We start from the raw sequence: 57,671 nt of genomic DNA on the forward strand, positions 1-57,671 counted from the left end.
AACATCGTCTTGTCCGAGGCCGATCCCATGGCGATCATCGGGGTCCTGGACTGGGAGATGGCCACTTACGGTGACCCCCTCATGGATCTGGGCAACTCCCTGGCCTACTGGGTGGAGAAAGACGACCCCGAAGAGATGCAGATGATCCGCCTTATGCCCACGAACATGGACGGGGCGCTCTCCCGGTCCGAGATGGTGGCTCGCTACGGCAGGCTCACGGGCCGGGATGTTTCGGGGTTTGATTACTACCATTGCTTCGGCCTGTTTCGCCTGGCCGTTATTGCCCAGCAGATTTACCAGCGGTACCACAAGGGCCTCACCAGGGACAAGCGGTTTGCCATGCTGATTTTTGCGGTGCAGATCCTTGAGAGGGCCGCTCTATCATATGTACTGAACCGGAAATCAATGGATCATGGGAGGTAGGTATGGCTGTATCGGTTTCACTTGAAGGGAAAACAGCGCTGGTCACCGGCGCAAGCCGGGGCATCGGAGAGGCCATTGCCATGGCCCTTGCAGAGGCCGGGGCGACGGTGGTGCTTTCGAGCCGTAAGATCGAAGGTCTCGAAGCGGTAAAGGCAAAAATCGAAGGGGCCGGGGGGAAAGCCCATGCCGTGGCCTGCCACACCGGGGATCTTGAACAGATTGCCCAGCTGACGGCAGAGGTCAAGCGCCTCTGCGGAGGGCTGGATATCCTGGTGAACAACGCCGCGGCCAATCCCCACTTCGGGCCCATGGTGGACGCCGAAGAGTGGGCCTGGGACAAGATTTTCGACGTAAACCTCAAGGGCCCGTTTTTTCTCATCCGGAATGCGGCCCCCCTGATGAAGGAGAGGGGTGGCGGGGCCATCGTCAACGTGGCGTCGGTGAACGGGGTTCGGCCTGCTTTCTTTCAAGGGGTCTACTCCGTGAGCAAGGCGGGGATGATCGCCATGACCCAGGCCCTGGCCAAGGAGATGGCCCCGGACAAAATCCGGGTCAACGCGCTGCTTCCGGGCCTGACCGACACCAAGTTCGCCTCTGCCATCACCCGGAATGAGGACATCATGAAGGAGGTGAACCGCCAGATCCCTGCAGGCCGCGTGGCCGAGCCCTCGGAGATGGCCGGTGCGGTCCTCTACCTTGTCTCGGACGCGGCCTCCTATGTGACGGGCAGTTCCCTGGTGGTGGACGGGGGCATGCTGGCCTGATTATTTTCTTTTTTCTAACGGTAAAGGCGTGTCTTTCGGAGAGAGCTCCGGGGGCATGCCTTTTTTTGTTTTGGCGACACGGCATGGGCGGAAAAGGGCTGCCGAGGGGATAGCCCCTCAAGGATAATGGCTTTTCGCGTGGTTTTAAAAAATGTTCCCCCTTTGTGGCAAATGAAAAACTATGGTAAAGATGTGAATGATATTCCTACACTATATGGCGGTGCACATCGAATTTTACAATGTGCGCCAGGGTGATCGCAGATTATGAATCGTGGCCTTTCGGAAAAGGGCGGTGGTTGAGAGCTTCAATGGATGATTCGCACCTTGACCCCGTCGCTGTTTTCCGCCGGTAAGGCCGTTTATTATGTTATGCGTGCCGGATCGTTTGCTCGGGGGGGCTTTTTTTTAATTGATTTAGGAGAAATCGTCCCACGCATGTATCGGAGATTTGTACATTATGCTCAAGGCAGGTATTTTTCTTGATGTAGACAACCTCAGCTTCAATGGTGGGTGGGGCATGCGTTACAGCGTTATTCGCGACCTGGTTTCCGCCCAGGACACCACCATTGTACGGGCCAACGCCTATCTGGCCGCGGATTTCGACCGGGAGGAGTTTGACCACGAGTACCGCATGCGCAGTGAAGAGTACCGAAACGCCATGCGCCGGGCCGGTTTTCACCTGATCTTAAAAACCGTGAAACGCTACTTTAACGACGACGGGGACACCGTGGTCAAGGCCAACGCCGACTTGGACCTGGCCGTGGATGCTCTACTCCAGTCCGAAAATCTCGATTACGTGCTCATCGGCACCGGGGACGGCGACTTCCTGCGCCTGGTCAGGGCCCTCCAGAACCGGGGAAAGCGTGTGGACCTGCTCTCCTTTGACAACACCAGCTCCGAACTGCGCCGGGAAGTGGACAACAGTTTTTCAGGTTTTCTCGTGCCAGGGCTCATGCCCAGCCGGTTCGACAACAAACGCCGGCAGCGCGGTATCATCTACTCCGTCAAAGAGGGCCGCGAGTACGGGTTTCTCAACATGCGTACCGGGCTGGGTGTCGGTGAGGTGCAGAGCAATGTCTTCTGCCACGTCAACGACTTCGAGCCCAAGATCGTCAGCGACCAGCTGATGCGCTACAAACGCGAAGGCGTCATCCTGGAGTTCGACGCCATCGAGCAGGGCCCGGATAAATACAAGGCGGAAAACATCCAGGTGTTTGACTGGAAAAACAGGTAAAGCACATGCTCCGGGGCGTTGCCCCTTCACATGTGCAGACGGGCTGCGCCCGTGAGCGGGGATGTGGGTGCTGCTTGCCGCTGCGCGATAAATGATCACAGAACATGGCAAGAAAAAAGAAAAGGGCTCGTGATTCTTTTAAGATCACGAGCCCTTTTTTCTTGTAACTATTCCGTTGCCTCCGGCGGGTCGCTTTTTTGAAAAAAAGCTCCGCAAAAAACTTTCCGAAAGGTTAGAACAGTCGGAATCGCTGGAATTCATGGCAACGCTGTCAAGACCTGTTTATCAAACTTTTCAAACGTTTGGCCCCGGCAAGGTGTGCCACCTTGAAAGCAGGTTGCGGATGCGCTTTGCCCCTCGTTCCTCGGGTCAAATCATATCCGCCTTTAAAAGAGGTTTCATCAAAAATGGTTTTTTAAGACCTATTTGTTAACCTTTTTAAAAGGTTAGCCCCCGGCAGGGCCGCCGGAGGCCGTTTTCTGCCCTTAAGGCATCACCCCGTAGGCTTTGAGCTTTTTGTGCAGGGTTTTCCGGGTGATGCCGAGCTGCCTTGCGGTTTCGCTTTTGTTGTTGCCGGTGGCGTCCAGGGTGAAGAGGATGGCCTCTTTTTCCACCTCTTCCAGGGGCCGGACTTCGCCGGAAAATCCGGCGGTGGCGTGGGCCGGTTCCAGTTGCTCTTCTTCCATGAGGCGCAGGGACTCGATGCCCACGTAGGGGCTCTGGCAGAGGACGACCCCGCGTTCCACGGTGTTGATGAGTTCGCGCACGTTGCCGGGCCAGCGGTAGCGCACCAGCATGTCCATGGCTTCCGGGGTGAACCCGGAGATCTCTTTGCGGTTTTTTTCAGCCAGGCTTTTAAGGTAGTGCTGGGCGATGGGGGGGATGTCGTCGCGCCGCTCCCTCAAGGCGGGCAGGTAGAGGTCCACCACGTTGAGCCGGTAGTAGAGGTCTTCCCTGAATTTTCCCTCCCGCACAAGGTCCGCCAGGTTTTTGTTGGTGGCGGTGATGACGCGGACATCGATGGGGATGACCTCTTCGCCCCCCACTCGGGTGATCTCCCGTTCCTGCAGGACCCTCAAGAGTTTCACCTGCATGGACAGGGGCATCTCCGAGACCTCGTCCAAAAAGATGCTGCCACCGTGGGCCTGGACGAATTTTCCCTCCTTGCGGCGCTGGGCGCCGGTGAAGGCCCCCTTTTCGTGGCCGAAGAGCTCGGACTCCAGGAGGGTCTCGGTGATGGCCGCGCAGTTGATCTTCACAAAGGGGCCTTCCCGTCGGGTGCTGTTGTAGTGGGTGGCCCCGGCGATGAGCTCCTTGCCGGTGCCCGACTCCCCGGTGATGAGGACCGTGGCCTCGGAGGTAGCCACCTGGGCCACGGTGTCCAGGAGCTGGGTCATCACGTTGCTTCGGGCGATGATGTTCTGCCGGTCGAACTGCTCCTTTAACGAAAGGCGCAGGCGCTGGTTCTCTTCCTGGAGGCGCTGGCGTTCCGTGGCCCGTTCGATGGTGAGGCGGAGCTTGTCGAAGTCGATGGGTTTGGTGAGGTAGTCGTAGGCCCCGTTTTTCAACGCCCCCACCGCCGTCTCAATGGAGGAGTAGGCGGTCATGATGATGATGGGAATGGCCGGGTTGATCTGATTGATCTTCTCCATGGCTTCCAGGCCCGAAACCTTGAGCATGCGGATGTCCATGAGAATAAGGTCGAAATAACGCTCCTTGACCATTTCGATGGCGGGCTCGCCGTCGTTGGCTTCAAAGATGGTGTAGCCCCACCCGGTGAGAAGGGTGGCCAGCATGGTTCGATGGGAGGTGTCGTCGTCAACAACCAGAATCGAGAAGTTTTTTGTCATGATCTGTCTGCTCCGCTTTGGTTGGGATGACCAGGGTGATGGCGGTGCCTTCACCTTCGATGCTCTTGATACGGATTTCGCCACCGTGGGCTTCCACGATGTTGTGACTGACGGCCAGTCCCAGCCCGGTTCCAGATGCTTTGGTCGTAAAATAGGGGTCAAAAATATGGGCGAGGTTCTCATCGGAGATGCCGCACCCGGTGTCGGTTACCGTGAGGACGAGATTGGTCGATCCCACGGGGCGGGTGACGTTCAAATCGATGCTGCCCCCCGGCTCCGTTGCCTCAATGGCGTTTAAAAAGAGGTTGAGCAGCACCTGGCTGATCTTGTCCGGGTCGAAGAGGGCTGTCTCGGGTGCGTCGTCAAAGACCGTGGCGATGGTGATTCCCCGCTCCCTAGCCCGCATGCTCACAAGCTTGACGCAGTTATCGATGAAGGGATCGAGTTCCACCCGCTTGGGGGAGAGGCTCACGGGCCGGGCAAACTCCAGGAGCTGGCCCACCACCAGGTTGAGGCGGTCCACCTCTTTGATCATGATCTGGGCGATGTTCAAGTCGTTGGGGTTGTCCTTGTAACGCTCACTGAAATAGGTGGCAAATCCCTTGATGGAGCTCAAGGGGTTGCGGATTTCGTGGGCCACGCCCGCGGCGAGCTTACCCACCGAGGCCAGGCGGCGGCTTCGCTCCACCTCCCGTTTCAGGCTCCGCACCTCGGTGAGGTCTTTGAAGAGGCAGAGGTACCCGGTGACCAGGTTCTCTTCGTCCCTCAAGGGTGCAGCGCTTACCTGAAGGGGGAGAAAGGCCCCCTGGGGGGTGGTGCACTCCACCTGGTCCTCCACCATGCCGATGCCGTATTTCAGCTCCTGGATGCGGTCGGTGAACTCCCCGGGCAACAGGGCCCGGGCTTCTTTGCCCGTGGTGTTGTCCGGCAGCTGCATCACCTTTTTGGCCACGTGGTTGAAGGAGAGGATCCGAAAGGAACTGTCAAAGGCCATGAGCCCGATGGGCAGGTTCTCCACGATGGTATCGGAAAACGCCTTTATTCGGGAGAGGGAGCTTCGCGTGGACTGGTAGGCCTGGATCATGAACAGGAGGATCACCCCCCCGAACCCGGACAGGAGCAGCACCACCCCGGAGATGAGGGAGTCCTGCATCTCGATTTTTCCGGCTTTTTCCACGGAGCTCATGTCCAGGCCCACGAAGATGATGCGCTCCGGGGCCTTTTCCAGCTGGAGCACGGCGTCGGGGAGGACCCGGTTGTCGTACTTGGAGATCTGCATCCGCAAGAGGCTGGAGGCCTCCTGGGTGAATCGGCGGAAGATGACCAGGGTCTGCTTGCCCCCCTCTTCATGAATGATCTGCCAGAAGAGGCGGCCAGACCCGGCGATGCGCTTCAAGTCCAGCTCTTTGCCCTGGTAGGTGAGGTTCAGGTGCTTGCCTGCCAGGGAGGCTTTGTTGTGGGCGATGATGCGGCCATCGTCCTGGGCCACGAGGATATAGGATATGTCGGGCTGGCGGGCTGTTTCAAAGAGGAGTTTCTGGAGTTTTCGGTTCTCCCGGAAGCTGTCGGCCATGAAGCCTGTACGGGTGCTGGCCTCAAAGGAGCGGATCAGGGCCGCGCCTTTTTCGATGAGGAGCTGGATACTGTTTTCCCGCTGGCGCTTGATTTTGTCAAAGGTGACCCAGGAGGAGATGGGCAGAAGCACCACGACCGCTCCGATAAAGATCCAGGGCGGGACTTCCGACCAGAATTTCCGTTCCGATGGCATACCGTCTCTCTTGTTTTATAATGGTTCAGGGCATGGCCCGGTCACCGGACCGGGGGATGGTGCATAAAGCCCAATGGAATCTGAATAGCAAAACCGGTGCCAGGCCGTGCGCCACCGGGCCCTGCCTGGTGAGATCTGGCTTCAAGACCCTTACCTGAAAGGCCGATACAGGTCCCGAGACCGTTTTGAGGGACAAACGGGAGCTGTACCGCTTTGAGGCAAAGCGGGCGTTTTCTGGCACGGGTGGTTAAAAAATAACCACGGCCATCCGGTTACATGGGAATCATATGGCTAAAAAGTATCCACTATGTGGCCCGGGCCTGCAAGAAAAAAAAGAACGCGGCTGTTGAAGAACCATGAAGGCTGTTTATCTTTTCTATGATGACAGTCGGTTACGGGATGCTTCTGTGGGTTGACTTCAAAGCTTGGCACAGCGGTTGCACTACTCGTCTCCAAGCCTTCCGAAGGCCCGGCTTGTTCAGCAAGACGCAACACACCCAAAGAAGCCTCTTTTCCCCCTTTTGGAAAACCCCTCCGAGCCGGGCCCTTCGGAAGATTTTTTTAAAACGAGACGACAACGTTTAACAACGGAGCTACCCCATAGATGATGCACACACGAGAAACAGCCATCCCGCAATCGTCACACCCTTTACGTATCGCTGCCCTGATGATGCTTTCCCTGGCCGTGCTCCTGACGGCCGTTCCCGTCAGGGCGGAAGCGGTCAAGATGATCCCCGCCGATTTTTCCGAGCTGGCGGAGAAAGCCTCTCCGTCCGTGGTGAACATCCGTACCGAGAAAACCGTCAACGGCGGTGGCCGTGTCTCCCGGCATTTTCAGGGCATGGACCCCAACGATCCCATGAACGAGTTCTTCGAACGGTTTTTCGGGGATCAGCGCCAGCGTGAGTTCAAGCAGCGCAGCCTGGGCTCCGGCTTTATCGTGGATCCCTCCGGCTACATTGTGACCAACAACCACGTGGTGGAGAACACCACAGAGATCAAGGTGATCCTCAAGGACGGCCATGAGTACGAGGCCACCATTGCGGGGCGTGATCCCAGTACGGACCTGGCCCTGATCAAGATCGATGCCGATAAAGAGCTTCCCGCCCTTGAACTGGGGGATACCCAGGAGATCAAGGTGGGCCAGTGGGTCATGGCCATCGGCAATCCCTTCGGCCTGGGGCACACGGTTACCACCGGCATTGTCAGCGCCAAGGGGCGGGTCCTGGGCAGCGGGCCCTACGACGACTACATCCAGACCGACACCTCCATCAACCCCGGGAACAGCGGGGGCCCCCTTCTGGACCTTGAAGGCCGGGTGATCGGTATCAACACCGCCATTATCCAGGGCGGCCAGGGGCTTGGCTTCGCCATTCCCGTGAAGCTTGCGGCGGGTATCATTGCCCAGCTTAAAGAGGACGGCAACGTGACCCGCGGGTGGCTCGGGGTCTCCATCCAGGAGATCGAAGGTGACGTGGTCAAATACTACGGACTTCCCGGTGCCAAAGGGGTCATGATCATGGACGCCTTCAAGGGCGATCCTGCGGAGAAGGCGGGCATCAGGGCCAAGGACATCATTCTTTCCATCGACGGCAAAAAAGTGGAGACCTTAAAAGACCTCACCGGCATTGTGGCCTCCCAGAAGGTGGGGGACAAGGTCAAGGTCACCTTTCTCAGGAACGGCAAAGAGAAGACCGTGAAGGTCAAGATCGGCAAGCGTGAAGATCGCAGGACCGCAGGCGCCCAGGGTATGGGCAGCGGGGACACGGATCTGGGCATCGACATCGCCTCCATCTCCCCGGAGATGGCCAAGCGCTTCAACCTGTCCGACACCCAGGGGGTCCTCATCACCGGGGTGAAGCCCCGAAGCAAAGGCAGCCAGATCGGCCTGGTCCACGGTGACATCATCAAAGAGGTCAATCACACGCCCATCCGCTCCGAAGACGATTACTTCGAGGTGCTGGAGGGCATTGATGAGGGTGAGCAGGTGGACATGCTCATCATCCGAAGAGGCCGGGGGTATGCCCTGGTCCGGTTCACGAAATAGGCCATGATCCAAACCTGAAGGACATACCATCCTATCGCGGCCCGGTGGCCCGGGCCGTCACGGTGTTCACATATAGCTTCATCCTTTATTCTCCTGAATTGCAGTGGTGCAATACGTAAAACCCCCGTGGCATGGTGCCCCGGGGGTTTTGCGTTTGGCCCTGGCCCTGGATCCGGCACAGGTGACCATTCAGCTCAAAAAAGCCTTCGCAAGCTGGGGTCCAGGGGGTCATCCCCTGGCCGCCGGAGGCTTGTTTCTGCTCACTATTTTAACCATAGAAGGCAAGCAGACTCGTTATCGGTAAGGCCGTGTTCCTGTATGGCATGCCGTGCCTGCCTTCGTGCGTTGCTGGGGCAGGTGGCTACAAAGTAACCAAAGCGTTGGGGTGAGGGGGTAATCATGTGGTTAAAAAGTATCCATGGCAAGGGCGAGGTGGCGAGCTCTGCAAAGGAGAAAAACGTATGCTGAATCTTTTTGCTGTAGATATGTCCTTTTATAAAGGGTTGTTATGTGTCCTTATTAAAAATAAATCTTGGTTTGGCACGCGGGTTGCAAATTAACCAAGACAAGCCTCTCGAAGGCCCGGCTCAACCGAACAAAACGCAAAACAACCCAAAGAAACCTCTTTTCCCCCTTTTTTGGAAATCCCTTTGAGCCGGGTCCTTCGGAAGCTGTTTTAAAGAATCTCCTCATCGCGATCCGGTGGCCCGGGTCGTCAACACGGTGTTTACATATATTCTTCATCCTCCTATCTCCATAAGGTTGAAGGGGGTGCCGCAAGGCACCCCCCGAAATCTGAAAACAGCAAGACCCTTTTCTGAAGCGCCCTTAAGGGGACGGTTCAGGGAAAAAAATCATCCTTATATTCTCCTAAATTGTAGTGGTGTAAAACCCCCGGGGCAACGGTGCCCCGGGGGTTTTGCTTTTTGGGCGAGTGCGTGGTGGAAACAGCGATCAGGGGGACGCAACGGCCATGGGCCCGGTACTCCATGGGGAAGAGAGCATTCCTTCTGAGAAAAGAGCCTTTGGTGAGCCTTCAGCGGTGACTCCCCCGTTTTCAAGGGCCACTACGTGGGCTGCCAGGGCGCGGATTTCATCAGATGCATGGCTGACGTAGAGAACGGGGATGGAGACGTGGGCCGCGAGCTTTTTGATATAGGGGATCACTTCGGCCTTTCGTGCCGTATCCAGGGAGGCCAGGGGCTCGTCCATGAGGAGCATGGCCGGGCTGGTCAACAGGGCCCTGCCGATGGCCACCCGCTGTTTTTCCCCTCCGGAGAGACCTGCCGGTCGCCTGGTGAGGAGATGGCCGATGCCCAAAAGGGAGGTTACCTCATCAAAATCCACAAAACGAAGGGCAGCGGGTGTTCTTTGCATGCCGTAGGTGAGGTTGGACCGCACCGAAAGGTGGGGAAAGAGCCGTCCCTCCTGGAACACATACCCGATGCGCCTCTTTTCCGGGGGCAGGTCAATGCCCTGTTTCGAATCAAAGAGACAGAGCCCGTTGACGCAGATGCGGCCGGAGTCGGGCCGGACCAGGCCAGCCACCATGTTGACCACGGAGGTCTTTCCCGCCCCGGACGGGCCGAAAAGCGCCGTGACCCCGGTTCCGGGGGCCTCAAAGGCTACATCCAGGACAAACCGGCCCTGTGTATGGTGGATCTGTAAATTCAGCACGGGATTGAATCCTTCCTTGTCACTGTTCAGCGTATGCCTCCGGCGGACCTGTCGGGGCCAAACGTTTGAAAAGTTTGACAAACAGGTTTTAACAACTGATTCAGTTTGATCTGACTCAAAGGCGAATGTGATTTTCCATGAGGAACGAAGGGGAAAGCGCATTCGCAACTTGCTTTCAAGGTGGCACACCTTGCCGCCGGAGACTGCATTTCGGAGCTGAATTGTTACCCCTCATTTATGCCTTCATGCGGGCTGCGACTCGGCGGGCAAGGGTCTCGGAAACGATGAGGGCCACCATGGCGATGAGTACCGACAGGATGCACAGGCGCATGGCACCGGTCTCGCCGTCCGGCACCTGGGTGAGGGTGTAGAGGGCCAGGGGCAGGGTCTGGGTCTCTCCCCGGATGTTGGAAACAAAGGTGATGGTGGCACCGAATTCTCCCAGGCTCCGGGCAAAGGCCAGGAGGGTTCCCGTGAGGATTCCCGGGGCCATGAGGGGCAGGGTCACCGTGAAGAAGACCGCGACGGGTCCGGCGCCCAGGGTGCGGGCCGCGGCTTCCAGCCCGGGGTCCACACTCTCCAGGGAGAGGCGTACGGCGCGGACCAGCAGGGGAAAGGCCATGACCGCTGCGGCCAGCACCGCCCCTTTCCAGGTAAAGGCCAGGGAGATGCCCAGGTAGTTGAAGAGGGGGCCTCCAATGGCACCGTTTCGCCCCAGGAGCACCAGCAGAAGGTACCCCATGACCACAGGCGGCAGGACCAGGGGAAGGTGGACCAGCGCCTCCAGGAGGGATTTTCCGGGAAACCGGCCCCTGGCAAGGGCCCAGGCCGTCAAGATCCCTACGGGCAGGCTGAGCACCACGGCCCAGCCTGCCACCTGGAGGCTTAAGGTCACGGCTTCACGCTCCAGGGCGGTAAGGGTAAAAATGCCCATTACCTGACGCCGAACCCGTATTTTTGAAAGACAGCCCGGGCCTCCGGGGTCTGCAGGAAGTCAAGGAATCGCCGGGCTTCGTCGGCGTTGCCCCCCTTGACGGCGGCCACGGGGTAGACAATGGGCGGGTGGCAGGACTCGGGAAAGGTCCCCACCACGCGCACTTTTTTTGAAATGGCCGCATCGGTGGCGTAGACGAGGCCCAAGGGGCATTCACCGCGCTCCACCAGCACCAGGGCTGCCCGAACATCTTTCATGGGGGCCAGGCGGTCTTTGACCTCGTCCCATGACCCAAGGCTCTCCAGGGCCTTTTTGCCGTACATGCCCGCCGGGACGTGGCCGGGGTCTCCCATGGCCAGGCGGCCGGTTTCGCCCAGGGCCGAGGCAGGGGAAAAACCCGGTTTGACAACCATGTCCGTGAGGGCACTTTTCGCCGGCGCGATGAGGACGATGCGGTTTTTCAGGAGGTCGGCGCGGCTTCCCTGGCCCACCAGGCCCTTTTGGGCGATGTAATCCATCCATTTGGTGTTTGCCGACAGGTAGACATCAGCGGGCGCCCCGTTTCCGATCTGTTTGGCCAGGGTGGAGGAGGAGGCAAAGGAGGGAACCATGCGGCCAAGCTTTCGGGCGGCATAGAGTTCGCTGATGTCTGTGATTGCGTTGGTGGTGGATGCGGCGGCAAACACCACCACATCGGCCCGTGCAACGTCCAGGCCTGACAGGAAGATCAGGGCGGCGGCCATGAGGGAAGCTGTGCGTGTGAACGGTTTCATCAGTTTGATTTCCTTTGCGAGTATTTGTCTGGCGTATATATAGCGTTTTTAAACGTCATTTGACATACTCACATCGCATTTGGTAAGAAATCGGTCAATTCCTTTTTGGCTTTTTGTGCGTCCGAAAGGCCCATGGCCAACGAATATGAGGAGAGTTCCATGCAACTGATTCGAAACCTGTCGGCGCATTTTTCCGACAAGGCGAGCCGTACCATTGTGACCTCTGTGACCATCGGCCTGAAGTACACGGCCGTGACCACCGACGACGGGGGCATCGGCCTGGCCTGGACAGACCCTTCATCCCTGGGCTGCGGAAAGGCCGGGGAGTACCGTGATTTTGAAGGCCTGCCTGCCACCGAGCTTCTGGACCTTTTGCAGTCCGGCGTGCCACTTCATCGCACCATGGCTCTGGCCCTGGTCAACGCCCTGAACTACCACGAGGCCTGCGAGTACCCGGAGGATGCCGGTGACGGAGGCTGGATGGATTCCTTTGCCATCGGCCCGGAGACCCGGGTGGCCATGGTGGGGTTCTTTCGGCCCTTAATGAAAAAGTTCAAAGCCCGGGGCGCTTCTGTGGAGGTTCTGGACGACACCCAGGGCGTTGGCGATCGCCCTTCCTTTCTTCAAAAACTCAACGGCTGGGCCGAGGTGCTGTTGCTCACCTCCACCTCCATATTGAATCGCAGCACCGAAGAGCTCCTTGCCCTGCTGCCCCGGGATATGACCCGGGTCATCATGCTTGGGCCCAGCACCCCGGTGGTTCCCGAGGCCTTTAGCCATCTTCCCGTGCGAATCCTGGCAGGTACCGTCCCTGAAGACCAGGCCGCCGTTGTGCGTGCTGTCCGGCACGGGCAGGGCACCCCGGTGATCCATCGCTTCAGCCGCAAAGTGTGCGCCGTGCAGCCCATTGGTTAATCCTGGTTGAAAAACCGCCTGCCTTCTAATGGACGATTACACTCTTAACGTGGCCTTCTCTCGGCCCACTGTGGAGGTGGGCTTTGCCCCGTAGTCATGGCCGGGCCATACCACCGTGTCCCCCGGCAGGGTGAAGATCTTTTCGCGCAGGGAGCGCTTCAGGATTTTCAGGCTGCCCCCGGGAAGGTCTGTTCTGCCCACCCCTCCCACAAACAGGGTGTCCCCGGTGATAACGTGGCCGGGCGTGTAGAGGCAAATGCCTCCCCGGGTGTGCCCGGGCGTATGAAGGACCGTGAGGCGGCCCTTTCCCACCTCGATGACGGAGCCGTCTTTCAGCAGCCGGGACGGTTTGGGCGATCCCTTGCCTCCCAGGGCCCGTGTGAGGGTGCGGTTTCCGATGCCGGAAAGCGCCTTGGCGTCATCACGGTGAATCATCAAGGGAGCACCGGTGGCCTCCACCACCGCCCGGTTGCCTGCCGTATGGTCGCTGTGGCAGTGGGTGTTGACGAGTCCCACCACCTCCAGTCCAAGGATGTGGACCTCCCGTAGAATCCGTTTTACCTCAAAGGCCGGATCCACCAGAAGGCAGCGATGTGTGGCTTTGTCTTCAACGATGTAGGCAAAGGAGGCCATTTTTGCCAGGCGAATCTGATGTATGTTCATGGGGGCTCCTGCAAAAGGGTCGATGGCTCTTAGCTATGGTTTTTTCTGATTCGATGCTATACCACCCCATGGGTGGGAGTGATCAGGGATCGGACCACAGGGTAACCCGGGGGCGGGGCGATGTCCATGGGGCGTCGGCAGGTTTTGATGTTGGCGTGCATTTAAGGAGGGTGTGATGAAATCAGCGTTGGTGGTCATTGATGTTCAAAAGGGGCTCTTCGGGCCTGAGCCCGTTCCCTTTGATGCGAAGCACGTGATATCTCGCATCAATGAACTGGCATCGCGCTGCCGAAGTGCTTCGGTGCCGGTGATTTTTGTGCAGCATGAGACCCAAAGCGGGGGTCTCGTCTATGGTTCTCCCGGCTGGGAGCTGGACCCAAGGCTTCGGGTGGAGCCCGGGGACCATGTGATTCGCAAAACCACCCCGGACTCTTTTTTGCGAACCCGCCTTACTGAACTTCTGACCAAGCTGGGGGCAACTCACCTCATCCTCTGCGGATACGCCACGGAGTTCTGTGTGGACACCACCGCCCGCAGGGCCGCCGGATTGAAATATCATGTGACTTTGGCCGCCGATGCCCATACCACCCATGACAAATCACACGCGTCCGGCGATGTTATTCGGGCGCACCACAACGCCACCCTCCCCGCCATCAGGAGCTACGGAGTGCCCATTGACGCAATACTCTCCGGCGAAATCGTGGTTTGACGAGGGACATATCAAAACAGAAAATAAATGACTCAGTCAGTATAACGTGTTTATCCGATTGATCTTTTTTTCTTTGTGTGCAATGTTGTTGTGAACAAGTCATAACGTCTCGTACATCTCTTCCTTTTCAGTATTGATTTTGAGTAAAGCTCCCCGGGACCCATGCCGATGGGCCGGGCCGAGCAGGTGCGATGGCAGGTGAGCTTTTCTGCGATCCCTGCAGCGCCTTTTCGGAACATGGGCGAACACAGTGCAGTCAATCGGTGCCGTCAGCCAGGCAGTATAGGGCTGATTCCTGAGGTTTGCTCCGTCTGTTTTTTGGTTGGCCATGAAACGTTGTTTATAAATAAGGTCTTATGACCTTGTTCTGCAATATCTGTTTTTTGCATCGCTTTTGGTGGTGAACGCATGATTCGCGGTGATTGACCAGTAACCTCATTTGGAAAGGGATTGCCATGAAACGCAGGAAGCAGAAGTTGATTCACGTTTTCATTCTCTCGGTCTTTGCCCTGGCCGCCCTTGGCGGCACGGCATATGGCGCTCCGGAAAAAGAGCTCCTCGAAATGCAGACACAACTTGCCGATCAGGCCAAGGCCCTTGAAGAGATGAGGGCCACCATCGACGCTTTGACCTCTGAAAAAGAGGACGGGGGAAGCTTTCGGGCGCCCTTTGTGTTCAGTGGGAACAAGGCGTCGTCCGTGGTGCTGTACGGCCATATCAACCGTGCCCTCCTTGCCGCCGATGACGGAAATGATGCCGACGTGTACCAGGTGGACAACGCGGCTTCCCAGTCCCGATTTGGTATTCGCGGAACCATCAAGGTTTCCGACGAACTCATGTTCGGGACCCTTCTGGAAGCCGGGCTCAATTTGAACCTCAGTGATGGTGTGAGCCAGGATGACCCCAGGGGTGACGACGTAGACAACACCTTCAAGCGCAGGCATGTGGACCTGTATATGAAGCACACGAGGTGGGGAACCTTGTCCATGGGGCATGGGTCCACGGCTTCGGATGACACCACCAGCCTTGATCTTTCGGGGACTTACCTGGCAGGCGCATCTGCTGTGAGCGATTACGCAGGCGGCCTTATTTTTTACGACAAGAACTTGAACAGCTTGACGGGTATCAACATATCAAAAATCTACAACAGCATGGATGGGTTGGGCAGGGACGATAGGATGCGATACGACTCTCCCTCCTTTGCCGGGTTCATGGCCTCGGGCTCCTGGGTGGCCGACGGTGGCGGTGATCTGGCGTTGAGGTACGACGGGGAGCTGGCTGATATCCAGGTGCTGGCTGCCATCGCATATGCCAGGCCCAGCGATGCGTCGGACACTGTTGAGAATCAATACGACGGTTCTGTGGCGATACTCTTTGACTCCGGTTTCAACGCAGCCTTTGCCAGCGGTCTTCAGGAGTACAAGCAAGACCGTGCTGATGACGGGACCTTCTATTACCTCAAGCTGGGCTACAAGGCCATGCTTGCCTCCTTTGGGGAGACGCGCTTTTCCGTGGACTTCGGCCAGTACGACGACAACCTGACTTTAGATGGCAGCATTGCCCGGCAGTACGGCAAGGGTGATGTCATCGGCGCCCAGGTGGTTCAGGATGTCAAAGATTTCGGTGCCGAGCTCTACGCCGGGTACTATTTTTATGACCTGGACGCCGATATCAGCAGTTACGAGTCGATCCACGCACTTATCACAGGTGCGCGGATCAAGTTCTGATGCCTTGTTTCCGGGTCGGCGGCGATCAGGGTTCCAGCCACATGTCTCCCGGCTTGATCCAGCCGATGCGACGGAGGTATTCCGAGACGCCGTAGGCGATGGCCGCCGGAAAAATGAAGTGAATCAGAGCAATTTTGAGAAAGAGTGTTGCGGGGTGCTGGGCGCCGATCATGGTGTTCCAGGTCATGATCTGGCCCACGAGGCCAGAGGTGCCCATGCCCCCGCCGCTGGGGTTGTTTTCCATGCCGAACAGCACGGTGGCGATGGGGCCGGTGACGGCGCTGGCCGCGATGGCCGGGATCCAGATTCTGGGATTTTTTACGATGTTGGGCATCTGGAGCATGGAGGTGCCAAGGCCCTGGGCGAAAAGGCCGTTGACCTTGTTTTCCCGGTAGCTGGCCACGGCGAAACCTACCATCTGTGCTGCGCATCCTGCGGTGGCTGCCCCTGCGGCGAGGCCCTTGAGGCCCAGGATGATGGAGATGGCCGCCGAGCTGATGGGCAGGGTGAGGAAAATTCCCATGCAGACCGAGATGATGACCCCCATGACAAAGGGCTGCTGGTGGGTGGCAAAGAGGATGATGTCGCCCAGATAGGTCATGAAGGTGGAGATGGGCGGCCCGATGAGAAGGGCAATAATTCCGCCGCTCACCAGGGTGACCATGGGGGTGATGATGATGTCGAGCCGGGTCCTGCCGAATACCCGGCGTCCTACCTCAATGCCTGCCAGCACGGCGATAAACGCGCCGAGGGGCTCCCCCGGCCCCGCCAGGTGAACAGCACGCCCCACAAAGACGCTTCCGGCCAGGATCTTGCCGGCAAAGGCTCCGAACATCCCGGTCACCGCCGAGGCGTAGATAATCAGGTTGGGAGCTCCCAGCTTGTGCGAGACCCCCACGCCGATGCCTGCCCCGGTCATGGCAAGGGCCATCCCCCCTATTTGAAGCAGCACACCGCCGGTGGTTCCCCCGATGCCCGCTCCGATCTGTTTGATGATGAGCCCCACGATAAGGGTGGAAAAAAGGCCCAGCGCCATACCGCTCAGGCCGTCAATGAGATACCGGTTGACAAACTTTCGAAATAAACGTCCCTGTGACATGCTTCTGCACCATCCCCCTGAAGTTATTGATTGTTGTCTTTAGAAGTAGTTGGGTTTAACCACAATTCGGCCGAGATTTCAAACAGTCAAGGGACAGGCTCTTTATGCTGGCCAACTTTTAATACCCCAATCGATGGCTCTGGTGTGTGCATCTGTTTTTTATTATTTGGGAAAAGGCTGTTGTCGCCCAGCCCGATCATTGATTCCACAAATTCAGAGAGGAGGACTCATGCCACGTATTCCCCGGATGATCGTAACAGATTCAGGTGAGAAATCAGCATACCACATCATCAGCCGAACTGCCCTTGACGGCCTTCCCTTTGGCCGGGTCGAGAAAGACGAGCTGGTTCGTATCATCCAGAGGTACTCCATGGTTTATTGTGTTGAGGTCCTGGGGTTTGCCGTCATGGGCAATCATTTTCACTTGTTAGTAGAGATCCAGCCAGGGTCTATGGTGTCGGACGACGAGGTGCGAAGGCGTTATCGGCTTCTCTATGGTGATGATGTGGAGTTCCCTGAAGGAAGCCTCAATGAGTATCGGGAACGGTTTTCCAATCTTTCTGCCTATGTTAAGGATATTAAGCAGAGGTTTTCCTGCTTTTATAATAAACTAAAAAAGCGAAAAGGGACCCTCTGGGGTGAGCGGTTCAAGAGTGTGATTGTTCAACAGGGAGATACCCTGACCCATTGCCTGGCCTACATTGATCTCAATGCGGTGCGAGCGGGGATCGTGAAGCGTCCTGAGGACTATCGCTGGTGCTCCATTGGGTACCACGCCCAGACAGGAAACAGGGATGGGTTTCTTTCGACGGACTTTGGGATGCCTGATTTCAGCATGGAAGATCCAGCTATGCGGTTTCGTAAATACAGGGAATATCTCTATCATGTGGGAGCCATCGAGAAGACAGGGGCTGCGAAGATTTCTAAGGAGGTATTGGATGAAGAGACCGCCGAAGGGTTTGACTTGAACCGGGTAAGGCGGTTTCGATACAGAACCCGTTATTTCACGGAATCAGGTATCATCGGTTCAAAGGCATTCGTTGAAGCAGGATATGAGGTATTTAAAGAGCGTTTTCGGGCAAAACGAAATAAAATTCCGAAACGGGTGAAAGGCATTGAGGGCATGTACTCCCTGAAACGATTGACTGATGTCTGACTTGGTGAACCGTAACCGTTGATTACTAAAGCTGTTGATTAAATAAAGAGCCTGTCCCCTGTTTTACTTATTCCCCTGTTCACACATAAGGAGACTACATGCCGGCAAACGGCGCAATTTACATTCAGTACGATACGATGGTTGATCTTGCGGAGCTGTTTGAAGACGTTAAAAGTGACAAGGGGGTATTCAGACCGCCAACGTTTTTTGATGTGAGGGTAGGGGAAGATATCGTCCGGTTTAATGTTATGGACAGAAACCTCGTGTCCGCCCACATAGACCGTTTTCTCGGGTATATCTCTTCCAGTGTCCGGGATCCTGAGACAAAAGAAGGTGTCTGCCATGCCATTGGCCATACGCGCATCGTGCTTGGGCTGATTACCGATAAAGAGTTCCAAGATAACCCTGCAATCTGGGAAAGCCTGTTCAGGATTGCAGATAGGTATGATGGATTTGTGTTTACGTATGACAGCCTGTTGCTTCCCAACGGGGCTGTTTTGCTTGGCCCGCTGTTGGACGATATTCATTGAGAACGACATCGGCATTTTCTCTTTGATTCCATGACAAAAAAGAATCGTCGTGGCCTTTAACGGTTCTTGGCCGGTAATCGTCAATTGTTACACAAAGAGCCTGTCCCTACTTTTTTCTTGAAGGCACCCACAGATCGGTTTAGAGCTATTTCTTCCGATCACTCAACAACAGAAGGTGTGCCATGAAGCCTGTTTTAAGCGTCCCTGATTCCCCATCCGTTTGTATTGAAAGAAAAGGCCCCGTAACAACACTTGTAATTAACCGCCCCCATTTCCGTAACGCCATCGACAGCCGGGCTGCCCGCGAGTTGTCGGAAGCTTTTTTGGACTTTGAAAACGATCCGGAATCCCGGGTAGCCGTTGTGTGCGGCAGGGGCGGTCACTTTTGCGCCGGTGGGGATCTGGCGGCCATGGTGGCTGAGGGGTGTAATCCGATACGGCAAAAAGGGGATGGTCCCTTAGGTATTTCGCGCCTTTCGCTTTCCAAGCCGGTGATCGCTGCCATATCCGGGTATGCAGTGGCAGGTGGCCTTGAGCTGGCACTTTTCTGCGATATTCGCATCGCCGAAGAGAGCGCAGTACTCGGCTTTTTCAACAGACGATGGGGGCTTCCCCTCTGCAACGGGAGCACCGTGCGTCTTCCTCGTATTATTGGCCATGGGCGGGCCATGGAGATGATCCTTACCGGGCGTCCGGTCTATTCAGAAGAGGCACTTTCCTATGGACTTGTGACACGGGTGGTGGCGAATGGGACGGTGCGGGAGGAGGCCGAAGATCTTGCTGCGGAGATGGCAGGATTTCCCTTTGAGGGACTGATGTGCGACAGGCGCAATGCCTTGAGTCATGTTACCATGCCCATTGATGAAGCCCTTGACCATGAACTCATGAATGCCGCCGAGGTGTTTGACAATGATGACGCTTTGAAAGGGGCCAGGGCCTTTGTGGCAGGCAAAGGACGGCACGGAGCCTTTGGTGGCAAGGCCGGTGCGTTTTAACTATCTATGAACAATTCATGAAGGGTTCATTTCCGGCTGGCTTGCCTTTTACCGGAATCCTTTTGACGGCGGGCAGAGGGTCCTCTTGCAGCCAGACTACCCTTGGGTATCTTTTATTGGTTTATAGAGGATTGCGCCAGGACATAAGGAGCCTGTCCCCAATAATGGACAGAGGAACTTCCCGCTGTAGACTATCCCTGTGCATCTTTCATCATTGTGCGTCAGCAGATTACGTCAGAATATAAAACATAAAGAACCTGTCCCCTAAAAAAAACTAAAAAAACCGGGGCACAACGTCTGTGTGCCCCGGCGTGCTCTGTGCGGTGCTAAGATATTTTGAAGCGGCCCACCAGGGAGCCCAGCTGATCGGCCATGGTGCGCATCTCTTCGGCGCTGGCCCGGAGGGAGCCCCCGATGCGGGTGACCCCTTCAGCGGCGTTGTTGACCTCTGCGATGTCGTTTCCGATCTCCCCTGCCATGACCGTGCACCCGGCGGCGTTTTCATTGACCTCCTGGATGCCCAGGGAGGCCTGGTTCACGTTTTCGGCAATCTCGCTGGTGGCGGCGGACTGCTCTTCCACGGCCCCTGCGATGGTGGCCACAATGTCATTGACTTCGGTGATGACCGAGGTGATCTCCAGGATGCCGGTGCTTGATGCCGTGGCCGTTGCCTGGACGCTTGCTACGATTTTTTTGATGCCCTGTGTGGCCTCTGCGGTCTGGGCGGCCAGCTCTTTGATCTCGTGGGCCACGACAGCAAATCCCTTGCCGGCCTCTCCGGCACGGGCCGCTTCGATGGTGGCGTTTAAGGCCAGCAGGTTGGTCTGCTCAGAGATCTCGGTGATGGTCTCGGTGACCTTGCCGATCTCCTCGGCCGCGCTGCGGAGGGCGTCCATCTCCCGGGACGTGCCGTGGGTGCGCTCCAGGGCAGTGGCCGAGACCCCCCGGGCGGTTTCCGTGTTTTTGGCTATTTCGCTGATGGTGGCGGACATCTCTTCCGTTGCCGTTGCCACCATGGCGATGTTGGTGGAGGATTGTTCGATGGCGGCCGCCACTCCGGTGAGGTTCTCGGTCATGTCCCGCGAGGACTGCTCCACCCGTGTGGAGCGGGAGGAGGCGTTGTCCGCGCTCCCGGCAAGCTCTTCGGACATGGACAAAAGGCCAGCGGAGGAATCGTTTACCGAGGAGACCCCTGAGGCCACCTCCCGGATGAGGCCCTGGAGTTTTTCCATAAAGAGGTTAAACCCCGAGGAGAGGTCTCCGATTTCGTCTTCGGAGCGCACCTCAAGGCGCTTGGTCAGATCCCCTTCCCCCTTGGCAATGTCATTCATCATGGCTGCGTTTTCCTTGATGCGCCCCACAATGGAGGTGGCGATGGCCCAGGCCACGGCCGCAAAGATCAGAAAGGAGAGCACCCCGATGGTGATGTTGGTGACGAGGATCCTGTCGGCGTTGGCCATCACCTTGTCCAGGGGCAGGGTGACGAGAAAGGACCAGTGCTGGCCGGTGTTGCCGATCTCGATAGGAACGAAGAGCCTTAAGGTATCGGTGTCAAGGTGCGCTGAGTGATCGGTGAAGCGGAAAGGCTTGCCCTCTTTGACCGCTTCACGCGCCCTGGCCCACTGGCCCTGATCTCCGATGGACTGGCCGATGCGCTTCTTGTCCACATGGGCTGCATAGGTGCCGTTGGCCGCAATGATGGCGGCATATCCGGTGCCGTAAGGGGTGATGCCGGCCACCATGTCGGAGAGGCTGTTGAGCTGGATATCAAGCCCCACCACCCCGATGGCCCCACCATTTTCCATCACCGGAGCCGTCAGGCTGGTGAGGATGACCTCCCTGCCGCTGATGGTATAGACCGTGGGTGGCGTGATGTACTCTTTGCCGGTTCGCTGGGGAATGACATAGTAATTGTTGGTCTCCGGGATCGTGTAGTCGGTGAGTTTGTCCACGGTGAGGGGCGATTCCAGGCGGTAGAGGTAGGGAATGTAGCGGCCGGAGTCGTCATGGTTGGCCGTGCCCGTAAACTCGGCATCCCTGCCGTCTAAGGCGTCCGGTTCGAAGCAGGCCCAGATGCCCTGGAGCTCGGGATCGTTGGCGATGATTCCCTTGAGCAGGCGGTTTAATGCGGCTCGGTCGGGCACGCTCCCCTGGTCCTTCAGGCCCATGATTCCTCGGGCAATGGTGCGTGACGACTCCAGGGGCAGCTCCAGTAATGCCTTGACCTCATTGCCGTGGCGGTTGGCCAGTTCGATTCCCTTTGCCAGGGCTTCGTCTTTGACCATGCGGTGGGTCTTGGTTGTCATGACCGTTATGGACACGGTGAAGGCGACGAGGGCCACCAGGGAGATGAGAAGAACGATTTTTCCCCTCAACTTGAGTTTTTTGAACATGAGAAGTCTCCTTGTGTCGATTCGCGTGTATTGCAGCGTTTTATTTTTTTCGTTACATGTTATACGGTTATGAAACAGGAGGCTGTGCTATGTCGCTCTGTCCTGAATGGTACGCACCTCGCCTGACGGAAGGACAGAGGAATTCCCGCAGGGGATCGGGATCGTCTCCGCAGCGATTGAACGGCACGTTTTTTAGGAGCGAACATTAATTTGTACGATGTACTTTATTATATCGGTTCGCAGGTGTTCTATATTTAGGACAAAAGCCCATGTTGCTTGATAAAAACAGGGGGGCAGGAATACGTTGCCGCTGAATTTTGGTATGGGCGACAACCCTCAACAGAAGGAGCCGCCATGTCGTTTAAAGAGAATCTCCTGGAAAAGCTGGCGCTGGACCGCATGAGGTTGCGGGTGCTTGCCAGCCTCGGTCCTGTTGGCAGCGGTAGAAAGGTCGATAAAAAAGCCATGCGGGGGCTCCTTGTGGCCGCCGGGTTCAGGAGCCGCGAGGTCCGGGGAATGGAGCTCTACCTCCCTGAAGGTACCACAGGGGATGAGCCGCAGACTCTCCTTGTTCTGGATAACGATCTGCCCGTGTATAAAAGCACCGTGGATGATGTGGCCATGCGCAAAGAGCCCACCTTAAAAGAGATGATCAGCATCCGTAACGCCATGCGCATTTTAAGCGATTCGGATGTGGTGGTCAGCCGCAAGGCGGCGTCGGTGGAGAGTGTCTACCAAGAAGCCATTTCGCGACTGGATCTCTCCTTTACCGAGGCCGACATCAAGCAGCTCGAGTACGAGGGGAGGGCCGCCGTGGAGTGGAAGGATGCCGACTCTGTGGAGGAGTGTGTGGCCCTGTTCGGGGAGCTGCTGGCGCTCGGGCCGGAGCCGGCGTCTTTTGCCATTGAGCATTGCCTTGTCAGGGGGCGGATCACCCAAGGGGCCGGGGAGGAGGTCTTCGGACCCGCCGTGGTGTTCCATGCCGAAGATGGAACCCTTCGGTGGATTGAGGGACGGGTGGCCCTCTCCGACAGGGATGGCATCCGGCACTTCAAGGAGAAAGCCAGGGGAGAGCGCGAGCCCGACCTTGAAGGTACCGGGGTGATAAAGCACCTGGCCGCCCAGGTCATCGAGGGCATGCCGTCTTCCTGATACCGGGCTCCGGCCGGAAGGCTGGTGGCCCGAAAAGTCCTTCCTACAGGGAACGCATCGCGAGACACCGCAACGACAAAGCGCACCAAGGCACTCCGGTCAATCCCCATGACACGACTTTCGCCTTTTTCCCGCCATGGATTTCTGCATGTGTAATGCACATCACACACCCAATACCTCGATTTCTGGCATAACATGAAGGACTCTGGGAAACGTTTGCAATGATAGGGCCGTGGCTTCCTATGGAAGCCACGTGAGCGGAAGATACCATCAAAGCACATTCGCAACCTGCCTTGGCTCACCTTACCGTCCTGGGCAAACGTATGTAGATCCTGCCTCCGGCGGCCCTGCCTTGCCGCCGGAGTTATTCCGATTAAAGGCAAGGGAATCCCAAATGCCATTTATTGTGTTTCCAGAAGAATGAAATGGGCCTCTCCAGCAAAAACGGATGCCGGTTGTCACACACCACGCGAATGCCCCGAAACCGTTTGCAGGCTGTCTGCTCCCATGCATTCGCCATAGGGTTTCCAGGTGCCCCCACCTGGCCGCCGGAGGCATGTTTTTTTCCAAAGAAGGCATACGCTTCAACCAACCACACCCACGTGAGGTTTTTTTATATGCACCGTTTTGTGCGTGTTTTTATCTTTGTTGTTCTCTTCGTTGCCTGCACCGGGCTTGCCTCTGCAGACACATCTTCCGGTACGTCCACGTTCAACGGAAAGACCGTGACCTATACCTTTACAGGCGATGTGGTCTCGGCCTTGAGCTATGCCGAAGGCTCAATGTGCCGGGTGACGGCCAGGGTGGACGGCAATACCCATCGCATTGTGATCCGGGAGGACCGGCTTGAATGGAACGGGGCTTCGGCGCCTTTGGACGGGTTTGAAACAGTTCGGATCGTCATGGACAAGTCAGGGGCCCGCTTTCTCGTGGACGGAAAGGAGATCGTGTTCGGGTCTTCATCGTGAGTTTATCTACTGCCCGGCAGGTGTGGTGGTGAAGACCCCGTAGACCGGGTAGTGATCGGAGACCGCTTTGGCCTCCTTGGCTGACAGGCCCAGGATCTCGTCAAAGGGAAAGACCCCGGAGGTGCCGGTGAAGTACGGGGCGGTCTCCTCGGTGATGATGATGCGGTCGTAGGCACAGGCAGACCGGGCGAGGTTGGTGTCCATGCCGTTGGTGATGAGCCACCTGAAGCCTTCGCCCCTCAGGGGAGAAGAGAGTTCGTCTTCATCGTAGTAGGCGCAGTCCGCGTTGAGGTCCCCCAGGATCACGAAGCGGGTCTCTTCCGGGAAATGGGCGCGGGCATCGGTCACCACCTGCGGCAGGGCGTTGATCTCCGTGGTGGCATCGTCCGGGTCGGTGTGGAGGGTGATGAGGACAAAGGAAAAATTGCTCTGCCGAGTCTTGAACTGCGCGATGAAAGGCTCTCGGTGGAAGGTATCTTCGCGTGAATCGTCAAAGGTGTAGGCCTCGATGAACTCAAGGACATCGGTCCTGTAGAGGTAGGCATACTGCTCTTTGGAGGAGGTGCGCCCGAGGCGCGGCCCAAGGACCGTTTCGTAGTCCCGCCCCAGGGCGTCCACCTGCTCTTCCAGGGCCTGGATGGCTTTTCCGCTCTTGTCCCTGATCTCCTGGACGGCCACCACGTCAAAGTGGGAGATAACGGATCCCAGGGCTTCCATCACCTCGGGCTTTTTAGCTTTGGAGACACCGAACACCTGGATATTGAAGTTGGCCACGGCCAGGGGCTCTGCCGACGGGCCCGCATCGTTTTGGGCGATCACAGGGGATTCGGAGTCGCACCCGATGCAGCCCTTGGCTTGGCAGGCTTCTGACAGGGGCGTGCCGTCACCACAGATCGTCACCCCGTCTTGGCAGACCACGCCGCCGTGGCCGGAGCAGCAGCCCCGGCAGTCCCCAAAGGCGGTGGGTGTCATGATCAGGAGGATAAAAAAGAAGACAAACACAGGGTGAAGTAAATCAGGCAGGGCACGTCGCAAATCAGTCAATCTCATATCACCAACTTTTTTCTATAGCGTCAGACGGATGGAACCATGGCGTAAGGGCTATGCCCTAACATAAACCGTGGAGAAGCAAATCCTTATATTTTAGAAAAGGAAATAGACCGCATCGGTTTACTAATGCAGATGCATATGGGATGTAAAGGGAAATGCACATGGCGGGGTGGCCTATGAATCGTTACCATACCCCTTTTTTTGATGGAGAAAACGTAACTATTCAGCTTATGCCTCCGGCTGCCCTGCCGGGGGCTAAACGTTTGCCTGATTTTATAAAGGCGGGTTTAACAAACAGGTTTTAAAAAATCTTTTTGAGTGAATTTTTACTTTAAAGGCGGATGTGATTTGACCCGAGGAACGAGGGGCAAAACACATCCGCAACCTGCTTTCAAGGTTGCACACCTTGCCGCCGGAGGCTGTTTTTTTTGAGCTGATTTTTTGAGCTGAATAGTTACGAGAAAACAAGGACCACACGATGGACAACAACGATATACTGCGGCGTATTCGCTATGCCTTTGACTTCAGCGATCCGAAGATGGCGGAGCTCTTCGCCTCAGGGGGCCTTGAGGTCTCCCGGGAGCAGGCTGCCGCCTGGTTGAAACGGGAGGAGGACCCTTCCTTTGAGGTACTCTCCGATCGCAAGCTGGCGAGCTTTTTAAACGGGCTTATCGTCCACAACCGGGGCCGGAAAGAAGGCCCTCAGCCTGAACCTGAGACGCGCCTGACGAACAATCTTATCTTTAAAAAACTCAAGATTGCCCTGAACCTCACCTCGGACGACGTGCTGGCGATCATGGCCCGGGCGGATTTCGGCATGAGCAGGCACGAGCTGAGCGCTTTTTTTCGCAAGCCCGGCCACAAGCATTACCGGGAGTGCAAGGACCAGATCCTGCGTAATTTTATCCAAGGGGTGCAGGTGACGTATCGCGTGAAACAGTAAGAATTAAAACATAGATAGTTACACATCCGATGCCTCCGGTGGCCCTGCGAGGGGTAAAAAGCACCCGCTACCGGCACTCCTTGCCGCCGGAGTTATTCCGGTTAACGCCAAGCGAATCCCCGATCCTTTTCACTGGGTTTTCAGGAGAATGAAATAGGCCTCTCCTGCAAAAAAGGTTGCCACCACATACCACGCGAATGCCCCGAAAGCGTTCGCATGATGTCTGCCTCCATGCATTTCAAGGTGCCCCCACCTTGCCGCCGGAGGCAATTCTTTTACGTTCAGGTTTTCAGGAGAGGATATGAAAAAACAGGAGACAATGAAAAAAACCGGCCATTTTATCCGCAACTCGGCCACGTTGAAGGTGGTCTCCATCGGCCTGCTGGTCCTGGTGTTGCTTATTCCCATGTCCATGGTCTCTTCCCTGATGCGGGAGCGGGAGTTCCGGCGCGACGACGTGGTGTACGAGATCAACGCCAAGTGGGGCAACAGCCAGACCGTGACCGGGCCTTTTTTCACGGTTCCCTACAAGTCCTACTTCCGGGATGAAGACGACAAGCTGACCTACACCCTGCGGTATCTTCATGTACTGCCCGAGGAGGTGGTCATCAACGGGCAGCTCGATACCGAGGTCCGCTACCGAAGCCTCTACGAGGCCGTTCTCTACACCGCCGGGCTGGAGATCTCCGGGGCCTTTGCCCTGCCGGACCTGACCCGTTCCGGCATCGACCCCGACCATGTGCTCTGGGACCAGGCGGTTTTTTCCGTGGGGATTTCGGACATGCGGGGGATCCGGGACACCATCTCCGTGACCTGCGGGGAGGCGACCTACAAGGCAGGCCCGGGCCTTAAAACCACGGACATTGCCTCCTCCGGGGTGCAGTGCGCCATTCCCCTTTCCCCGGACCGGGCCAAAACGCCCTTCTCCCTGAGGTTAAAGCTCAACGGCAGCGAAGAGCTCCACTTTATCCCCGTGGGGGAGACCACCCGTGTGACCCTGGCGTCAAGTTGGCCTTCCCCGAGCTTTAACGGCTCGTTTCTCCCGAGCCAACGGGAGGTGACGGACCGGGGCTTTTCCGCGGACTGGTCGGTGCTCCATCTGAACCGGAACTACCCCCAGGTGTGGTCCGGAAACCAGTACAAGGTGGGAGACTCCGCCTTTGGGGTGAACCTTCTGGTGACGGCGGACATCTACCAGAAGTCCATCCGCATCTCAAAATACGCGGTGATGTTCATCGTTTTTACCTTTGCCGCCTTTTTCTTCTCGGAGATCATCAGCAAGAAAAGGGTCCACCCGATTCAGTACATCCTCATCGGGCTGGCCGTGCTGCTCTTCTACGTGCTGCTCCTCTCCATTTCCGAGCATCTTAACTTTGACCTGGCCTACATCATCTCGGCAACGGCCGTCACGGCCCTCATCACGGGATACTCCCGGGGGATTCTGCGCAACAACCGCTTCACCGTCACGGTGTTCGGGATCCTGACCGTGCTCTATGCCTACCTCTACATTGTGCTCCAGCTTGAAGACTACGCCCTGATCATGGGCAGTGTCGGCCTGTTTCTCGTGCTCTCGGTGGTTATGTACATCACCCGGGGCATCGACTGGTACGCCCTGGAAAAGGAAGACGCAGACTGAAGCCGCAGAGCATTTTCGCAAGATCCTCCAAGATTCCGGAGACGCGGGAAGGTAGTGTTTCCGTAACGTCAACACGACCCAACCGAATTTTTTGACTTGGAGGATGCCATGGAAATGGAAAAGGAATTGTTTGCGGCAATGGCCAACGGCTCTGTAACGTACAAAGGGGAGGACGCTCCGAAACAGACCGGCCCGTGGAACGCTCACCCCCTCTTTAAAGGGGTGTACTTAAAGTCCCTTGTCTCCGGAGAGGGCACGGACGGGGCGCTGAGCGCCCACATGGTTCGCATCGATCCCGGCTGCACCCTGGAGTCCCACGTCCACGGGGAAGAGTGGGAGCTCCATGAGGTTCTGGGCGGGGAGGGCTCCCTTGAGCTCGACGGAAAGCACCACCCCTACCACATGGGGCGCCTTGCCGTGATACCCAAGGGGGAAGCCCATGGCGTCAAAGCTGGAGACAAAAGGCTCCTGCTTCGCGCCACGTTTTTTCCTGCCTTGCCCTGAGCAACTGAGAGAGCTTTCAATTGGCCGACCTCCGGCGTCCCTGCCGGAGGCAAACATAAGCTGAATAGTTACAAAAAAGTTTAACAAACAGGTCTTAAAAATTTCTTTTGAATGAGTTCTGCTCTAAAGGCGGATGTGATTTGACCCGAGGAACGAGGGGCAAAACGCGTCCGCACCCTGCTTTCAAGGTGGCACACCTTGCCGCCGGAGGCTGATTTTCGGAGGCCAAAAAAGAGACCATGGCAACACGGGAGCGCATCACATTTTCCAGCCTTCCCTTTTTATGCGGCGTGGAAGCGGTGGCAGGGCAGGACGTGTCCAACACCTTTGAATCCCATAGTCACACAACCGCTGTTGTGGGCATGGTGGACGGGGGCGTTCGGGTGATCGCCCACGAGCATGGCGAAGCGCGCATTTTAAGGGGCGGGTTTTTCTTTCTGAACCCCGGTCAGGTGCATGCCTGCGCTTCCGGGGAGGACGGCGCCCACAGCTATCGCCTCCTGTCGGTGGATCCGGCGGTTTTGGCCCGCGTGGCCTCCGAGATCTCGGAAAAGAGCGTGTCCGGGGTGTGGTTCGGCTGCGTGCACGCAACACATGAAATCATTTCCCGGGATTTTGAGCGCTTTTTCAGGATGCTCTCCGATCCCCTGGCCCCAGCCCTTGACAAGGAGAGCCTTCTTTACGGCCTGCTCTCCGAAATCATCCTCTCCTTTGCCCAGGATCCGCCGGAGGTGTGTGCGGTGGGACGGCAGGATGCGGCCATGGCGCGGGTGCGGGACCACATCCGCACCCACCACGCAGAGCCCCTGACCCTGGCCACCCTGTCGGCCGTTGCCTGCCTCAGCCCTTTTCACCTGCAGCGTCTTTTTACCCGGCGATACGGCATGTCTCCCCATCGGTACCTCACCCATCGGCGCGTTGCCGAGGCCCGGAGTCTTCTCTGGGCCGGTGCGGGCATTGCCGAGGCAGCATTGGCTGCGGGGTTTTCCGATCAGAGCCATTTGACGTATCATTTCAAGCGCGTGGTGGGGACCACACCGGGGCGCTTTGTGCAGGACAACCTGTAGACATACGAGTGCGCGGCAAAACCGGAGACCTTCTATGATTAAAGTGGGGGGAAAAGCATGCCTCCGGCGGCGAGGTGAGCCACCTCGAAAGCAGGTTGCCCTTGCGCTTTGCCCTTCGTTCCTCAGGCCAAAGCGCAAGGGCCTTCGGCTCGGGCTACGCCCGATATAAACGTTGATGGTTTGTGCGGGGAGGCTCACAAGCTTCGAGGTAAGAGGATACGATGTCGCTCCTTGTCCATTATCGATTTAACCGCACTGCCTTCTATGGTTAAAGTGGGTGGGAAAAGCCAGCCCTCGGCGGCGTGGTTCGTGACATTCGGCAGTCGTCTTTGCAGAGATATCTGTCTGGTTTTCAGGGCCTTCAGGAAATAAAAAAGGCGGAACCTAAATGGGTTCCGCCTTTTTAATTGATTTGGATGCGCTGAATCGCTTTAGGCGATGAGCTTGCGGTGGAGCTTGCTGATCTCGGCCTCGGCTTCGGCTGCCATGGAGGCGAGGAGCTCTTTGCAGGTGGTGACCTCGTGGATGAGGCCGATGGACTGGCCCACCATCATGGGGGCGACGTCCACGTCTCCGGTCTCCCAGGCCTTGAGGCACTTGTCCCCGGTGATGAGGGGGATGATCTTCTCCAGGCCGCCGCCTTTGCTTTCCACGTCCAGGACGGCGTTGGTGGTCTCGTTGATCAGGGCCCTGCCCTGGAGGTTCACGGACTTGCAGATGAGGGTGGTGTCGCGCTCCTGGCGTTTCACCAGCTCGTCTTTGATGTTCTGGTGGATATCGCACTCTTTGGTGGCCATGAACCGGCTGGCCATCATGACGGCGTCGGCCCCGAGCATCAGGGCGGCGGCCATGGTTTTGCCGTTGGCAATGCCCCCGGTGGTCACCACGGGGATGTTCACGGATTCCACGATGCGGGGAGTCAGGAGCATGGTGGTGACGTCGTCGTTCAGGGGGTGCCCCCCTTCTTCGATGCCTGCGGCAAAGATGCCGTCATATCCGGCTTTTTCCGCGTGCATGGCGTGGCGGACGGAGCCCACCTTGTGGAAGAGCTTGACCCCTGCTTTTTTCAGCATGTCGATGTATTCCATGCCGCAGGCCTTGTCGATGGGCGCCCCTGAGATCTCCAGGGCGGGCACCTTCTCTTCGGCGCAGACCGTCAGGTACATCTTGTGGTGTTCGGGGGTGATGTTGATGGAGGGCAGCAGGGTGATGTTGACGGTGAAGGGCTTGTCCGTCAGCTCCCGGGTTTTCCTCAAGGCGCCCCGGAACTCCTCTTCGGTCTTGTAGATGGCCGCGGTGATGTTGCCCATGCCCCCGGCGTTGGAGATGGCGGCGCACAGCTCGGGTTTGCAGATCCACATCATGGCACCGCAGATGATGGGGTACTCGATATCGAACATCTCAGTTATTTTTGTCTGAATCACGGGTTCTCCTTCCTGAAAAAAATTGCCTCCGGCGGCCCTGCCGGGGCCAAACGTTTAAAAAGTTTGGCAAACAGGTTTTGAGTAAACCTTTCAGGCTCGCACCCGCACTACGTTTTGATCGCCCTGAAGGGCGATCAAAACGAAGCGCGGGTGCATTAGAAAAATTTTTTGCGGGGCTTTTTTTCAAAAAAGCGACCCGCCGGAGGCTTCATTGCCGCTTAAGCTGCCGCGTCGATCGCCAAAAAAAACGGGACCCCTCTCTCCAGCCGGGCCCCGCTTTTCTTAGATCGTGTGCCCTATGCCTTGACGGCTTTCAGCTGCTCAATGAGCTGGGGCACCACGTCTTTGGCGTCGCCCACGATTCCGTAGTGGGCAAACTTGAAGATCTCGGCGTTGGGGTCTTTGTTGATGGCCACGACGGTACGGGAATCAGCCATGCCCGTGGTGTGCTGGACCGTGCCGGAGATGCCCACGGCGAGGTAGAGCTCGGGGCGGACCGTCTTGCCGGTCTGACCGATCTGGACGTCGTGGGAGATGAGACCGGTCTCAAAGACGGGGCGGGTGCCGCCGATCTCGGCGTCCAGCTCCTTGGCCAGGTCTTTGAGCTGATCGAAGCAGTCGCCGGAGCAGGCGCCCATGCCCGCGGAGACCACGCGGATGGCTTCCTGGATGTTCTGGGCGGAGGCCTCGTGCTGCTTCACTTCCAGAACCTTGACCTGTGCGTCCTCTTCCTTGGCGGTGACAGCAACCTTGATGATCTCGCCGGTGCGGGACTCGTCTTTCTTGGGAACGGCCATGACGCCGGCACGTACGGTGGACATCTGGGGACGGTGGTCCGGGCAGAGGATGGTGGCCATGACGTTCCCGCCGAAGGCCGGACGGGTGGAGACGAGGATCTTCTTCTCTTCGTCGATGTCAAGCTCGGTGCAGTCTGCGGTACAGCCGGTGTGGAGCCTGAAGGAGATGCGCGGAGCCAGGTCGCGGCCCGTGGCCGAGGCGCCCACCAGGAGAATATCGGGCTTTCGCTCTTCGGCTTCCTTGCAGATGATGTCGGTGTAGAGCTCGGTGCGGTAGTCGGCCAGGACCGGATCGTCGGCCATGAGCACCTTGTCGGCACCAAAGGCGATGAGCTCCTTGGCGGTTTCCTCAACGTTCTCCCCGAGGATGACGGCGGTGAGCTCGCTGCCCAGCTTGTCGGCGAGCTTGCGGCCCTCTCCGAGGATCTCCAATGAAAGGGTGGAGCGGGTCAGCTTACCCTGAAACTGCTCCACGAATACCCATACGCCTTTATATGCACTCAGATCTTTTTTAGCAGTCATGATCGTCTCCTTAGATGGCATTGATTTCCTGAAGTTTTTCCACCAGCTTCTGCGAGGACTCTTTGGGCGTCCCGTCGAGAAACTCCACCTGAGCCTTGGCGCGCTTGGGTGAAAAGACCTTGCGCAGGCGCGTGGGAGAGCCCTTGAGGCCGAAGTTGCCCACTTCGCCGTTTACATCGGCCATGCCCAGGACCTGGATCTCTTTTTCAAAGCATTCGAACACCAGGTCCATGCGGGGGATCCTGGGTACGTTGAGCTCTTTTTCGCAGGTGATCAGGGCAGGCATGGGGCCTTCGATGACCCGGGTGAGGTCTCCCATTTTCTGGTGGATCTTGACGGTGCCGTCACCCACCTCGATGCTTTCGGCATAGGAAAGCAGGGGGAGCTCCAGGAAGTCGGCGATTTCGGGGCCCACCTGGGCGGTGTTGCCGTCCATGGCCTCCACGCCGGAGAAGATCAGGTCGAAGTTGCCCAGCTTCTTGATGGCAAGGCCGAGGGTGTAGGCCGTGGCCCAGCAGTCGGCGCCGCCGAACTTGCGGTCTGTCAGGAGCACTGCGTGGTCGCATCCCATGGCCAGGGCCTCCCGGAGGGCCTCCTCCACCTGGGGGGGACCCATGGAGACAACGGTCACCTCAGCGCCTTTCTCCTCTTTCAGGGTCAGGGCCGCCTCAATGGCGTTCTTGTCGTTGGGGTTGATGATGCTGGGAAGACCGGATCGGATCAGGGAGCCGTTTTCGTCCCATTTTACCTCGGTTACGTCGGGAACTTGTTTTATGCATACAATGATTTTCATCTTAGAAGTCCTCTTAATCGGTAAAGTCGTCGATTCGCGTGTGATCGCGTCATGGGCTGTGTCGCCCACGGGCACCGGGCCGGCGTGTCGCCGCGTGCCTTACTTCTGAGTCAGGATCGTCATGCCGGCAATGGTCTTGTTGATCTCAAGGCTTGAAGCGACAACGCCGACGTGCATGGCGTTACGGAAGAGTTTTTCCACTTTGTACTCTTTGGAGTAGCCGTAGGACCCGTGGAACTGAACAGCCTGGCGGCACACTTCCTGGATCATGGGCACGGTGAAGACCTTGAGCTCGGAGGAGGCGGCCTCAAAGCCTTTCTTGCTCTCGTCCTGGAGCTTGACGGTTTTGTAGCACATGAGGCGGCACGCCTCGACGCGGGTCTTCATGTCGGCCAGCATCCAGGAGAAACCCTGCATGTAGCCCATGGGGAAGCCGCCCACCACGCGCTCGTTGCCGTACTTCACGGATTCGTCCAGGGCTGCCTGGCCTCCGCCGATGGTGGCGGCGCACTGCTGGATACGCTCACCGGCGATCCAGCGCAGAAGAATGGGGAAACCCTTGCCCTGCTTGCCCAGGATGTTGGCCTTGGGCACGCGGACGTCTTTGAAGAAGACATCGCAGGTGTCGGCGCCGTCCAGGCCCATGAGCTCGTAGTGGCCGGAGAAGGTAATGCCCGGGGACATCTTGTCCACGATGAAGGCCGTGGTGTCGAAGGGCTTGCCCTTCATGGAGAGGTCCTTGGCAAAGAAGATGCCGTAGCCGGGCTTGTTGGCCATACTGATGAAGCGCTTGGTGCCGTTTAAGATGAAGTCGTCGCCGTCGGGCTCGGCCGTGAGGGTCAGGGCGCGGGGGTCGGAACCGGTGTTGGGCTCGGTGAAAGCCATGGAGGCCCAGGCGGTGCCGTCGCACAGGGGCGGAACGAATTTTTCAATCACCTCTTCGGTGCCCCAGTGGCAGATGGTCTCTGCAACGGAGTTGTTCATGAAGAAGGGGAGCATGCAGGTGGACCCGGTTTTGCCCACCTCTTCGGCAATGAGGATGAGGTTGAAGTTGTCGGCGCCGATGCCCCCGTATTTTTTGGGAACGTCCATGCCGAGCATCTTGTGCTTTGCAAAGATCTCCTGGAGATTGGGCGGATAGTCTTTGTGCTCTTTCATGTAAGCATCTATCCCGGGGATCTCTGTCTCACAGAACGCCTTTGCCGTTTTGATGACCATCTTGTTCAGTGGTGATAAGTTGAAATCCATTTCAATTCCTTTCCTTCTTCATTGATGTAAGGGTGTGGGCGTTTATGAAGCGGCTCCAATGAAGGCCTGGGCTCGGCGGGCACCCCCGGCGCTTTCCATCCGCCGCAATACACTTACCTCAAGTCCTTTAAAAGACGTTTTAAAAGAAGCTTCTCCTCCTGGGAAAAGCTCTGCAAAATCGTTTCATTGACGTGCTCGCGGGCCTGGAGCAGGTCCTCCTGGTACTCCCGGGCCTTGGCCGAGAGGTGAATCCGGATGGCCCGTTTGTCCTCGGCGTCGGTCGATTTGGAGATCCAGTCGGCGTCGGCCAGGCGGTCCAGGACCCCGGAGAGGGTGGCGTTGTCCAGGATTAGGCGCTTGCTTAAGTCCCCTGCCGTTAACCCGTCGTCCTCCCACAGGGCTTCGAGGATGAGGATCTGGACCGGAGTCAGCCCGTAAGGTTTGAGCATTTTCTTTAAGACGGCCTGTGACTTCTGGTTGGCCTTGGCAAACAGGAAGCAGATGCAGTCTTTGTACGTTTTTATCATGTGATCCCGTGGGTTGCGTGTGTCCGTGTGATGTCTTCCGATAAGAGACGTTTGCCTGGCAGAGCGGGGTTTGGGCCGCTCCGGGGCTCTTTGTAGCGGGCCTCTATTTTGGAGACATGATCAATGTTCAGTATGGGGCTGTCCGGCACGATGATGTCGGGTTAAAGTTTGTAAGGATAACTTCCCTTGATCTTGCTCTTGCGCCCTGTTTTTACGTTTTAGTTAATAAATTGAAAATATTATCTGAGAAAAGCTAAAATTGGTGTTTCTGTATATTAGTTTGTATGCAAAGGTATTTCTTCGGCGACCCTTGTGTCAAGAAAAATGTGTACAGGCGGTAAAAAAGAGGGTGGGGTGGGGCAGGGGGCTCAACGGCAAAGCGCCCCGGCAGACTGGGTGCCGGGGCGCTTTGAGGGGGATCAGATTCCCAGTTCGTCCATGGCTTCGTCGAGTTCGTAGAAGAAGCGGCTTTTTTTGGTGCGCTTTTTCCGCCGTGACGATGCGGAGGTGACGTAGAGGTGGCTTTCGGCCCGGGTGACGGCCACGTACATGAGGCGGCGCTCCTCTTCGAGTTCGCGGTCGCTCTCCATGGATCGCCAGTGGGGGAAGAGCTGCTCTTCCAGGCCCACGATAAAAGCCATGCGATACTCCAGGCCCTTGCTGGCGTGGACCGTGGAGAGGTGGACCCCTTTGCCGCCCCCGTCATCGTCGTCCTTGTCTTCCTGGATCAGGTTTACGTCTTCCAGGTAGTCCAGCAGGTTCTCCTTAAGAGAGGCGGTGTGGAGGAGCTCCTCCACCTGGTCCTTGCGGGTGTTGAACTCATCCGGGGTCTTGCAGTACCCCTCGAGGTACCCCAGGTAGTCGGTGCGGTCCAGAATCTCCTGGATGGCCAGGGCCGGGGGCATCTCCTTGATGGCGTCCAGGAGCTCGAAGATCATGGTGAGGCCATCGTGAACTTTTTTGGAGAGGACTCGGTTTTTGACCATCTGCCTGGCGGATTCCTGCAGGCTCATGAGGCCCACCCGCGCCTGGGAGATCTTGGTGATCATGGAAGGGCCGATGCCCCGCTTGGGGGTGTTGACGATGCGCTCGAAGGCCACGTCGTCCCCGGGAAAGGCCGCGGCCAGGAGGAAGCAGTTGAGGTCCAGGATCTCCTTGCGCTCGAAGAATCCCTTGGAGCCCACCATCTGATAGGGGATCTGGAGCTGGCGCAGGGCCTTTTCAAACCAGAGGGAGAGGGCCTTGGTGCGGTACATCACCACCATGTCCTCGTAGTCCACCCCGCTGCGGAATTCGGTACGGATTTTCCGGGCCACCCACTCGGCCTCTTCAAACTCGTTGAAGAAGGTGCGGGCCTGGATGACGGCGCCCCGCTTTTCGGAGAAGCAGTGCTTGTCCATGCGGCTCTCGTTGAAGCCGATGATGCCGTTGGCCAGCTGGACGATCTCGTCTGCGGACCGGTAGTTCTGCTCCAGGCGGAAGATCCGGGCGTTGGGATACTTGTCGGGGAAGGAGAGGAAGTGGCTGACGTTGCTGCCCCTGAACCCGTAGACCGCCTGCCAGTCGTCCCCCACGCAGAAGAGGTTTTCATGGCCCAGCAAGAGGCGGGTGATCTCCTCCTGGAGGTTGTTGGTGTCCTGGTACTCGTCCACGAGGATGTGCTGGAACTTTTCCCGGTACTCGGCCTGGACTTCGGGGTGGTCCCGCAGCAGGTCCCGGGTGAGGCAGAGGATGTTGTCGAAGTCCAGGGCGTTCTTCTCTTTTAAGATGCGCTCGTACTCCCGGTAGATCCCTTCGGTTCGGCTCCGGGTGATGAGGGGCAGGGCATCGAAGTACCGGTTGACGTTGCCGGAGTTCTTGGCCCGTGAGATCTCGGAGAGGATGGCCGGGGCGTGTTTCTTGTCGATGTTCTGGGTCAGGGCAATCTCCTTGATGGTCTTCTGCTGGTGGTAGCTGCTGAAGATCTCCAGGGGCATGCGGTAGCCTAGCTTGGTGCAGTGTTTCTTTAATATGGTGTAGCAGGCACTGTGGTAGGTGCGCACCCAGGGGAAATCCGTGTCCATGCAACCGGTCATCTGCATGAGACGGGTCTTCATCTCCCCTGCGGCTTTGTTGGTGAAGGTGATGGCCAGAATGCGTCTGGAGTCCACGTTGCGCTCCATGAGCCGCGCAAACCGTGCCGTAAGGGTTCGGGTTTTGCCCGAGCCGGCACCGGCCACAACCAGGGCGGGGGAGCCGAGGTGCTCTACGGCAGCCGCCTGTTGCTGAGATAATTCCATTTTATATGTACTCCGTGAGGACGGTTGAGGGGGAGTGAGGAGAACGAAAGGGACTCAGGCCATGCGAAGGCCCCTGCACCTCCACACGTCCAAGGTAACGGGCCGATGTCACATGTCATCGCCGGGCGGCCGCAGCTTGCGTTTGCTCACGCTGGTATTACCTGAATCCTTCGGGCTCCGGCGGCCCAAGACAGAAACGGCCCCTCTGGAAGTAAAGGGGCCGGCTAAGGTGCCAAGACGATACGACAATGCGTCCGGTGGATCAACCTAAAAATGGGCCACAAGGGCCGAAAAAGAGGGGGGGGTGGCCCGCCTTTGCGGGGCTTTCAGGGTATCAGGCGGCAGCCTCGGCTTCTGGCGCGGCGTTTTTCCTTCATGCGCCGGGCATGGGGTTGGGCGTAGAGGGCCAGGATGATCCCGGCCAGCGCGGCTGATGTGATGACAAACACCATGGGCTGCGTTCCGATGCGCGGGCGCCCGTGGTTCACGGCAGCGGTGTGGAGCCGGGGCGCACACGGTGGGTTGTTGGGGATGAACAGCGTAATTTAGTGATAATCGCTGTGCTGGAAGGATGTCAAGACATAATTATTTTCAGGGGGTTGGCGCGGCCCCGGGAGGGAACGCCCCGCTCAGGAGGGCTGCGCCCTGTTGGGGAGCCAGCGGTCCAGGATGCGGGAGAGTTCGGCCTTGCGAATGGGCTTGCTGAGGTAATCGTTCATGCCGGCGTCCAGGCAGGCCTCCCGGTCTCCCTTCATGGCAAAGGCGGTCATGGCGATGACGGGGATCTCCGGGTTCAACACCCCGGACCCCTGGGTGCGGATGAGTCGCGTGGCTTCATAGCCGTCCATCTCGGGCATCTGGACGTCCATGAGGACCAGGTCGTAAGGGGTATGGCAAAGGGCCTGGACCGCCTCTTTGCCGTTGGTCACCGCATGGGTGTGGATGCCCATTTTCTGGAGCAGGAGCACGGCGAGTTTCTGGTTGGTGGGGTTGTCTTCGGCCAGGAGGACGTGGCCGTTGCGGCGCTGGTTCTCCTTGACCATGCGGCGGGTGATGATGGGGGCGCGCCCGCTGTCCACAGGGCCCTTGCCCACCACCGCGGCCAGGGTGTCGTAAAGGTCTTTTTGTTTGACCGGCTTGATGAGGTAGCCGGAAAACCCGATTCCCTCCAGGCGCCGGGCGTCGCTTCTCTGGCCCATGGAGGTCATCATGAGGAGCAGGGTCCCCCGGTAGACCGGGTTGGCGCGAATGGCCCGCCCCAGGGCCTCGCCGTCCATCCCGGGCATCTGCATGTCGAGGATGGCCAGGTGATAGGGCGCGTCATCGGCCTTGGCTCGGTCAAGGGCGGCCAGGGCCTCTGCCCCGCCGGAAACGGCCCGTGCCTGGATGCCCCAGGCCGTGAGCTGGGTGGTGAGGAGGCGCCGGTTTGTGTGGTTGTCGTCCACCACCAGCATGCGCAGGCCGTCGAGTTCGGCCAGGCGCAGGGGCTCGGGCTGGGATTTCTGCTTTTCCAGGCGCACGGTGAACCAGAAGTTGGACCCCTCGCCTTCCCGGCTGGCCACACCGATCTCTCCGCCCATGAGTTCCACCAGCTGCTTGGAGATGGTCAGGCCCAGGCCGGTGCCCCCGAACTGGCGGGTGGTGGACGGGTCCACCTGTTGGAAACTCTGGAAGATCATGGGCTGCTTGGCCGGGGAGATGCCGATGCCGGTGTCTTTGACGGAAAACTTGAGGAGCACCTCCTGGCCGGTGTCCTCCTGAAGGTCCACGTGCACGGAGACCTCCCCTTTTTCCGTGAATTTTACGGCGTTGCCCGTGAGGTTGATGAGGATCTGCTTGAGGCGGCCGGGGTCCCCTTTGAGGAAGGGTGGCACCTCCGGGGCCGGAGCGCAGATGAGCTCAAGGTGCTTCTCCTCGGCCTTGACGGCCATGAGCCCAGTAAAGTCGTCCAGCATGGCCCGCAGGTCGAAGTCCAGAAGGTCCAGGTTGAGTTTGCCCGCCTCGATCTTGGAGAAATCGAGGATGTCGTTGAGAAGGGCGAGAAGGGACTCCCCGGAGGCCTGGACCGTTTCGGCGAACTGGCGCTGTTCGTCGGTGAGGCGGGTTTCCAGGAGGAGGCCGGTCATGCCGATGACCCCGTTCATGGGGGTGCGGATTTCGTGGCTCATGTTGGCAAGGAAGGTGCTCTTGGCGTGGCTTGCTTCTTCGGCCTGCTCCAGGGCGTCCCGGAGCTGCTGCTCCATCTGCTTGCGCTCGGTGATGTCCCGCAGGACACAGTGCAGCACCTGGCGGTCCTGAAAGGCGATGGGGGTGAGGCTCACGTCCGTCCAGAAGGCTTCGCCGTCTGCCCGCCGGTGCATCCACTCAAAGGAGGTGGGGCCCTGGGCCAGGGCCTTGGAGAAGAGGGCGTCCATGGCCGGGGCCGTGGGCGTGCCGTCGGGCTGGTGGGTGGGAGAAAAGCGGGATGGGTGGGTGCCGATCACCTCCTCGGTGGACGGCATGCGCAGCATGTGCAGGGCCGCCTCATTGCAGTCGATGAACCGGTTGCCCTCAATGAGAAAGACCGAGTCGGCGGTGTCTCGGAAGAGGCGCCGGAAACGTTCTTCGCTCTGCTGCAGCTCCTCCTGGGCCAGGCGGACGGTGGTGATGTCCCGTGCGGAGCACAGGACCCCGGTGATCCTGCCGGTGCCCTCCAGCACGGCGGTTTTGGAGATGAGCAGACTCTTGAGGGTCCCCTCTCTGCTGAACGTCCACTCATCGGTGATGGGCTGGCCCTGCTCCAGCACCTCACGGTCCCCCTTGGAGAAGAGCTCGGCCTGGTCCCGGGAGAAGAGTTCCCAGTCGGTGCGCCCTTCGATGGCCTCGCGCTTTTTTTTCATAAAGGCGGTGCAGGCGTCGTTGACCATGCGATACACCCCGCCTTTGTCCTTGAGCATCAGAAGGTCGGTGGTGGAGGCGAAGATGGCCTCCAGCAGGGACTGCTGCTTGAGAAGGACGGTGGAGACCCGTTGCCGCTCCTCCAGGACCTCGTTGATCCCCACGGCCAGGTCCCGGAACTCGGCGTGGCCGTACACCGTAATATCCAGGGAGTTGCCCTCGGAGGTGGTGAAGTCCTCCTGAAAGGTCTGGAACTGGGTCACCAGGCGGGTGGAGTACCGGCGTCCCAGCCAGGTGCAGAACAGGCCCAGGGCTCCCATGGCCGCCAGCATCAGGCCGAGCCGGGCCGAAAAGTTGGTGACCATTTTCTGCTTGGCCAGGGCCACGGCGTCGTCGAGCCGGTCCAGGTTAAGGCAGGAGCCCACGGCCCATTGCCAGTCATCCACCCCGCGGACATAGGCTATTTTTTTCATCAGGGTGGGGTCCGGAGGGGTTCGGAAGGCGTGGGTCACGAACCCCCCGTCCGGGTGCTTGGCCGCGGCAATGAACTCCTGAACGGTTTTCATGCCGTGGGGGTCGGTATCGTCCCACAGGTTTTTCCCGATGAGGTCTTTGCGGGTGCGGTTCACCAGGAGGGTGCCGTCGTAGGCCGTCACGAAAATATACCCCTCGCCACCTGCATAGGAGATGCCCTCCAGCTGCTGCCGGGCCAGTGCCTCGGTGTCGCCCTGGATGTCGTCTAAGTATTCGCCGGTGCCGATGATAAGGCCAAGAGGCTCGAAAAGGCGAAGGTGGGAGAGTTTGGGGCTCTGGAATTTCTCCTCGGGGCTCTTGGCCCATTTGTACTGGCTGAACCCTTCCCCCGTCTTTTGGATGGCGGCGATGAAGTTCTGGATCAGCAGGACCCCGTCTTCATCGGTGAGGTCGGCCAGCTCCCGCCCTTCGAGGTCGGGGAGCAGAGGGTGGACAATCATCCGGCCTGTGATGTCCAGGACAAAGTAGTAGCCGCGCTTGTCGTTCCAACGCAGGGCGTACAGGGCATCATAGATCCGTTTTTCGATCTCTTTTCTCGGTTGTTCTAGGTGGGTGTTGTAGAGGTGGGCGGTGATGCCCAGGGCCTCTTCTGTCCGGGATTTCAGGTCCCGGCGCAGGCGGGCGCGCTCGGCCTTTCTCTGAAAGGCAATGTCTTCCATGGCCCGGTTGACCTGATACGAAATGGTTCTGCGCAGCTCTTCCATGAGTTTCAGGCGGAGGCTTCGGCTGTTGTCACGGAACTGGAGGTAGTCCTGCCCTGCCCAGAGCAGGGTGGCCAGGATCAGGACCATGGCAGGCACGGCGATGACCATCTGGGAGATCTGGGATGAGAACTGGGGGAGGGCCCTCCGTTTCCTGAGAAGCCGGGCCGATATCAGCAGAATGTAGATGACGGCCACAAAGCAGAGAAACAGGATGACCGTGTTGATGTAAAAAAAGGGGCGGGGCAGTTCCCCTTCGGACTCCCCCCACACCACGCTGCCCAGGGGCAGGTCTTTTTTGGGGATGTCGAACTTTTTCAGCATGGCGTTGTCGAACATGTACAGGTTGGGGCTGGAGTCGATGATGTGAAGCTGGTCCGCCTTCTTTCCCTTGAGGATCCTCAAGGCAAGGGCCGCCGCACTTTGCCCCTGGTCCATTGAGCTTGCCATGCGCCCGCCCACCACACCGGTTCCCAGGAAAAAGTCCCAGAGTCCGAATACGGGAGCCCGTGACGCCTGGGCGATGATCCTGGCACCCTCTTCGTAGGAGAAGTACTCCCCGGCGCCATCCCGGTTGAAGAGGAGGAGAAGGACCACGTCCCTTGAGCCCAGGCCCTTGAGCTCCCGCGTGAGGTCCTCTCGGGAGAGGCCGTTCCACCACAGTGTTTCCACCTTGCCCCTCAGCTCCTCAAAGGCCTGTTGCGTCAGCTGTTGCATGTTTTTAGCCGTGGGGGTGATGCCGGTGATGACGATGATTCGCCTGGTTTTCGGGAAGAGGGAGAGGGCCAGCCTTGCGGTGCCCAGGGGGTCGGGCTGCTCCACCACGCCGGTGATGTTACCGTCGAAGCCTTGGAGCATGGACGGGACAAAGCTGTTGATGCCGCAGAAGACCACGGGAACACCGGGAAAAAGTTCCGGGCCGTATTGCCTGAGGAAGTTCAGGGCGTTGTTGTCCGAACAGATGATGGCATGGGGCTGGCTGGAGGCGTATTTCCTGGCGAGAAAGTCCCGGCTCGGGGCGGTTATTTGGGCCACGGAACGACGCTTGCTGTCCAGATATTCCACCTGGAGCTCGATGTTCCTGCCCTCAAAGGCGCGGGTGATGGATTTGGTGATGCCGTCGGTCCATGCGTATCCCTGGTGGTAGGAGTGCAGGAGAAGGACACGCCGGGCAAGGCTCGACCCGTCCGCGTGGCCCGGCGTTCCAAGAAGGCACCCCAGCAGCAGGAGGCAAAGGGCCGTCAAGCCATATGTGCGGTGCACCGGAGACGCCATGGGAACTCCTGGACCCCGTGAACCCGTGGGGTCGGTTTGTTGGAATGCCGCTGCGGGAAAAGGGTGAAGGCGGTTGCAAAGCAGGCATGTCTGCAGCGGTGGGGCCGCCATCATTTGGTTGCCTGATCGTCGTACGTGTTAACGGGTTGGCGCCGGGCCGGGCCGCCGGAGGCAGTTTTTTTCCGATGAATGGCTGCATCTGTGCCACGGCGACCACATTGCGGTGGGCTTGGACCTTCTCGTCTGGAAGGGTGGCATGGCACGGGGATCCCTGGCTTTGAGGTGAGCCAGGCGCGAGCCTGTCCACTTCAGGCGTTTTCGGTGTCGTCGGTGCCGGTTCAAGATTTAGGTGCGGGGATCGGGTTGGGAGACGCAAGGGGCCGCCTTTTCATGCCCGTGGGTAGTCCCGCTCCTGCGAGGGCTCATCGTGGGCGGGGGAAGGGGCCATGGGGGTGATGACAAAGCTCTGTTTGGTGCGGCCTTTCAAGGTTCATCACGTAAAAAGAATACGGTATCGGCCGGATTGTGTCAAGGTGGCCTCCCTTACGGCAACAGGCCACTTCGGGCCAAAAAAGGCGGGGTTAGGCTGATGTGATGTGCTCCGTAATTATACGTTATTTCAGGTGGTTTTTGCTTATTGACATAAAAATAAATAAACGAACATTTGTTTATAAATAAGCGCAGGGTCCTGCCCATGGACGGCGCTTTTGGGGGAATGGGTCCTGCCTGAGAGGGCTGCATGGGGGAGGAAAGCGTCGGGGGCACGGTTTGGGTAGCAGTGGCTCGTTTTCAACAGCCGGTTTTCCCCGTGACCGGAGCGCAGCGCATGGCGAAATAAATATTCTCGGGGCCAACGTCTCGGTATAAAAGGGGAAACGTTTTAAACAATTTCATGGATAAATAAACGATCGTTTATTAAAGAGGCTGCCATTGTGCCTTCGGGCCTTTGCAGCCTCGGGCTGCCGGGCATGAGGGACACTACGTCTGAGGCCTGAGGGCAGGCTCAGGGAGAGAGTGAGAAAGCGGAGGCCCTGGAAGGGGCCCCCGCTTCACCGTTGGATGGATAACGTCAGTGACTAAAACGTCTCAGTTGTCGCTTTGGTGGTTTCGTCGGAGCTCAGTCTCCACCATGACACCGTATTTGTACGCCTTGGCCCCTTCGTTTTGCGGCAGGAGAGCATAGCCCCCAACCCAGGGCTGCTGGTCAGCAAGTTCGGCCAGGTTATTGCGGATGCGCTCTGCTTTCAGGGTTTGGTCATGGGTCTTGGCCACGTAATTTTTGGGGATGTAGACCCTTCGCTGGGAAACCCGCAGGTCGCCGTTGGGCATCTCTTTGGCCCGGACTTCAATGACTCGCCCCTCACCATTTGTAAAGTAGCTGATACCACCCAACCCCGTGTTCAGTGCCTGGGTGCCCAGGGCGTGAAGATCAGTCCCCGGCTGGGCCACGCGGCCTTGGGTAAAATCAAAAAATCCGGCGGACGCGGTGCCGGCGGTCACGGTCAGGGCAAGCAGCACGAGGGCTGCTGAAAAAAGGTGTTTTGTATAAGAGGTAATGTGTTTCATGGTTAAAAATCTCCGCTTTTGTGTTGTGCTGGATGCCCCCCGGTCTGGGTGAGTCGATCCGGTAAAACGTTGGAACTTAATTTATCTGACTACGGGGATATTCATAAAACGTGCCACAATGTTATTTTATTTTTTTATCTTTAAAATTAGCAGGTTGGTGCGGTATTCTGGCTTTGGCCAACGTGGTAACACAGCGAATACAGAAAGGGGGTGAAGAGATGTCTTCAACACATCAGGGACAATTCTCGGAAAGACGCCTTCAAGGCCGGGAAAAGGCCGCGACCCTCTGGTCGGATATTTCAATTACCGGCTTTCTCACCTCATAAGATCTCTCACCTGTCAGCACAGGTGGCTTTTTACCTTTTATATAAAATTCGGGTTGAGTCTGTGATGAATACTCTTCATCGGCATGAAGAATAGACTTCAACCCCATTGCCCCGACAGGGCGGAACTCTACCGGTCGCGGGCGTATCCTGCCTGAACTACAGACTGTTTTTTTCCTCAGTACAAGTTGGCATATATCCTGCTATCCACTGGGGCAGCTCATGGGACAGCCCATGGCTGCCGGTGGCTCCCGTGTATTTTTAAAGTCGGGGACTGCCTGTAATTTTGAGGCTTTTTACACAACAGCGAATCAGGACGTAAAAACATGAAGAAAATGATTATCGGAACATTGGCCATTCTTTTTTTGACGTCAGCTACAGGCATTGCCTCCATGGGAGGAGGCGGAATGGGGTCCGGATCTGGCGGGGGGCATGGCTCCTCGATGATGGGTGGTTCCCACAGCAACGGAGGCGCGAATCACCAGTCCATGCATGGGAACTCCACAGGGGAGACAATGGTGCAGCACGGCCCGATGATGCGGAGCATGGGAAAGACCATGGTCACCATGGGAACGATGGTTCAGGGGATGCCGGAAAACATGACCCGCTCACAGAGGCAGGACATGACGGAGATGATGAAGGGTCTGTCCCTGCATTTTGATGCGATGGCAGGGGAAATGTCGTCGGAAACCGTCGACAAGGCACGTATCGAGAAGATGAACCGGCAAATGATTGACCAGATGCAAGGCATGATGAACCAGATGGACAGGTAAAGGGAAAAGGGCCGGAGAGAGTGGCTCTGATGGGTGGAAGCACGCCAAAAAGCCACCATCGTTTGTGCACCCGATATGTTCATGACGGAATGTAAAACCATGATGATGAAAACAGTGATTACAGCCATGTGCCTCCTGATTTGGACGATCACTCCGGCCATGGGGTGGGAGGGGGAAGAGTCGTTGGCCGAACTGGTTTTGGAGGCGATGGAAAACAACGCCGAGATTCGTGCCGACCGCGAGGTGGTGCAGGGGCTTCTGGACGCCTCTGAGTATGCAGGGGCCCTTCCCAATCCCAAAGTCGGCGTGGGGCTTCTCAACGTGCCCACGGGAAGTTTTGATCTGGACCAGGAGGCCATGACCCAGAAACAGATCTCCGTGACCCAGCGCCTCCCCTGGCCCGGCAAGAGGGGTTTGGCTGCAGAATCCCGGCTTCTCGCCGCCCGTCGGGCCGAGGCCGGGCTCAAGGCCAAGGCCCTGGCCCTCCAGCGGGAGGTGGCCGGGGCCTACTATGAACTTTGGTTCGTGACCGAGAGCCTTCGTCTTAACGGAGAGCTTTACGACCTGGTGAGTCAGCTGATCCATGCCTCGGCATCGCGGTACGGCGCTGGACGGGAAGTCCAGCAGGCTGTGCTCACCGGAGAACTGGAGTTGAGCGGCCTGACCAACGAGCGGCTGGCCCTGGACGGTAAACGCCGTGGGCTGGAAATTCGGATCAACCGCCTGCTTCAGCGGGAGGCTCATCTTCCGGTGATCCCGGAGACCGGCCTGGGCCTGCCCCGGCTTCGGCCGTCCACATCCTGGGTGGCACAGGCAGAAAGGGGGAACCCTCGTCTGGAGGTGTTGAAGCACGAGGTGGCCCTGAGCCGGGTCTCCCTTTCGCTGGCGGAAAAGGAATCCATGCCCGATGTGGACGTGAAGCTGGCTTACGGTCAGCGGGAAGACGATCCCATGGGCAACAGCAGGGATGACTTTGTCTCCCTCTCCGCCTCCTTTCCGGTTCCTGTCTGGAAGTCCAGGCGAGAAGACCGGCTTGTGGCCTCCCGAAGAGCGACGGAGAGAGCGGCCCTGCTTAACTATGAGGGCTACCGCCTGGAGTTGCCCCATCTCATCGACGGGGTGGCAACGCAGATGGCCACGGCCGTTGACCGCCACGAGTTTTATAACAGGGACCTTGTGCCCAGGGCGCGCCAGCTTTCCCAGGCCCTGGTCTCCCGTTACGAGGTGGGGGGGAGTTCCTACACCGATATGATCGAGGCGGCCATGGCGGCCATGCGGGCCGAGCTCACGGCAAGGCAGTACTTGAGGGATGCCCTGCTGGCCGAAGTGAAGCTCATGGAGCTGGCTGGCGGAACCTTTCCCGGCGTTGCGCCGCTGATGCACGCCGGGGCTGAGAAATCCCCATCCGATTCAGACCCCACGCGGACCAAATCCAATGAAGGAGAGTGACACATGACACGGAAACGAAATGTACCCAAGTGGGCCTGGGCCGCAGGAATCGTGGTGATCCTCGCCGTGGTGGGGGTGGGGATGGCCCTGACCATGCATCGGGCGGGGCCGGCGGCCACCGGAACCACCGGCGTGGCCCATGGCGATCACACCCATGAGACCGAGGCGGAATTGTGGACCTGCAGCATGCATCCCTTCATTGTGCTGGATGAGCCCGGGGACTGCCCGGTGTGCGGCATGGCCCTGATCCCGAAGGCGGTGGAGGCACCTGCCCTGGCCCAGGACAAAGAGAGAGTGGTGGCCTATTGGCGGGCTCCCATGAATCCTGCCGAGATATATGATGCCCCCGGCAAGAGCGCCATGGGCATGGACCTGGTTCCCGTGTACGAGGATGAACTGGTGGGCGGGGTGGAGATTCGTATCGATCCGGTGGTGGAGCAGAACATGGGGGTGCGCATCCAGGCCGCGGAGCGCGCCCGACTGGCCCGCAGGGTTCATACCTGGGGCCATGTCACCTGGGATGAGACCCGCACCTATGACATCAGCCCCCGGTTTTCCGGCTGGATCCAGACCCTCCACGCCAATTTTGAAGGCCAGAATGTGAAAAAGGGCGACCCGTTGTTCACGGTCTACTCCCCGGAGCTCATCGCCGCCCAGGAGGAGTACCTCCACGCCCGGCAGCGGCTGGGTGGTCCGGGAAGCGGTTACAACGAGAGGCTCCTGGCCTCGGCAAAGCGAAAGCTTCTCAATTATGCCATGGCCCCGTCCGAGATTCGTCGGGCGGAGAAGCGGGGGCGGGCCCTGGATACCGTGACAATCACCTCCCCCTATAACGGGGTGGTGGTGGACAAACGGGCCGTGGAAGGCAGGTATTTCGGGGCGGGTACCACCTTGTTCACCGTCTCGGACCTCTCCAGGGTCTGGGTGGAGGCCCATGTCTACGAGTACGAAGTGGCGCGGGTGAGGGCCGGTCAGCAGGCCTCCATGGTGCTTCCCTTCAGCCCCGGGGAGAGCCGGACGGGCAAGGTGGCCTTTGTCTACCCCTTTATGGAGGGCAAGACCCGCGACATCACCGTGCGCATGGAGTTTGACAACGACGACGCCTTTTTAAAGCCCGACATGTACGCCAACGTCACCATCGAAACCGGCACCGGGGACACAGGGGTGGTGATCCCCTCCGAGGCTGTCCTGCGCTCCGGCAGCAAAGAGACGGTGTTCGTGCGTGCCGGAAAGGGGCGCTACACCCCCCGGGAGGTCCTCACCGGCGTGACCCTGGATGACGGACGCCTCCATGTCCTCCAGGGTGTTGCCCCCGGGGACCAGGTGGTGGTCTCCGGCCAGTTCCTTCTGGATTCGGAATCCCAGCTCAAAGAAGCCGTGGCCAAGATGATGGAGGCCGTCAACCCGCCGGCACCCGAGGCCAGGTCGATGGATTCCAAAGAAGATGATTTTTTTGAGGATATGTAAGACGCAGGGGATAAATCCCCTGCACCCCAGGTTCGTAAATGCTCCGTCCCTTCGTTCCTCAGGGACGTCACATTTACTGACGGGCTTCGCCCGTGATGGGTGGTGTGGAATCTTTGCATTTTCTCATTTTTCGACAAGGGCGAAGCAATTTCAAGCGTGGAGGCAGATCCTCCAAAGATCATTCCCAGGCGGAGCCTGGGAACGAAAGATATCTTGATTCCGTTTATTGCACCTTGCCCTCGGTGTTTAGCACGGGCACAGCCCGTCAGCGAATGTGATCGGCCTGAGGAACGAAGGCCGGGAGCATTCGCGACCCTGGGGTCAAGGGGCTCAGCCCCTTGCCGCCGGAGGCGTTTTTTTAAGAGACATTGTCCTTCTAACCAAGGCGAAAAAAGATGATTGAAAAGCTGATTATATGGTCTGTGCGGAACCGGTTCCTGGTGATTTTAGCCACCTTGTTTGTTGTGGCGGTGGGGCTCCTTGCCATGTCGCGGATGCCCCTGGACGCCATCCCGGATCTTTCCGATGTGCAGGTGATTGTTTATACGGACGTGCCCGGCCAGGCCCCCCAGGTGGTGGAGGATCAGGTGACCTACCCCCTGACCACGGCCATGCTGAGCGTGCCCTACGCCAAGTCGGTGCGGGGGTACTCCTTTTTCGGGCTCTCTTTTGTCTACATTATTTTTGAAGACGGCACGGACATCTACTGGGCCCGCTCCCGGGTGCTGGAGTATCTCAACGTGGTGGCAGGGCGCCTCCCCGACGGGGTGACCCCGGGCCTGGGGCCGGATGCCACGGGCGTGGGGTGGGTGTACGAGTACGTGCTTAAAGATGCCTCGGGCACCCTGGACAACCAGCAGCTCCGCAGCATCCAGGACTGGTACCTGCGCTATGAGCTTACGGCGGTGCCCGGTGTCTCCGAGGTGGCCAGCATCGGCGGGTTTGTGAAGCAGTACCAGGTGGAGGTGGATCCCTCTCGCCTCAATGCCTACAACCTGACCATCGGCCAGATTCGCAAGGCCATTGAGCGGTCCAACAACGACGTGGGGGGCCGCCTGGTGGAGATGGCCGAGACCGAGTTCATGGTGCGGGGCCTGGGCTATCTCTCCTCGGTGGAGGACCTGGAGAAGATCTCCCTTGGCGTGGATGAAAAAGGCACGCCGATCCTGTTGAAGCACGTGGCCCGGGTAAAGATCGGCCCGGAGCTGCGGCGCGGGGTCCTGGAGTGGAACGGCGAAGGCGAGGTGGTGGGGGGCATCGTGGTGATGCGCTACGGTGAGAACGCCCTGGCCACCATTGAGCGGGTGAAGACCCGCCTGAAAGAGCTGGAAGCCGGCCTGCCCGAGGGGGTGACCATTGAGATGGGCTACGACCGTTCGGGCCTCATTGAACGGGCCGTCTCCACCCTTCGGGTGAAGCTGGTGGAGGAGATGGCCGTGGTGGCCCTCATCTGCGTGATCTTTCTCCTGCACTTCCGGTCCGCCTTTGTGGCCATCTTCACCCTGCCCGTGGGGATCCTCATCTCCTTTACCGTCATGTACGCCCTGGGCATCAACGCCAACATCATGAGTTTGGGGGGCATTGCCATTGCCATCGGGGTGATGGTGGACGCCTCGGTGGTGCTGGTGGAGAACGCCCACAAGCACATGGAACGGAGCGGGGGCACCCGCTCCCACCGGCAGATCATTATCGACGCCTCCCGGGAGGTGGGCCCGGCCCTGTTCTACAGCCTTTTGATCATCACCGTCTCCTTTCTGCCGGTCTTTACCCTGGAAGAGCAGTCGGGGCGCATGTTCCGTCCCCTGGCATATACGAAAACCTTTGCCATGGCCGCCTCTTCGGTTTTGGCTGTGACGGTGATCCCCGTGCTCATGACCTTTTTTATCAGGGAAAAAGGGATGGCCGATGACCAGCCAAAAGGGCGTCGCCGTCTCCTTTACAGCCTGGCAGGCGTGCTGCCCCCTGTGGGGGTGCTGGCCGCCCGCTCCTTTGGCGTTTCGATGCCCTCCTGGAGTTTTTGGGTCGCCCTGGTGGTGGGCATCCTTGTGGTGATGGTGGCGCTGCCCCAGAGGATCCTCAGCGAAAAAGAGAATCCCTTGAGCCGCGTTCTCATTCGCCTCTATCGGCCGGTGATCCACGGGGTGCTTGCCCATCGAAAGCTGACCATCGTGGTGGCCACCCTTATTATTGCAGCCACCTATGTGCCTGCTTCCCGGCTGGGCAGTGAGTTCATGCCCCCCTTGAACGAGGGAGATTTGCTCTACATGCCCACGACCCTGCCGGGCATTTCGGTGACCAAGGCCCGGGAGCTTCTGCAGCAGACCGACAAGATCATCCAGCGCTTTCCCGAAGTGCGCCACACCCTGGGAAAGGTCGGCCGTGCCGAGACGTCCACGGACCCGGCTCCCTTGTCCATGATTGAGACCACCATCGTGCTGCGGCCCAAGGTGGAGTACGAGACCCTGGTGGTGGACCGGTTTTACGACGGCTGGCCGGGGTGGCTGGCTCGCCCTCTCTCCCTGGTGTTTCCCAAGGAGAAAAAAGGAAAAATCCTCCATGAGTGGCGCAAGCGGCCTGTGCCCCGGTTTTTTTCAGGCTGGCCCGGTTTCTTGAAAACGCCCCTTGGCTGGGTTTTCCCCGAAGAGCGCTACCTGACCATGGAGGAGTTGTCCGACGAGCTGAACCAGGCCGTGAACTTCCCCGGGCTCACCAATGCCTGGACCATGCCCATCAAAACCCGCATCGATATGCTCTCCACGGGCATCAAGACCCCGGTGGGGGTCAAGATCATGGGCACGGACCTGGAGATTCTCTCCACGCTGGGAGCCCAGGTGGAGGCCGTGCTTCGTCCCCTTGAGGGGACCCTGTCTGTCTACTCCGAGCGGGTCACAGGGGGAAAATATCTGGATATCGACATCAACCGGGACCACATCGTGCGTTACGGCCTCTCCGTGGACGACGTGCAGGAGGTGATCATGACCGCCATCGGCGGGCTCAACATCACCTGGACCGTTGAAGGCCTGGAGCGCTATCCCGTGAACCTGCGCTACAGCCGGGAGTTCCGCAGCGACCTGGAGAGCCTGGGGCGGGTCTTGGTACCCACCCCGTCAGGCGCCCACGTGCCCCTGGCCCAGCTGGCCACCCTTTCCTTTAAAGACGGCCCGGCAGGCATCAAGAGCGAAAACGCCCGGCGAACCGCCTGGGTTTACGTGGACCTGAAGGGCATGGACGTGGGCACCTATGTGAAGAAGGCCAAGGAGGTTGTGAACAGCCACGTGACCCTGCCTCCTGGGTACTCCATCGTCTGGTCCGGTCAGTTCGAGTACATGGAAAAAGCCAGGCAATCCCTGATGCTCATCGTGCCGGCCACCCTGGTGATTATCTTTGTGCTTCTCTACCTCCACTTTGGAAGCCTCACCGAGGCTGCCGTGGTCATGGCCAGCCTTCCCTTTGCCCTCACCGGGGGGATCTGGCTCATTTACCTTCTGGGCTACAACCTCTCCGTGGCGGTGGTGGTGGGCTTTATCGCCCTGGCAGGCCTGGCCGCAGAGACCGGGGTGGTGATGCTTGTCTACTTAAATGAAGTCTACACCAGGCGCCTTGCCGAAGGGCAGATGAACACCCCTGGCGACCTCTACGGGGCCGTCATCGAAGGGGCTGTGGAGCGGGTCCGGCCCAAGCTCATGACCGTTGCTACCACCCTCATCGGCCTGCTGCCGGTGATGTGGGGCAGCGCCACCGGCGCCCAGATCATGAAGCGCATCGCAGCTCCCATGGTGGGAGGGCTCGTCTCCTCCACCGTGCTGACCCTCATCATCATCCCGGCCATCTATTACGGGATCAAGGCCAGGGAAATAAAGGCTCGTAAATGACCCGGGGCCAACGTCCCTGCGCCTGAAGAGTTTAAAGGGTCGGTCCCCGGCAAAGGTGCCGCGGGGCCGACAGGTAACAACCAACACAGATAGAAGGAAACGTTATTCATGAAACAACACACATTGATCCTGAGCCTGCTGGCTCTGTTGACCCTGGGACTTTTTTCCCTGGCCTCGGCCGGTGGACATGAGCACGGATCTTCGGATCACGGAGATAAGATGCACATGGATCATTCCATGGACATGAAGGGCCATGACATGGGCATGGGGGAGGTGATCCGTACCCATACCGTTGACGACCTGACCCTCACCTACCGCCTTATCGACATGCACCAGCGCATGAAGGATATGGAGGGCATGGAGTCCATGTCCGACAAGGTGGCTTCCCACCATCTCATGCTGGATGTGAAAGGGAAAAACGGGGTCATGGTCCATGACGCCAAGGTCGGATTCGTCATCACCGATCCCGCCGGCAAAGAGGTCAAAACCATGGCCATGGCCATGGGCGGCGGACACGGTGCGGATGTGGAGATGAAGCAGAGTGGGACCTACACCCTGAAGGTGAAGGTCAAAGCCGGCGACAAGGTGGTGAAGGACTCGTTTACGCACATGACAAAGTAACGGGCAAAGGAGGCGAAGGGATAACGATTCAATTTGCCTCCGGCGGGTCGCTTTTTTGAAAAAAAGCTCCGCAAAAAATTTTTCGAATGCACCCGCGCTTCGTTTGATCGCCCTTCGGGGCAATTTAAACGAAGCGCGGGTGCGATATTATTTTGGTGAAGCCTCGGAAGTCATAGTCCACACGGGCGAAGCCCGTCAGGGAATGTGATGAGCCTGAGGAACGAAGGCGAAAGAGCATTCCCGAACCTGGGGTGCAGGGGCTGTAGCCCCTGCTTATAGTGGGTAGGTGTAGGTTTTGCCGTCGTAGCCTTTCACGGTGAGGCTTTTTTTGTCCCGGTCCAGGATGGAGTCGGGGAGCAGAGGCACCTTGCCCCCGCCTCCGGGCAGATCGATGACGTAGGCGGGCACGCAGAGGCCGGAGAGGTGGCCGCGCAGGCCGTTGACCACGGCAAGGCCGGTTTCGATGGAGGTGCGGAAGTGGCCGGTGCCTTTGACGGCGTCCCCGTGGTGGATGTAGTAGGGGCGCACCCGGTTTTTGGTGAGCTTGCGCATGAGCTCGGCCATGGTTTCGGGGGCGTCGTTGACGCCTTTTAAAAGCACGGTCTGGCAGCCCAGGGGCGCTCCGGTTCGGTTCAAGAGCCTGAGCGCCTTTTCTGCTTCGGGGGTGAACTCTGACGGGTGGTTGAAGTGGGTGTTTATCCAGAGCTTTTCATATTGGGAAAGCACGGCACAGAGCTCTTCGGTGATGCGCATGGGAAGGGTTGAGGGCACCCGGGTGTGGATGCGGATCATCTCCACGTGGGGGATGGCGGAGAGGCGCTTTAAAATGGCGTCAATCTTTGCGTCTTCCAGGAGCAGGGGATCCCCGCCCGTGACGATGACGTCCCGCACCGCAGGGGTCTGTTCGATGTAGGTTAGGCCCGCTTCGATGGTGGCGTCCGTCACCGCGCCCTGGTGCTTGCCCACTTTTCGTTTTCGCATGCAGTGGCGGCAGTAGAGGGCGCATCGGTTGGAGACGAGAAAGATGACCCTGTCCGGGTAGCGGTGGGTCAGGCCGAAAACCGGAGAATCCTTCTCCTCGCAGAGGGGGTCCTCCAGCAAGGGAGAGTCCGAAAGCTCGTCGGCGCAGGGCACGGCCTGTCGCCACAACGGGTCCCCGGGTTTTTTCATGAGCTTCAGCCAATACGGGTTAATACGCATGGGGTAAACCCCGGCCACACGGGCGATTTCGTCCGTTTCCTCTCCCAGGACATCGGCCAGATCTTGTGCCGATACCACCGATTTGTCGAGCATCTCTTTCCAGTTCATAAGGGCCTTTTATCACAGTTGCGATGTAAGGCACAGAGGCCGAAAGGCCAACGCATTTAGATTTTTGCCTTCTATGGTTAAAGTCGGGAGCAAAAGCAAGCCTCCGGCGGCGAGGTGAGCCACCTCGAAAGCATATTGCCATTGCGCTTTGCCCTTCGTTCCTTAGGGCAAAGCGCAATGGCCTTCGGCTCGGGCTACGCCCGACATAAACGCTAATGGTTTGTGCGGGCTGGCTCACAAGCTTCGAAGTCACAGGGTACGTTGTCGCTACTTGCCCACTGCCGATTTAACCGCACTGACTCCGGCGGCCCTGCCGGGGGGCAATCTTTTGAAACGTTTGTTAAACATGTTTTTTTGGCGCACACAGCAACCTTGCATGGCCCCTCTTATTTTTACGTTTATCAAGGCGCGTCTCTTCTGTCCCGCAGGGGCTGAAGAGACGCGCCTTGATTAACGGAACGTTTTTGCGGAGCTTTTTTCAAAAAGCGACCCACCGGAGGCAGTTTACTTGTCAAATGTGTCTGCCTTGCAAAGGCCAGGAAGGATTGTTTCCAGCTCCCGTCGTTTGAAGGGTTTTGAGAGGACCTCTGAGATGCCGTTTTGTTCCAGGACGTCCGGGGTGAGGGCCTGGAGTTCGTCCTGATAGCCCGTGCAGAGCACCACGGGAACATCGCTTCGCAGGGCCAGCAGTTCTGCAGCGAGTTCTATTCCGTTTAAAAATGGCATCATGTGATCGGTGAAGACCAGGTCGTAGCGCATGGGATCTGTGCGAAAGGCCTTGAGGGCCTCCAGGCTTCCGGAGAAGGCGGCCACCTCGTAGCCCATGCGGGTGAGGAGTTTTTCCGTGCCGTAGAGCATCTGCTCATCGTCGTCCACCAGCATCACCGTGCCCTGGGTGTGTACGTTGGGGGCGGCGGCGGCCTCCCCGGGGACGGTTGCTACCCCGTGGGCACAGGGGATGAACACCGAGAAGATGGTGCCCCGGCCCGGATGGCTTGCCACGGTGATGGCCCCGCCGTGGTTCTTGACGATGCCGTGGGACATGGAGAGGCCAAGGCCCGTACCCCCGCTCTCTTTGCGGGTGCTGAAAAAGGGGTCGAAGATGCGTTCCATGTTTTCCGGGGCGATGCCTTTGCCGTTGTCCCGCACGGTGAGGCGTGAGTACCTGCCTTTGTGGAGGTCCGGGTGGCGCAGGGAGGCTTTCCGGTTCAGCTCCACGGCCTCCAGGGAGATCTCGATGCACCCCTTCTGGTTGGCCACGGCGTGACTGGCGTTGGTGCACAGGTTCATGATCACCTGGTGGATCTGGGTGGGGTCGGCCAGCACAAACCCGGCCTCTGCCTGGACGTTGAGCCGCACGTCGATGGTGGAGGGGATGGAGCTTTTCAGCAGCTGCGTGCACTCCATGAGGATGAGGCGCATCTGCACGGGCTGCATCTCCCGGTCCTTGTTCTGGCTGAAGGTAAGGATCTGGCGAACCAGGCTTTTCCCCCGGTTGACGGCCTTGAGGACCTGGGACAGGTCTTCCTGCACCGGGCTTTTGTCCTCCACCTCGTCTGCGGCAAGCTCTGTGCAGGTAGCGATGCCGCCCAAAATGTTGTTGAAGTCGTGGGCGATGCCCCCGGCAAAGGTTCCCATGGCTTCCATTTTGTGGGCCTGTCGAAGCTGGGCCTCCAGCGCCTTTTCCCTCTCCTCCGCCCGTTTCCTGCGGGCGATGATGCGCATGAGGACCACGATGGTCACCGATTGATAGATGAGAAAAAGAACCGTGGCCCAGATGACGTATTTGTAGCGGTAGTAGACCGTCACCGGTTCGTTGATCACCACGCTTCCCTCGGGGAGTCGCCCCATGGAGATGTCGAAGTAATCAAGCATGGTGTAATCGAAAATGGGATCCAGGAAGCTTTCCCGCATCACCGGGAGGTCGTCCACCGGGGTGCCGTCAAGCACTTTGAGGGCCATGCGCGCGGCCTCCGAGGCCTGCTCCTGAACTCGCAGCATCCGGCCCCCCAAGGCCCCGTTGCCCAGGGTGTAGTCCCAGATACCGTAGATGGGCTTTCTGGCTGCTTCGAAAATCAGGGAGAGGCCCTCGGCCACGGTGAACCGGGTGCCGTCGGGCGTGACGTAGTAAGAGAGGTAGAGGATGACGGTATGCTCGGGCAGGTCTGCCAGGGCTTTTTTCAGGTCGTCGGGAGACATCATGGAGAGGCGGATGAACTCCACCCTGAAGGCGTAGCCGGGGATGAGGCTCTCGAATTGATCGCGGATGATGTGGCTGGAGGTGCCGCCCCCGGAGATATAAGCCACATGGGTGGTCTCCGGGTGGATGGCCAGGGCAAGGTCCAGGGTCCCCTTGAGGTCGTAGTCCTCGGCAATGCCCGTGTAGCCTGTCTGGCCTTTAAGCATGGCCCTGGAAAAGTCGTTGACCCCGCAGAACACCACCGGAACCCCGGGGAAAAGGGCGGCCCGGTACAGAAGCAGAAAATCCAGGGCGTTGTTGTCCGAGGCGATGACCACGTCAAAGGAGACCGACGCGTACTTGAGCCGGTAGACCTCCTTGAGGGTGTCGAAGATCTCCGACGGCTTGTACCGCTTGGTGTCCATGTACTCAAAGCTGAGGCGGACCGAACTTCCCTCAGCATCCAGCACCTTTCGGATGCCCTTGGTCTTCCAGTCCGACCACACATACCCGGGGCTGTACGAGTTGAGCACCAATACGTCCCGAACGTCTTTCCCCTCCGAGGCCCCGGCAGCGCGTAACGGCGCAACACAGACTCCAATACACCAGAAAAACAGTACCCACCTGCACACCTTGGAACCCCCTTATGTCCTGAGCGTCCCAAACCGGCACGCACTCTTTTTCCTATGATAAATGCCCCGCAGGCGTCAACCGAGGGGCAGTGCTATGGTAAAAAACAATCCTTAAAAAAGCCTCCGGCGGCCAGGGGATTTTTGGCTTAAGTGGCTTCGCCACCCCTGGACCCCAGGTTTGCACATGCTCCGTCCCTTCTTTCCACAGGGCCGTCACATGCGGGACGGGCTGCGCCCGTTGAGGAATCTGATAATCAACGTATCTATTCAACCCAATCTACCCCTGGCTGCCATAATAATCTGAACAGCTTATTATGTGGTATTCCGTAGGGTGTGCTTGCGCACCGTTTGTTCGGAAATTCAACGTCTTTTGAGATTTCTATTCTTCGTGAAGATGACCCGTACATGGGTTTTCATGACCGTTACGATTCTTCGGCGGTGCGCAAGCGCACCCTACCTCACATCCTACACCGTGGGCGACGCGTCACAGCCACATAAAGAGGCACTTACACCGCCTCTTTTAATGTCACACAAGCTGAATACTTTGAAGTTTGTGAGCCAGTCCGCATAACCCCTCAGCGTTTATGTCGGGCGTAGCCCGAGCCGAAGGCCATTGCGCTTTGCCCTGAGGAACGAAGGGCAAAGCGCAATGGCAATCAGCTTTCGAGGTGTTTTCGCTATAGTGGCTTCGCCACCCTCGCCGCCGGAGGCAGGTTTTTAATCGGTTTTCTGCCGATTACAGTGTCACCACCAGGTCCACCAGGGGGGCGTGTTGTTGGGCGCCGTAGACGTCGGTTTCTCCGAGTTCCCCGGAGGCCAAGGGTCTTACGATGGTGGCTTTGATGGCTTTGGCGGGTTTGAACTCGATGATGTTGATGACGTCGGAGACAGGGATGCGGTAGAGCCCGGCCATGACCTCTGCGTTGATGATTTTATTGGCACAGGCCGCTTCAAATGCTTCCTGTGTTTTGAAGATGATATCGAAGGTCAGTTCGTAGGGGCCGGCGTTTTTGCTACGGATGACGTCGGCAATCTCTTTGAGTGTGGTTTTCATGGGCGCTCCTCTCCAACCGTTACGTAGTCGATGGGAAACAGTTCATGGGGGTCCACCTCCACGATGTGGTAGAGGCTGAAGGCAAAGACTTCACCGGCTTTGAAGTCCGAGGGTGAGTAGGGAAAGGCCAGGTTGCCTGCCGTGGAGATGCGGCCCTGGTATCCGTAGTGAAGCATGGTGGAGCGGGCGAACCCGCAGATGGTGTTGGCGATTTTCTGTGTATCGGCCACGGCCTCGATGACAATGCCGATCTCGTGGCCGGGGATGTCCGTACATGGCTCCAGGCTGCCCATGACCCCGTTTCTGCCGTAGATCTTGAAGTCCAGGTGGTAGGTGAAACCCGCCTCGGAGAAGTTGTCTCTGACCCGTTCTTTGACCTCTTCGATGATGGTGTCGATCTGGGAGATCATGATGCTGTCCCGGGTGCCTGCGATGGAGACCGTGCGGAAGCCCACCCGTTTGGCACCTTCCAG

Annotated in this window: 43 protein-coding genes (2 of these 43 only partly in view); 21 read left to right on the forward strand and 22 right to left on the reverse strand. The window is 58.3% G+C overall.

The window, feature by feature from the left end; genetic code table 11:
- The 3 genes from ACOYW0_RS12685 to ACOYW0_RS12695 all read left to right on the forward strand — a co-directional run.
- On the forward strand, positions 1 to 423 hold the final stretch of the coding sequence (locus ACOYW0_RS12685; protein ID WP_482418769.1) for a phosphotransferase family protein. The gene continues 654 nt to the left of window position 1, outside the view; 423 of the gene's 1,077 nt are visible here — the last part of the coding sequence; the start codon falls outside the window, past its left edge; it ends in the stop codon at positions 421 to 423.
- Positions 424 to 425: 2 nt separating this feature from the next.
- Positions 426 to 1,187 (forward strand): SDR family oxidoreductase, encoded by a 762-nt coding sequence (locus ACOYW0_RS12690; RefSeq protein ID WP_482418770.1) that lies wholly within the window; start codon positions 426 to 428, stop codon positions 1,185 to 1,187.
- A 457-nt stretch (positions 1,188 to 1,644) separates the two neighbouring features.
- The gene (locus ACOYW0_RS12695) at positions 1,645 to 2,421 is read left to right on the forward strand and encodes a LabA-like NYN domain-containing protein (protein ID WP_482418771.1); all 777 of its coding nucleotides are present in this window, start codon (positions 1,645 to 1,647) and stop codon (positions 2,419 to 2,421) included.
- Positions 2,422 to 2,906: 485 nt separating this feature from the next.
- Here ACOYW0_RS12695 and ACOYW0_RS12700 read toward each other — a convergent pair whose 3' ends face one another.
- Both ACOYW0_RS12700 and ACOYW0_RS12705 read right to left on the reverse strand, forming a co-directional pair.
- Entirely contained in the window at positions 2,907 to 4,271 is a 1,365-nt protein-coding gene (locus ACOYW0_RS12700) for a sigma-54-dependent transcriptional regulator (RefSeq protein WP_180138700.1), read from the reverse strand.
- On the reverse strand, positions 4,240 to 6,039 hold the full coding sequence (locus ACOYW0_RS12705) for an ATP-binding protein (RefSeq protein ID WP_482418772.1): 1,800 nt from the start codon (positions 6,037 to 6,039) through the stop codon (positions 4,240 to 4,242). Before ACOYW0_RS12705 ends, ACOYW0_RS12700 begins: the two co-directional genes overlap by 32 nt.
- A 604-nt stretch (positions 6,040 to 6,643) precedes the next feature.
- Between ACOYW0_RS12705 and ACOYW0_RS12710 the strand changes: the two genes are divergently transcribed.
- Positions 6,644 to 8,086, forward strand: a complete 1,443-nt coding sequence (locus ACOYW0_RS12710; protein WP_482418773.1) for a Do family serine endopeptidase — start codon at positions 6,644 to 6,646, stop codon at positions 8,084 to 8,086.
- A 954-nt stretch (positions 8,087 to 9,040) separates the two neighbouring features.
- On the opposite strand, the gene modC is transcribed toward ACOYW0_RS12710, so the two are convergent.
- The 3 genes from modC to modA all read right to left on the reverse strand — a co-directional run bounded on the left by modC (position 9,041) and on the right by modA (position 11,470).
- A complete protein-coding gene (modC, locus tag ACOYW0_RS12715; protein ID WP_482418774.1) occupies positions 9,041 to 9,763 on the reverse strand; it encodes a molybdenum ABC transporter ATP-binding protein in 723 nt (240 codons plus the stop codon).
- A 235-nt stretch (positions 9,764 to 9,998) separates the two neighbouring features.
- Positions 9,999 to 10,697, reverse strand: coding sequence for a molybdate ABC transporter permease subunit (gene modB / locus ACOYW0_RS12720; RefSeq protein WP_482418775.1), 699 nt, complete (start codon positions 10,695 to 10,697; stop codon positions 9,999 to 10,001).
- Positions 10,697 to 11,470, reverse strand: coding sequence for a molybdate ABC transporter substrate-binding protein (modA, locus tag ACOYW0_RS12725; protein WP_482418776.1), 774 nt, complete (start codon positions 11,468 to 11,470; stop codon positions 10,697 to 10,699). Before modA ends, modB begins: the two co-directional genes overlap by 1 nt.
- A gap of 159 nt (positions 11,471 to 11,629) precedes the next feature.
- On the opposite strand from modA, the gene ACOYW0_RS12730 reads away from it, so the two are divergent.
- The gene (locus ACOYW0_RS12730; protein WP_482418777.1) at positions 11,630 to 12,385 is read left to right on the forward strand and encodes a Rossmann-like domain-containing protein; all 756 of its coding nucleotides are present in this window, start codon (positions 11,630 to 11,632) and stop codon (positions 12,383 to 12,385) included.
- A gap of 36 nt (positions 12,386 to 12,421) precedes the next feature.
- Here the strand turns inward: ACOYW0_RS12730 and ACOYW0_RS12735 are convergent, their stop codons facing one another.
- Positions 12,422 to 13,048 (reverse strand): MBL fold metallo-hydrolase, encoded by a 627-nt coding sequence (locus tag ACOYW0_RS12735; protein WP_482418778.1) that lies wholly within the window; start codon positions 13,046 to 13,048, stop codon positions 12,422 to 12,424.
- A gap of 175 nt (positions 13,049 to 13,223) precedes the next feature.
- Between ACOYW0_RS12735 and ACOYW0_RS12740 the strand changes: the two genes are divergently transcribed.
- Positions 13,224 to 13,757 (forward strand): cysteine hydrolase family protein, encoded by a 534-nt coding sequence (locus tag ACOYW0_RS12740; protein ID WP_482418779.1) that lies wholly within the window; start codon positions 13,224 to 13,226, stop codon positions 13,755 to 13,757.
- A 269-nt stretch (positions 13,758 to 14,026) separates the two neighbouring features.
- On the opposite strand, the gene ACOYW0_RS12745 is transcribed toward ACOYW0_RS12740, so the two are convergent.
- Entirely contained in the window at positions 14,027 to 14,242 is a 216-nt protein-coding gene (locus ACOYW0_RS12745) for a hypothetical protein (RefSeq protein ID WP_482418780.1), read from the reverse strand.
- Here ACOYW0_RS12745 and ACOYW0_RS12750 point away from each other — a divergent pair.
- On the forward strand, positions 14,234 to 15,484 hold the full coding sequence (locus tag ACOYW0_RS12750) for a porin (protein ID WP_482418781.1): 1,251 nt from the start codon (positions 14,234 to 14,236) through the stop codon (positions 15,482 to 15,484). The genes ACOYW0_RS12745 and ACOYW0_RS12750 overlap by 9 nt on opposite strands.
- Positions 15,485 to 15,509: 25 nt before the next feature.
- Here ACOYW0_RS12750 and ACOYW0_RS12755 read toward each other — a convergent pair whose 3' ends face one another.
- Complete coding sequence (locus ACOYW0_RS12755) at positions 15,510 to 16,583, reverse strand: PTS sugar transporter subunit IIC (RefSeq protein ID WP_482418782.1); 1,074 nt, start codon at positions 16,581 to 16,583, stop codon at positions 15,510 to 15,512.
- 229 nt (positions 16,584 to 16,812) lie between these two features.
- On the opposite strand from ACOYW0_RS12755, the gene ACOYW0_RS12760 reads away from it, so the two are divergent.
- From ACOYW0_RS12760 to ACOYW0_RS12770, 3 genes are all read left to right on the forward strand, one after another.
- On the forward strand, positions 16,813 to 17,739 hold the full coding sequence (locus ACOYW0_RS12760) for a transposase (protein ID WP_482418783.1): 927 nt from the start codon (positions 16,813 to 16,815) through the stop codon (positions 17,737 to 17,739).
- A 98-nt stretch (positions 17,740 to 17,837) separates the two neighbouring features.
- Positions 17,838 to 18,269: a hypothetical protein gene (locus ACOYW0_RS12765; RefSeq protein WP_482418784.1), complete on the forward strand. Its 432-nt coding sequence runs from the start codon at positions 17,838 to 17,840 to the stop codon at positions 18,267 to 18,269.
- Between the two features lie 182 nt (positions 18,270 to 18,451).
- Positions 18,452 to 19,264 carry a crotonase/enoyl-CoA hydratase family protein gene (locus tag ACOYW0_RS12770; protein WP_482418785.1) on the forward strand — a complete coding sequence of 271 codons (813 nt, stop codon included), beginning with the start codon at positions 18,452 to 18,454 and terminating at the stop codon, positions 19,262 to 19,264.
- 326 nt (positions 19,265 to 19,590) lie between these two features.
- On the opposite strand, the gene ACOYW0_RS12775 is transcribed toward ACOYW0_RS12770, so the two are convergent.
- The gene (locus ACOYW0_RS12775) at positions 19,591 to 21,657 is read right to left on the reverse strand and encodes a methyl-accepting chemotaxis protein (RefSeq protein WP_482418786.1); all 2,067 of its coding nucleotides are present in this window, start codon (positions 21,655 to 21,657) and stop codon (positions 19,591 to 19,593) included.
- A 354-nt stretch (positions 21,658 to 22,011) separates the two neighbouring features.
- On the opposite strand from ACOYW0_RS12775, the gene ACOYW0_RS12780 reads away from it, so the two are divergent.
- Together ACOYW0_RS12780 and ACOYW0_RS12785 are read left to right on the forward strand one after the other, a co-directional pair.
- Positions 22,012 to 22,809 (forward strand): hypothetical protein, encoded by a 798-nt coding sequence (locus tag ACOYW0_RS12780; protein ID WP_482418787.1) that lies wholly within the window; start codon positions 22,012 to 22,014, stop codon positions 22,807 to 22,809.
- A gap of 617 nt (positions 22,810 to 23,426) precedes the next feature.
- Entirely contained in the window at positions 23,427 to 23,777 is a 351-nt protein-coding gene (locus ACOYW0_RS12785) for a hypothetical protein (protein WP_482418788.1), read from the forward strand.
- A 6-nt stretch (positions 23,778 to 23,783) separates the two neighbouring features.
- On the opposite strand, the gene ACOYW0_RS12790 is transcribed toward ACOYW0_RS12785, so the two are convergent.
- Complete coding sequence (locus ACOYW0_RS12790; RefSeq protein ID WP_482418789.1) at positions 23,784 to 24,821, reverse strand: exonuclease/endonuclease/phosphatase family protein; 1,038 nt, start codon at positions 24,819 to 24,821, stop codon at positions 23,784 to 23,786.
- 484 nt (positions 24,822 to 25,305) lie between these two features.
- Between ACOYW0_RS12790 and ACOYW0_RS12795 the strand changes: the two genes are divergently transcribed.
- The 4 genes from ACOYW0_RS12795 (at position 25,306) to ACOYW0_RS12810 (ending at position 28,977) form a co-directional block, all read left to right on the forward strand.
- Entirely contained in the window at positions 25,306 to 25,770 is a 465-nt protein-coding gene (locus ACOYW0_RS12795) for a YehS family protein (protein ID WP_482418790.1), read from the forward strand.
- 301 nt (positions 25,771 to 26,071) lie between these two features.
- Positions 26,072 to 27,406, forward strand: a complete 1,335-nt coding sequence (gene creD / locus ACOYW0_RS12800; RefSeq protein WP_482418791.1) for a cell envelope integrity protein CreD — start codon at positions 26,072 to 26,074, stop codon at positions 27,404 to 27,406.
- 108 nt (positions 27,407 to 27,514) lie between these two features.
- A complete protein-coding gene (locus tag ACOYW0_RS12805; protein WP_482418792.1) occupies positions 27,515 to 27,910 on the forward strand; it encodes a cupin domain-containing protein in 396 nt (131 codons plus the stop codon).
- Positions 27,911 to 28,149: 239 nt separating this feature from the next.
- The gene (locus ACOYW0_RS12810; RefSeq protein ID WP_482418793.1) at positions 28,150 to 28,977 is read left to right on the forward strand and encodes a helix-turn-helix domain-containing protein; all 828 of its coding nucleotides are present in this window, start codon (positions 28,150 to 28,152) and stop codon (positions 28,975 to 28,977) included.
- 431 nt (positions 28,978 to 29,408) lie between these two features.
- Here the strand turns inward: ACOYW0_RS12810 and ACOYW0_RS12815 are convergent, their stop codons facing one another.
- The 8 genes from ACOYW0_RS12815 to ACOYW0_RS12850 form a co-directional block, all read right to left on the reverse strand.
- Positions 29,409 to 30,401: an NAD(P)H-dependent flavin oxidoreductase gene (locus ACOYW0_RS12815; protein ID WP_482418794.1), complete on the reverse strand. Its 993-nt coding sequence runs from the start codon at positions 30,399 to 30,401 to the stop codon at positions 29,409 to 29,411.
- A 296-nt stretch (positions 30,402 to 30,697) separates the two neighbouring features.
- A complete protein-coding gene (locus ACOYW0_RS12820; protein ID WP_482418795.1) occupies positions 30,698 to 31,720 on the reverse strand; it encodes an electron transfer flavoprotein subunit alpha/FixB family protein in 1,023 nt (340 codons plus the stop codon).
- 10 nt (positions 31,721 to 31,730) lie between these two features.
- Positions 31,731 to 32,513, reverse strand: coding sequence for an electron transfer flavoprotein subunit beta/FixA family protein (locus ACOYW0_RS12825; protein ID WP_482418796.1), 783 nt, complete (start codon positions 32,511 to 32,513; stop codon positions 31,731 to 31,733).
- A 99-nt stretch (positions 32,514 to 32,612) separates the two neighbouring features.
- Entirely contained in the window at positions 32,613 to 33,761 is a 1,149-nt protein-coding gene (locus ACOYW0_RS12830) for an acyl-CoA dehydrogenase family protein (RefSeq protein ID WP_482418797.1), read from the reverse strand.
- Positions 33,762 to 33,874: 113 nt separating this feature from the next.
- Positions 33,875 to 34,288: a MarR family winged helix-turn-helix transcriptional regulator gene (locus tag ACOYW0_RS12835; RefSeq protein WP_482418798.1), complete on the reverse strand. Its 414-nt coding sequence runs from the start codon at positions 34,286 to 34,288 to the stop codon at positions 33,875 to 33,877.
- A gap of 419 nt (positions 34,289 to 34,707) precedes the next feature.
- The gene (locus ACOYW0_RS12840) at positions 34,708 to 36,567 is read right to left on the reverse strand and encodes an ATP-dependent helicase (RefSeq protein WP_482418799.1); all 1,860 of its coding nucleotides are present in this window, start codon (positions 36,565 to 36,567) and stop codon (positions 34,708 to 34,710) included.
- A 629-nt stretch (positions 36,568 to 37,196) separates the two neighbouring features.
- Positions 37,197 to 41,954 (reverse strand): cache domain-containing protein, encoded by a 4,758-nt coding sequence (locus ACOYW0_RS12845; RefSeq protein WP_482418800.1) that lies wholly within the window; start codon positions 41,952 to 41,954, stop codon positions 37,197 to 37,199.
- Between the two features lie 1,086 nt (positions 41,955 to 43,040).
- Positions 43,041 to 43,520, reverse strand: a complete 480-nt coding sequence (locus ACOYW0_RS12850; protein WP_180138756.1) for a hypothetical protein — start codon at positions 43,518 to 43,520, stop codon at positions 43,041 to 43,043.
- 649 nt (positions 43,521 to 44,169) lie between these two features.
- Between ACOYW0_RS12850 and ACOYW0_RS12855 the strand changes: the two genes are divergently transcribed.
- From ACOYW0_RS12855 to ACOYW0_RS12875, 5 genes are all read left to right on the forward strand, one after another.
- Positions 44,170 to 44,616 (forward strand): hypothetical protein, encoded by a 447-nt coding sequence (locus ACOYW0_RS12855; RefSeq protein WP_482418801.1) that lies wholly within the window; start codon positions 44,170 to 44,172, stop codon positions 44,614 to 44,616.
- Positions 44,617 to 44,715: 99 nt separating this feature from the next.
- Positions 44,716 to 46,065 carry a TolC family protein gene (locus ACOYW0_RS12860; RefSeq protein WP_482418802.1) on the forward strand — a complete coding sequence of 450 codons (1,350 nt, stop codon included), beginning with the start codon at positions 44,716 to 44,718 and terminating at the stop codon, positions 46,063 to 46,065.
- A gap of 3 nt (positions 46,066 to 46,068) precedes the next feature.
- Positions 46,069 to 47,532, forward strand: coding sequence for an efflux RND transporter periplasmic adaptor subunit (locus tag ACOYW0_RS12865; protein WP_482418803.1), 1,464 nt, complete (start codon positions 46,069 to 46,071; stop codon positions 47,530 to 47,532).
- Positions 47,533 to 47,927: 395 nt separating this feature from the next.
- On the forward strand, positions 47,928 to 51,404 hold the full coding sequence (locus tag ACOYW0_RS12870; protein WP_482418804.1) for an efflux RND transporter permease subunit: 3,477 nt from the start codon (positions 47,928 to 47,930) through the stop codon (positions 51,402 to 51,404).
- A gap of 108 nt (positions 51,405 to 51,512) precedes the next feature.
- A complete protein-coding gene (locus tag ACOYW0_RS12875; protein WP_482418805.1) occupies positions 51,513 to 52,025 on the forward strand; it encodes a hypothetical protein in 513 nt (170 codons plus the stop codon).
- Positions 52,026 to 52,298: 273 nt separating this feature from the next.
- Here the strand turns inward: ACOYW0_RS12875 and ACOYW0_RS12880 are convergent, their stop codons facing one another.
- The 4 genes from ACOYW0_RS12880 to ACOYW0_RS12895 form a co-directional block, all read right to left on the reverse strand.
- Positions 52,299 to 53,333, reverse strand: a complete 1,035-nt coding sequence (locus tag ACOYW0_RS12880; RefSeq protein ID WP_482418806.1) for a KamA family radical SAM protein — start codon at positions 53,331 to 53,333, stop codon at positions 52,299 to 52,301.
- Positions 53,334 to 53,837: 504 nt separating this feature from the next.
- Positions 53,838 to 56,045 carry an ATP-binding protein gene (locus ACOYW0_RS12885; RefSeq protein WP_482418807.1) on the reverse strand — a complete coding sequence of 736 codons (2,208 nt, stop codon included), beginning with the start codon at positions 56,043 to 56,045 and terminating at the stop codon, positions 53,838 to 53,840.
- 835 nt (positions 56,046 to 56,880) lie between these two features.
- Positions 56,881 to 57,198, reverse strand: coding sequence for a DUF4387 domain-containing protein (locus ACOYW0_RS12890; protein WP_482418808.1), 318 nt, complete (start codon positions 57,196 to 57,198; stop codon positions 56,881 to 56,883).
- Positions 57,195 to 57,671, reverse strand: partial view of an acyclic terpene utilization AtuA family protein gene (locus ACOYW0_RS12895; protein ID WP_482418809.1) — the final stretch only. It continues 891 nt past the right edge of the window; the window shows 477 of its 1,368 coding nt (coding positions 892–1,368); its start codon lies beyond the right edge, outside the window; the stop codon is at positions 57,195 to 57,197. Before ACOYW0_RS12895 ends, ACOYW0_RS12890 begins: the two co-directional genes overlap by 4 nt.

Source organism: Desulfoluna sp. HI9BLuna, from assembly GCF_056829775.1.

Excerpts from the sequence above, each read along its gene's own strand:
- ACOYW0_RS12835 (WP_482418798.1), bottom strand. The coding sequence starts at position 34,288 with ATGATAAAAACGTACAAAGACTGCATCTGCTTCCTGTTTGCCAAGGCC.
- ACOYW0_RS12850 (WP_180138756.1), bottom strand. The coding sequence starts at position 43,520 with ATGAAACACATTACCTCTTATACAAAACACCTTTTTTCAGCAGCCCTC.
- ACOYW0_RS12705 (WP_482418772.1), bottom strand. The coding sequence starts at position 6,039 with ATGCCATCGGAACGGAAATTCTGGTCGGAAGTCCCGCCCTGGATCTTT.
- ACOYW0_RS12690 (WP_482418770.1), top strand. The coding sequence starts at position 426 with ATGGCTGTATCGGTTTCACTTGAAGGGAAAACAGCGCTGGTCACCGGC.
- ACOYW0_RS12805 (WP_482418792.1), top strand. The coding sequence starts at position 27,515 with ATGGAAATGGAAAAGGAATTGTTTGCGGCAATGGCCAACGGCTCTGTA.
- ACOYW0_RS12830 (WP_482418797.1), bottom strand. The coding sequence starts at position 33,761 with ATGGATTTCAACTTATCACCACTGAACAAGATGGTCATCAAAACGGCA.
- ACOYW0_RS12855 (WP_482418801.1), top strand. The coding sequence starts at position 44,170 with ATGAAGAAAATGATTATCGGAACATTGGCCATTCTTTTTTTGACGTCA.
- ACOYW0_RS12890 (WP_482418808.1), bottom strand. The coding sequence starts at position 57,198 with ATGAAAACCACACTCAAAGAGATTGCCGACGTCATCCGTAGCAAAAAC.
- ACOYW0_RS12735 (WP_482418778.1), bottom strand. The coding sequence starts at position 13,048 with ATGAACATACATCAGATTCGCCTGGCAAAAATGGCCTCCTTTGCCTAC.
- ACOYW0_RS12760 (WP_482418783.1), top strand. The coding sequence starts at position 16,813 with ATGCCACGTATTCCCCGGATGATCGTAACAGATTCAGGTGAGAAATCA.
- ACOYW0_RS12740 (WP_482418779.1), top strand. The coding sequence starts at position 13,224 with ATGAAATCAGCGTTGGTGGTCATTGATGTTCAAAAGGGGCTCTTCGGG.
- ACOYW0_RS12880 (WP_482418806.1), bottom strand. The coding sequence starts at position 53,333 with ATGAACTGGAAAGAGATGCTCGACAAATCGGTGGTATCGGCACAAGAT.
- modA (WP_482418776.1), bottom strand. The coding sequence starts at position 11,470 with ATGAAACCGTTCACACGCACAGCTTCCCTCATGGCCGCCGCCCTGATC.
- ACOYW0_RS12780 (WP_482418787.1), top strand. The coding sequence starts at position 22,012 with ATGTCGTTTAAAGAGAATCTCCTGGAAAAGCTGGCGCTGGACCGCATG.
- ACOYW0_RS12700 (WP_180138700.1), bottom strand. The coding sequence starts at position 4,271 with ATGACAAAAAACTTCTCGATTCTGGTTGTTGACGACGACACCTCCCAT.
- ACOYW0_RS12860 (WP_482418802.1), top strand. The coding sequence starts at position 44,716 with ATGATGATGAAAACAGTGATTACAGCCATGTGCCTCCTGATTTGGACG.
- ACOYW0_RS12865 (WP_482418803.1), top strand. The coding sequence starts at position 46,069 with ATGACACGGAAACGAAATGTACCCAAGTGGGCCTGGGCCGCAGGAATC.
- ACOYW0_RS12825 (WP_482418796.1), bottom strand. The coding sequence starts at position 32,513 with ATGAAAATCATTGTATGCATAAAACAAGTTCCCGACGTAACCGAGGTA.
- ACOYW0_RS12840 (WP_482418799.1), bottom strand. The coding sequence starts at position 36,567 with ATGGAATTATCTCAGCAACAGGCGGCTGCCGTAGAGCACCTCGGCTCC.
- ACOYW0_RS12875 (WP_482418805.1), top strand. The coding sequence starts at position 51,513 with ATGAAACAACACACATTGATCCTGAGCCTGCTGGCTCTGTTGACCCTG.
- ACOYW0_RS12710 (WP_482418773.1), top strand. The coding sequence starts at position 6,644 with ATGATGCACACACGAGAAACAGCCATCCCGCAATCGTCACACCCTTTA.
- ACOYW0_RS12755 (WP_482418782.1), bottom strand. The coding sequence starts at position 16,583 with ATGTCACAGGGACGTTTATTTCGAAAGTTTGTCAACCGGTATCTCATT.
- ACOYW0_RS12820 (WP_482418795.1), bottom strand. The coding sequence starts at position 31,720 with ATGACTGCTAAAAAAGATCTGAGTGCATATAAAGGCGTATGGGTATTC.
- ACOYW0_RS12845 (WP_482418800.1), bottom strand. The coding sequence starts at position 41,954 with ATGGCGTCTCCGGTGCACCGCACATATGGCTTGACGGCCCTTTGCCTC.
- ACOYW0_RS12775 (WP_482418786.1), bottom strand. The coding sequence starts at position 21,657 with ATGTTCAAAAAACTCAAGTTGAGGGGAAAAATCGTTCTTCTCATCTCC.
- creD (WP_482418791.1), top strand. The coding sequence starts at position 26,072 with ATGAAAAAACAGGAGACAATGAAAAAAACCGGCCATTTTATCCGCAAC.
- ACOYW0_RS12695 (WP_482418771.1), top strand. The coding sequence starts at position 1,645 with ATGCTCAAGGCAGGTATTTTTCTTGATGTAGACAACCTCAGCTTCAAT.
- ACOYW0_RS12870 (WP_482418804.1), top strand. The coding sequence starts at position 47,928 with ATGATTGAAAAGCTGATTATATGGTCTGTGCGGAACCGGTTCCTGGTG.
- ACOYW0_RS12765 (WP_482418784.1), top strand. The coding sequence starts at position 17,838 with ATGCCGGCAAACGGCGCAATTTACATTCAGTACGATACGATGGTTGAT.
- ACOYW0_RS12785 (WP_482418788.1), top strand. The coding sequence starts at position 23,427 with ATGCACCGTTTTGTGCGTGTTTTTATCTTTGTTGTTCTCTTCGTTGCC.
- ACOYW0_RS12770 (WP_482418785.1), top strand. The coding sequence starts at position 18,452 with ATGAAGCCTGTTTTAAGCGTCCCTGATTCCCCATCCGTTTGTATTGAA.
- ACOYW0_RS12730 (WP_482418777.1), top strand. The coding sequence starts at position 11,630 with ATGCAACTGATTCGAAACCTGTCGGCGCATTTTTCCGACAAGGCGAGC.
- ACOYW0_RS12795 (WP_482418790.1), top strand. The coding sequence starts at position 25,306 with ATGGACAACAACGATATACTGCGGCGTATTCGCTATGCCTTTGACTTC.
- modB (WP_482418775.1), bottom strand. The coding sequence starts at position 10,697 with ATGGGCATTTTTACCCTTACCGCCCTGGAGCGTGAAGCCGTGACCTTA.
- ACOYW0_RS12810 (WP_482418793.1), top strand. The coding sequence starts at position 28,150 with ATGGCAACACGGGAGCGCATCACATTTTCCAGCCTTCCCTTTTTATGC.